Raw genomic sequence first — 56,211 nt, 5'->3', positions numbered from 1 at the left:
AGCCCATACGGTAAACAACGTTGTCTAAACGACCTTCAAGCAGCTGCAGCAAATTCTCACCGGTATTACCTTTTTGACGGGCAGCATCGCGGTAATAATTGCGGAACTGTTTTTCTAATACGCCGTAAATACGACGCACTTTCTGTTTCTCGCGTAGTTGAATACCATAATCTGACAGACGAGCCTTACGAGCACCGTGCTGACCAGGAACAGTATCAATCTTACACTTAGAATCAATCGCACGAACACCTGACTTCAGGAAGAGGTCGGTGCCTTCACGACGGCTAAGCTTAAGCTTAGGACCGATATATCTTGCCATCTTCTTTCTCCAACAATCCTAGACCAAGTAGCTACAGCGTTATACGCGACGCTTCTTGGGAGGACGACAACCGTTGTGCGGGATCGGAGTCACATCAGTAATGTTAGTGATGCGAAAGCCAGCCGCGTTCAGAGCGCGGATGGAGGACTCACGACCGGGACCCGGACCTTTTACCATGACTTCCAGGTTCTTAACGCCGTATTCTTTGGCGACTTCACCAGCACGCTCGGCAGCTACTTGCGCCGCAAAAGGCGTTGATTTACGAGAACCACGGAAACCTGAACCACCAGAGGTAGCCCACGACAGAGCATTGCCCTGACGGTCGGTAATAGTCACGATTGTATTGTTGAAAGATGCATGAACGTGTGCGATACCGTCGCTCACTTGCTTTTTAACGCGCTTGCGAGCACGAGTCGGAGTTTTAGCCATTTTCTACCTTCCCGTTACTTCTTGATGGCCTTGCGCGGACCCTTACGAGTACGAGCGTTGGTCTTGGTTCGTTGACCTCGAACAGGAAGGCTACGACGGTGGCGCAAACCACGATAGCAACCCAGATCCATCAATCGCTTGATGTTCATAGAGATCTGACGACGCAGGTCGCCCTCAACGGTGAACTTACCTACTTGTTCACGAAGACTCTCAATCTGAGACTCATCCAAATCTTTAATTTTCACATTCTCAGCGATACCGGCTGCAGCACAAATGGCTTTTGAGCGGGTACGGCCGACGCCATAAATAGCGGTCAAAGCGATGACAGCATGTTTATGGTCAGGAATGTTAATGCCTGCGATACGGGCCACTATTCACTCCTACATATAGTAGATTACGACCACCACAAAGCCCGTTAGCGGATACGTGGCGGTCAACCAATACACAACAAAAGTTGGCTGGCTATAATAGCCAGCACAACCATATGTTGCAAGTACTAACCGTAAAAAATTAGCCTTGGCGCTGTTTATGCTTAGGCTCACTGCAAATCACACGCACCACACCATGGCGCTTGATGATTTTGCAGTTACGGCAGATTGCCTTAACGGAAGCACGAACTTTCATTGCTTAAACTCCGTAACTACGCCGAACTAACGGCTATAGCCTTTCAAGTTGGCCTTCCTCAGGACATCACCATACTGATGAGACATCATATGGGTCTGAACCTGAGCCATAAAGTCCATAATGACTACAACAATAATCAGCAGCGAGGTGCCGCCGAAATAGAATTGTACATTCCAAGCAGTCATCAAGAACTGGGGTACCAGACAGATAAAGGTAATATAGAGCGCACCTGCCAATGTCAGGCGAGTCATGACTTTATCTATGTAACGTGCTGTCTGCTCACCTGGGCGAATCCCCGGAACAAAGGCTCCACTTTTCTTCAAGTTATCTGCCGTTTCGCGAGGATTAAAAACCAACGCGGTATAGAAGAAACAGAAGAAAATAATGGTTGCTGCATAAAGCATTTCATACAAGGGCTGACCTGGTTGCAGAACCATAGATATCTGCTGCAACACATCAGCTACCCTGCCTTCGCCTTGACCAAACCAAGAGGTGATTGTGCCAGGAAAGAGAATGATGCTTGATGCAAAAATCGCAGGAATTACACCAGCCATATTAACTTTCAATGGCAGGTGTGTGCTTTGCGCAGCAAACACTTGACGACCTTGTTGGCGCTTAGCATAGTTAACGACTATACGTCGTTGACCACGCTCAACAAACACAACAAAATACGTCACTGCGAAAACAATCAAACCCAGCAATAGCAACAACAGAATATGCAATTCCCCTTGACGTGCCTGCTCGGCCGTAGCACCAATGGCATGCGGCAAACCAGCAACGATACCTGTGAAAATAATCAGCGAGATACCATTACCAATTCCACGCTCGGTAATCTGCTCCCCCAACCACATCAAGAACATGGTACCAGTGACCAGACTCACAACAGCTGTGAAATAGAAGCCAAGACCCGGATTAGTGACGAGCCCCTGCATCATATTCGGCAGACCTGTTGCTATACCAATGGCTTGGAACGTTCCCAAAACCAACGTGCCCCAACGGGTATATTGGCTAATCTTGCGACGACCTGATTCACCCTCTTTCTTAAGTTCAGCCAAAACAGGATGAACAACAGTCAGCAGCTGAATGATGATCGATGCCGAAATATAAGGCATGATCCCAAGCGCAAGAATAGAAGCACGCGATAGTGCACCACCACTGAACATATTAAACATTTCAATGATGGTGCCCTTCTGTTGCTGGAACAACTCGGCCAGTACGGCGGCGTCAATACCAGGAATTGGCACATAAGAGCCTGCACGGAAAACGATAATCGCCCCGAGAACGAAGAGCAAACGACTCTTCAATTCACTCAGACCACCTTGCGCTTTAACATCCAATCCTGGTTTCTTAGCCATTGTACTGATTATTCCTCGATTTTACCGCCAGCAGCTTCGATAGCAGCACGCGCACCCTTGGTGACGGACAGCCCTCGAACGGTCACAGCTCGGTCAATGTTGCCAGATAGCACAACTTTGGCGAACACGATGTTTTTGGTAACAACACCGGCTTGCTTTAACGTGCTCAAGTCAACAACGTTACCTTCTACCAGTGCAAGTTCGTTCAAACGCACTTCAGCAGAAACTAAAGATTTGCGAGAGAAAAAACCGAACTTCGGCAGACGGATTTTCAAAGGCATTTGGCCGCCTTCGAAACCGTTGCGGACTTTGCCGCCACCGGAACGAGAGGTTTGACCTTTAACACCACGACCACCGGTCTTACCCAAACCAGAACCGATACCACGGCCCGGACGGTGCTTGACACGCTTAGAACCTGCGGCCGGAGACAGAGTATTCAGACGCATGCTTAGCCCTCCACCTTAACCATGTAATAAACTTGGTTGATCATACCGCGAACGCAGGGAGTATCTTCCAGCTCAACGGTATGACCAATGCGACGCAGACCCAGACCACGCAGAGTAGCCTTATGCTTAGGCAGACGGCCGATAGAGCTGCGTGTTTGAGTAACTTTTACAGTGTTAGCCATGTCGCATTACCCCAGAATTTCTTCAACGCGCAGACCACGCTTAGCAGCGATCTGTTCGGGTGATTGACCGTGAACCAGAGCGTCTACCGTTGCGCGAACAACGTTGATTGGGTTAGTGGAACCGTAGGTCTTAGCCAGCACGTTGTGGATACCGGCAACTTCCAGAACAGCGCGCATAGCGCCGCCTGCGATAATACCTGTACCTTGGGAAGCGGGCTTCATAAACACGGTAGAACCAGAGTGAACACCTTTCACCGGGTGGTGCAGAGTTCCATCATTCAGCTCAACCTTGTTCAGGTTACGCTTAGCCTGTTCCATTGCTTTTTGAATAGCAGCGGGAACTTCACGAGCTTTACCATAACCGTAACCTACACGGCCGTTACCATCACCCACCACAGTCAGCGCTGTGAAGGACATGATACGACCACCTTTAACAGTTTTCGAAACACGGTTTACTGCAATCAGCTTTTCTTGCAGTTCGCCGGCTTGAGATTCGACTTTAGCCATCTTCGACTCCTAGCTTAGAACTGAAGACCAGCGTCACGTGCAGCTGCTGCAAGAGCGGCTACGCGACCGTGATACTTGAAACCGGAACGATCGAAAGATACGTTCTGAACGCCTTTGGCAATAGCTCGCTCAGCGATTGCTTTCCCTACTGCGGTTGCTGCATCAGCATTACCGGAGTATTTGAGCCCTTCGCTGATAGCTTTCTCTACTGTGGAAGCAGAGGCCAGAACTTCGGAACCGTTGGCTGCAATAACCTGCGCATAGATATGACGCGGAGTACGGTGAACGACCAGACGGGTTGCTCCCAGTTCCTGCATCTTTTTCCGAGCACGAGTAGCACGACGGAGACGAGCTGCTTTCTTGTCCATAGTGTTACCTTACTTCTTCTTAGCTTCTTTAGTACGCACTTGCTCGTTGGCATAGCGTACACCCTTGCCCTTATAGGGCTCCGGAGCGCGGTAAGCACGGATATCGGCGGCGACTTGGCCAACCAGCTGCTTGTCGACGCCACGCAGAACGATTTCTGTAGCCGTCGGGCACTCAGCGGTCACACCAGCCGGCAGCGCATGCTCTACCGGGTGAGAGAAGCCCAGAGCCAGCGCAACAGCATTGCCCTTGATGGAGGCTTTATAACCTACACCAACCAGCTGCAGCTTGCGCTCGAAGCCTTGGGTAACACCGATTACCATGTTGTTGACCAATGCACGGGCGGTGCCTGCCTGAGCGTCAGCACCAGCGATGCTGCCACGCGGGGCAAACTTCAGTACATTGTCTTCTTTGGTCACTTCTACACCGGCGTGAATAGAACGAACCAATGAACCTTTACCACCTTTGATGGTTAGTTCTTGGCCATTCAGAGTCACCTCTACGCCAGCAGGAATAGTGACGGGTGCCTTAGCAACACGAGACATGTCCTACCTCCTATTAAGCGACGTAGCAGATGATCTCACCGCCCATGCTTGCTTTGCGAGCAGCACGGTCAGTCATCACACCTTTAGACGTGGACACGATAGCAACACCGAGACCGCCCATCACTTTCGGCAGATCAGTAGTGCGCTTATAAATACGCAGGCCTGGACGGCTTACGCGTTGGATCAGTTCTACAACTGGCTTGCCCTGGAAATATTTCAGTTCAATTTCCAGTTCCGGCTTCACGTCACCAGCTACGGAATAGCCAGCGATGTAACCCTCTTCCTTCAGCACTTTGGCAATAGCCACTTTCAGCTTGGAAGAAGGCATGGAAACCGCAACTTTGCTCGCCGCCTGACCGTTACGGATGCGGGTCAGCATGTCCGCGATCGGATCTTGCATGCTCATAAGTCTAACTCCCGAGATTCGTTACCAAGAAGCCTTCTTCAGGCCCGGAATTTCGCCCTTCATGGCATGCTCACGCACCTTGATGCGGGACAGGCCAAACTTGCGCAGGAAACCGTGCGGACGACCAGTAATATTGCAACGGTTACGCTGGCGGGACGGACTGGAATCACGGGGTAGCTGTTGCAGTTGCAGCACAGCGTCCCAACGCGCTTCTTCAGAAGCGTTCATATCAACGATGATAGCTTTCAGTTCAGCACGCTTGGTCGCGAACTTTACCACAAGCTTCGCACGCTTTGCTTCGCGCGCTTTCATGGATGTTTTAGCCATAACCCTAACCTTACTTGCGGAATGGGAAGTTAAAGGCAGCCAGCAGAGCACGGCCTTCTTCATCGGTATTCGCGGAAGTGGTAATGGTGATATCCAAACCACGGACGCGATCGACTTTGTCATAGTCGATTTCCGGGAAGATGATCTGCTCACGCACGCCCATGGAGTAGTTACCACGACCGTCGAACGCTTTAGCGTTCAGGCCACGGAAGTCACGGATACGCGGTACGGAGATACAGATCAGCCGTTCCAGGAACTCCCACATACGCTCGCCACGCAGGGTTACTTTACAACCTATCGGGTAGCCTTCACGAATCTTGAAGCCCGCAACAGATTTGCGAGCTTTGGTGATCAGCGGCTTCTGACCAGAAATAGCAGCCATATCAGCAGCTGCATTTTCCAATAGTTTTTTGTCAGAGATCGCTTCACCAACACCCATGTTCAGGGTGATTTTCTCGATCCGAGGGACTTGCATGATAGTCTTGTAACCGAACTGCTTAGACAGTTCATTTACTACATCGGATTTGTAGTAATCATGCAGTTTCGCCATCGTTAAACTCCAATTACTTCACAAGTTCGCCGGTGGATTTGAAGAAACGGACTTTCTTGCCATCTTCAATCCGGAAACCAACGCGATCAGCTTTGCCAGTGGCAGAGTTGAACAGCGCTACGTTTGATACATCGATGGGGGCTTCTTTAGTGACGATACCGCCAGCCTGACCCAGTGCGGGTACCGGCTTCTGGTGTTTCTTCACTTGGTTGATGCCTTCCACGATTACCTTACCTTTTGCAATCAGGACTTGAGTGACTTTGCCACGCTTGCCCTTGTCTTTGCCGGTAAGAACAATCACTTCGTCTTCGCGACGGATTTTAGCTGCCATCGTTCGACTCCTTACAGTACTTCGGGTGCCAGGGACACAATCTTCATGAACTTCTCATTACGCAGTTCACGGGTCACCGGGCCAAAAATACGAGTACCGATTGGCTGTTGGTTGTTGTTAAGCAACACAGCCGCATTGTTGTCGAAACGGATGACTGAGCCGTCCGGACGACGAACGCCTTTACGGGTGCGTACGACCACCGCGTTATACACATCACCTTTCTTCACTTTACCGCGAGGAATCGCTTCCTTGATGGAAACTTTAATGATGTCGCCGATGCCGGCGTAACGGCGGTGCGAACCACCCAGAACCTTAATACACATTACACTGCGAGCGCCGGAGTTGTCGGCAACACCCAGCATACTTTGCATCTGGATCATCTTAGTGCTCCGCTTTGTTTACTTCTTATCCCTAATGGGATCTGGCTGCCTTTAAAAGGCGCGAAACTATAACACAGGAGTTTTGGAAAAGGTAGCCTAAAAAACAAACGGCCCCGTGAAAGGGCCGCTTGTTTTGCTTAAAGTGCTAATTAGGCTTTTTCTAGAACACCAACCAAGGTCCAAGACTTAGTCTTAGACAATGGACGGCATTCACGGATCTCCACGAGATCACCCGCTTTACACTCATTGCTCTCATCATGTACGTGCAGCTTGGTAGTGCGCTTGATGATCTTACCGTAGATCGGGTGCTTTACCTTGCGCTCAATAGCAACAGTGATGGACTTATCCATCTTGTCGCTAATTACACGACCCTGCAGAGTACGGATTTTATCAGTCATTACGCACCTGCCTTCTCAGTCAGTACAGTCTTGATACGTGCGACATCACGACGCACTTGTTTCAGAGTGTGAGTCTGAGCCAACTGGCCGGTAGACGCTTGCATACGCATGTTGAATTGCTCACGCAGCAGGCCCAGCAGCTCTTGGTTCAGTTCTTCAACGCTCTTTTGACGCAGATCTTGGGCTTTCATCACATCACCGTCTTAATTACGAAAGTGGTCTGAACAGACAGCTTCGCTGCGGCCAAGGCGAACGCTTCACGCGCCAAGGACTCAGGTACACCGTCCATCTCGTACAGCACCTTGCCAGGCTGGATCGGGCAAACCCAGTATTCCACGTTACCCTTACCTTTACCCATACGAACTTCGAGGGGTTTTTCGGTAATCGGTTTGTCCGGGAACACACGGATCCAGATCTTACCCTGACGCTTAACGTGACGGGTCATGGCACGACGAGCCGCTTCAATTTGACGAGCAGTCAGTTGACCACGAGATGTCGCCTTCAGGCCAAAGGTACCGAAAGAAACTTCGTTACCAGCGTTGGCCAGACCGCGGTTACGACCCTTATGGGTCTTGCGGAATTTAGTACGCTTTGGTTGCAACATTTACCGAATCTCCTTACTTAGCAGCGCGGCGCTTGTTGTCACGCTTGGGCTTTGCAGGAGCTTGTTCTTGAGCCGCGGCAGCATTAACAGCAGCCAGACCGCCCAGAACTTCGCCCTTGAAGATCCAAACTTTAACGCCGATCACACCGTAAGTGGTGTGGGCTTCAGAAGTTGCGTAGTCGATGTCGGCACGCAGGGTGTGCAACGGCACACGACCTTCACGGTACCATTCGGTACGCGCGATTTCAGCACCGCCCAGACGACCGGAAACTTCCACTTTGATGCCCTTGGCACCCAAACGCATGGCGTTTTGTACCGCGCGCTTCATAGCACGACGGAACATAACACGGCGCTCAAGCTGGGAAGTGATGCTGTCGGCAACGAGTTTGCCATCCAGCTCCGGCTTGCGGACTTCGGAAATGTTGATCTGAGCAGGCACGCCAGCAATTGTGGCGACAACTTTGCGCAGCTTCTCAACGTCTTCGCCTTTCTTACCAATCACAACACCCGGACGAGCAGTGTGAATAGTCACACGGATACTCTTAGCCGGACGCTCGATGGTGATCTTGGACAAGGACGCATTTTTCAGTTCCTTGGTCAGGAACTGGCGTACTTGAAAATCGCTGTACAGGTTGTCAGCGAAGTCTTTGGTATTCGCATACCAGGTAGAATTCCAAGGCTTGGTAATACCCAGGCGAATGCCATTAGGATGTACTTTCTGACCCATTGCTTATCTCCCAGCCTTAGCGTCGGATACCACTACAGTGATGTGAGCGGTACGCTTGAGGATACGGTCCGCGCGACCTTTGGCACGCGGGCGGATGCGCTTCATGGAGGGACCTTCGTCGACCATGATAGTAGCAACACGCAGCGCGTCGATATCGGCGCCTTCGTTGTGCTCAGCGTTGGCAATGGCAGATTCCAGCACTTTCTTAACCAGCACAGCAGCCTTTTTCGGGCTGAAGGTCAGGATGTTCAGAGCCTTGTCTACGGACAGACCACGTACTTGATCGGCTACCAGACGAGCTTTCTGGGCAGAAGTACGGGCATAACGGTGTTTAGCGATAGCTTCCATCATTTATCCCTTAGCGCTTCTTAGCCTTCTTATCAGCAGCATGGCCGCGATAAGTACGAGTCGGTGCGAATTCACCCAGTTTGTGACCGATCATTTCTTCGGTAACGAAAACCGGAACGTGCTGACGACCATTATGGACAGCGATGGTCAAACCGATCATGTTCGGGATGATCATTGAACGACGGGACCAGGTCTTAACCGGTTTTTTATCCCCGCTTTCCACCGCTTTCTCTACCTTCTTCAGCAAGTGCAGGTCAATAAATGGACCCTTCTTGAGAGAACGTGGCATGGTGATTCCTCTATGTTAACAATTACTTGTTACGACGACGTACGATGTACTTGTCGGTACGCTTGTTCTTACGGGTCTTGAAGCCTTTAGCCTTCTGGCCCCATGGGGACACAGGCTGCATGCCCTTGTTACGACCCTCACCACCACCGTGCGGGTGGTCGACTGGGTTCATCGCCATACCGCGAACGGTCGGACGAATACCACGCCAGCGGTTTGCACCGGCTTTACCCAGTTGACGCAACATGTGCTCGGAGTTACCGACTTCGCCGATGGTAGCGCGGCATTCGGCCAGAACTTTACGCACTTCGCCGGAACGCAGACGCAGAGTTACATAGTTACCTTCACGAGCCAGAATCTGGATGAAAGTACCAGCGGAACGAGCCAGCTGAGCACCTTTACCAGGCTTCATCTCAACCGCGTGAACGGTAGAACCGACCGGGATATTGCGCATTGGCAGGGTGTTACCTACCTTAATCGCAGCATCAGCGCCAGAAGCGATTGCGTCACCTGCTTTCAGGCCTTTCGGAGCCAGGATATAACGACGCTCACCGTCTGCGTACAACACCAGGGCGATGTTCGCGGTACGGTTTGGATCGTATTCCAAACGCTCAACTTTAGCCGGGATACCGTCTTTGTCGCGCTTGAAGTCGACCAGACGATAGTGCTGCTTGTGACCACCACCAATGTGACGAGTAGTGATACGGCCGTTGTTATTACGACCACCGGACTTGCTCTTGCTGTCCAGCAGAGCAGCAAAAGGCTTACCCTTGTACAGCTCTTGATTGACGATCTTGACGACGTGACGGCGGCCCGGAGAAGTAGGCTTGCACTTAACGATTGCCATTTTTGAGAACTCCTCTTACTCGGCTGCGCCCATGAAGTCGATGTCCTGACCTGCTTTCAGAGTCACATAAGCCTTTTTCCAATCGGAACGACGGCCTACACGTGCACCTGAGCGCTTGGTTTTACCCTTCATGTTCAGGGTACGGACGGTCTCAACTTCGACCTCGAACAGTTTCGCAACTGCAGCTTTGACTTCCGCCTTGGTAGCGTCAACAGCAACTTTGAACACGATTGTGTTCTGCTTTTCTGCAACCATGGTGCTCTTTTCAGAGATGTGCGGAGCCTTCAGAACTTTCAACAAACGTTCTTCGCGGATCATGCCAGCATCTCCTCGATTTGCTTAACTGCCTCAGCAGTCATCAGAATCTTGTCGAAAGCGATCAGGCTGACCGGGTCGATACCGGCAACGTCACGCACGTCGACTTTGTACAAGTTGCGAGCAGCCAGGAACAGGTTCTCATCGACCTCAGCGGTCACGATCAGAACGTCTGTTAGTTCCATCTCTTTCAGCTTGGCGATCAGTTCTTTAGTTTTCGGCGCTTCAATGCCGAACTTTTCAACAACGATCAGGCGCTCTTGACGTACCAGCTCGGACAGAATGCTACGGATAGCGCCGCGGTACATCTTCTTGTTTACTTTCTGGCTGTGATCTTGCGGCTTAGCAGCAAAAGTCACACCACCGGAACGCCAAATGGGCGAACGGATGGAGCCAGCACGGGCACGACCAGTACCCTTCTGACGCCACGGCTTTTTACCGCCACCAGACACTTCAGAGCGAGTCAGCTGCGCACGAGTACCCTGACGGGCACCAGCGGCATACGCAACGACGACCTGGTGAACCAGAGCTTCGTTGAATTCGCGCCCGAAGGTAGTCTCGGAAACTTCAAGAGCGCTCTTGGCGTCTTTCATTACCAATTCCATTACTATCTCCTCAGACGTTACGCTTTGACGGCAGGTTTGACGATCACGTTGCCGTTGGTTGCACCCGGTACTGCACCTTTGATGAGCAGCAGGTTGCGTTCAGCGTCAACACGAACCAGTTCCAGGTTCTGAGTCGTTACACGCTCAGCACCCATGTGACCAGCCATCTTTTTGCCTTTGAATACACGGCCCGGGGTCTGGTTTTGACCAATAGAGCCAGGTACACGGTGGGACAGAGAGTTACCGTGAGTCATATCTTGGGTGCGGAAGTTCCAGCGCTTAACAGTACCGGCAAAACCTTTACCCTTAGATGTGCCAGTAACGTCTACCAGCTTAACGTCAGCGAGAAGATCTACTTTCAGCTCGCTACCAACAGTGAAGGTTTCACCGTTGTTCAGGCGGAATTCCCACAGACCGCGACCGGCTTCTACACCAGCTTTGGCGAAGTGGCCAGCTTCCGGCTTAGTTACACGGCTAGCTTTTTTGGCGCCAGTGGTAACCTGAATAGCGTTGTAGCCGTCGGTTTCTACAGATTTGACCTGAGTTACACGGTTAGCTTCAACTTCGATAACAGTCACCGGGATAGAAACGCCATCTTCAGTGAAGATGCGAGTCATACCCACTTTGCGACCTACAAGACCGATTGTCATTGTTATCAACCTCTTTCCGTAATTAACCCAGGCTGATCTGGACGTCTACACCCGCTGCCAGATCCAGACGCATCAGGGCATCTACGGTCTTGTCAGTTGGCTCAACGATGTCTACCAGACGCTTATGAGTGCGGATCTCGTACTGATCACGCGCATCTTTGTTGACGTGCGGGGAGATCAGAACGGTAAAACGCTCTTTGCGAGTCGGCAGCGGAATAGGACCGCGAACCTGCGCGCCAGTGCGCTTTGCAGTTTCAACGATTTCCGCAGTGGATTGATCAATCAGGCGATGATCAAAAGCCTTCAGGCGGATACGGATTCTTTGGTTCTGCATTGACAGAGCTCCAATAGATAAAAGAACATAAACCAACACCGCCCGACCGAGATTGTTCCCGCCAGAGGTGTGATTTTTCACGTTTCTCCCCATATCGGGGAGACTGTATGGCTGGTTCCCACTCAGGGGATGCGCAGCAAGCAGACATATCGTCTGGCGAGCCTCATGGGCAAGCGGACGGGATTATACCGATTTTTCTAATTTGCGCAAGCAGCAGCGGACAGTTTGTGCGCAATGCCATGCGTTGCAACGCCCTTTATCGTGACTGGTTTACGCTTACTCGCCCACTCTTTGGCACCGTCTATTTGCCAATGCGACAAGCCGACCCTCCGGCTGATAGACTGAGCACCGCCTTCGTTAATAGAACGACTCGCCATGCTCAAAGATCAAAAGAAAGCCTATCAATATGGACTTTGCGCCGTCGCACTCTGGTCAACGGTCGCCAGCGCCTTCAAAATTTCGCTCAGCTATTTTGAACCCTTGCAATTACTGTTGGTTGCAGCATTAACCTCCACCTTAACGCTGGCTATTATCGTGGCCAAACAGGGTAAACTGGCAGTGCTGGGTACTTACCTGAAGGCACGTCCGCGCTACTATCTCGCGCTTGGAATACTCAATCCCTTCCTCTATTACCTGCTGCTATTCAAAGCCTATGACCTGCTGCCAGCCCAACAGGCACAGACCCTTAACTACACCTGGGCCATCACTCTCAGCCTGCTGGCCGTTCCTTTCCTCGGCCAAAAACTGCGCCGCCGTGATGGTGTCGCTATTCTTCTCGGCTACTTTGGCGCGCTGGTGATCGCCACCAAAGGGAATGTGTTCGGCCTGCAATTTGACAGTCCACTCGGCGTGACACTGGCGCTGGTATCGACGCTCATCTGGGCCAGCTACTGGATCCTCAATGCCCGCCATCAAGGAGACCCCATCGTTAGCCTGTTGCTTGGCTTTATGATCAGCCTGCCGTTTATTGCTGGGGCGACCTGGTTACTCTCTGACTTTGCCATGACTGCCTGGCAGGGGTGGCTTGGTGCCATCTATGTTGGACTGTTCGAGATGGGTTTTGGCTTCGTGCTCTGGCTGATGGCACTGCGCTATGCCACCAATACCGCCCCCATCAGCAACCTCATATTTATCTCGCCGTTTGCCTCGTTAGTACTGCTCAACCTGTTGATCGGTGAAACCATTCACCCCGCCACGCCGATCGGGTTGGCACTGATCGTCGCCGCGTTGCTCATTCAACAAGTACCGTATGGCAAGCGTAAGCGCCTTGATCCACAAACCTAAAAATGCAGAAAGGCGCATCACGTGATACGCCCTTGTGCTAATCCTGCCACACCAAGGGTTGGTGTTTAGGTAGCCGGATTTCAACCAGCAAGCCCCCCAACTCGGCATGGCCTAATTTAATCGTGCCATGATGTTGAGCGACTATTTTAGCGACAATCGCCAGTCCCAAACCACTACCACCATTAGTCCGCGCCAGATTACCTTGGGTGAAGGGTTTGAGCACTCGATCATAATCTTGTTCAGCAATCCCGGGGCCATCATCACTTAATCTCAGACGCACCCAGTGACTATCTTCTTGCAATTCGGCATGTAATCGACTGGCACCGTAGCGCAGTGAATTGCCAGCAAGGTTGCTCAGCACCCGCCTTACACTCACTGGGTTACATGCCACCCATACCGCCTCTGTTGGCAATGCTAACTCCACCTCTGCACCCTGCTCGGTGTACATCAGTAAAACATCATGGATCAGTTGAGTCAGATCGATGGGATGAGTATCTAATCCCTCATCCGGTCTGATGTAATCGATAAACTGGTCGATGATAGCATTGGACTCATCGATATCAGCATTGATGCACCCCCTGAGATACTCGTCACCCGAGGACATCATCTCGGTGGCCAGCCGGATGCGAGTCAGCGGGGTACGTAGATCATGAGACACGCCGGCCATCATCAGATTGCGCTCTGCGATCAGCTCTTGGATGGAATAGGACATATGGTTGAACGTGCGGGTCAGTCGTCGCACCTCGCGAGAACCCTGCTCCCCTAACGCATCGGGAAAATGGCCTTTAGCCACCGCCACGGCGCCCGCTTCGAGCTCTTCAAGAGGCCGCACCAACTGGCGAGCAAAGCGCCAGGCCGCAAACAAAGTAATGGCGAGCAGTACAGTCAGATAGATAATCAGTGGTTCAATGTCGTCATCCTCAATCTCAGTAAGCGGGATCCGAACCCAGAGTTGATTAGCCTGGGGAGGTTGAATCCAAATGATGTAGTGATTTTGGATCTCGACCCGTACCTTCGTCGGACCACCCAGCTCACGGCTGAGGTTCTCTTCTAAATAGGCGTAAGGCTTGGCGGCGGCTAAACCATGTTTTTTGGCTTCCAGCTGGGTATAGATGTCGCTGCCGGTCGCTACATAGATCAGCGCCTCACCATCATCGTCTAATGCCAGCTGACCACTTCCGACCGGAAAAATGAGTTTGACCTGATTGGCCAGTAAATGGCTGATCTGCTTAACCGTGGGGGCGAGTAGGTAGTTATAGAAAGTCACGTAAGAGACGGCCTGATAAACCACTAACACCGCCGCCAAAAACCAGAGGATGCGGGAAAACATCCCCGCAACCTTGCTCATACCCCCTCACCATCTGGCACAAACACATAACCGAGCCCCCACACCGTCTGCAGATAGCGGGGTTGAGCCGGGTCCTGCTCCAGCAGGCGTCGCAGACGAGAAACCTGCACATCAATGCTACGTTCGGTGGCGGTATACTCCCGCCCCCGCGCCAGATTCATTAGTTTGTCCCGCGACAGTGGCTCACGGGGATAACTAACCAGCACCTTGAGCACCGCAAACTCGCCGCTGGTCAAGGCAACGGGCTCCCCATCACGATGCAATTCACGGGTGGCGAGATTGAGCTGGTAAGCACCGAAACAGACCATCTTCTCTGCTGTGGCAGGGGCACCGGGCAGCTCGACCGTGTGGCGACGCAACACCGCCCGAATCCGCGCCAGCAACTCCCGTGGATTAAATGGCTTGGGCAGATAATCATCGGCGCCCATCTCCAACCCTACGATCCTGTCGACCTCATCGCCCTTGGCCGTCAGCATCAGTACTGGGATTTGATTACTGGCTGCCCGCAAGCGCCGACAAATAGAGAGGCCATCTTCACCCGGCAGCATCAGGTCGAGCACCATCAAGCTGAAGTTCTCACGGGCGAGCAAGCGATCTGCCTGCTCGCCGTTCGCCACCCCCCTTACCACGAATCCCTGCTCGGTGAGGTAACGCTCCAGTAATGAGCGTAATTTGAGGTCGTCATCCACCACCAGAATCTTGTATTGCTGCTGGCTCATCTGCCTGATTCTCCTTGTTAATGCCGGCTCAATAGTAGAGGGCCAACGGATATCGGCAAAGCATAAATATGTTACCGGTTATGACGTAGCCCCCGCGCTAGAAAGGCCCGCTAATGAGGGGGTACCTGATGGCCCTCACCGCTTTTTTCACTCGACAGCGAGCCATCAGCCGCTAATATCCCCAGTCAGTTGTTACTCCCCCCAGAACGCGACGCAATCAGACTGTATGAAAACCAAACTGATCACCCGTGAAGGCTATAACAAGCTCAAACAAGAGCTCGATCTCCTCTGGCGTGAAGAGCGCCCTGATGTCACCAAAAAGGTCGCTTGGGCGGCCAGCTTGGGGGATCGCAGCGAAAACGCCGACTACCAATACAACAAAAAACGGTTGCGCGAGATCGACCGACGAGTCCGCTACTTACGCAAGTGTCTCGAAGAGCTGGGCATCGTCGACTACGCCCCCGCCCAAGAGGGCAAAGTGTTCTTCGGCGCGTGGGTCGAGGTGGAGAACGACGAGGGCGAAACCAAGCGCTTTCGCATCGTCGGCTATGACGAGATTTTTGGCCGCAAAGATTACATCTCCATTGATGCCCCCATGGCCCGCGCTTTGCTGAAAAAAGAGGTCGGTGATGAGGCCATCGTGCAGACCCCCTTGGGTGAAGTCTGTTGGTATATCAACCACATCAGCTACACCGCCTAACAAACTTCAATCCTCGCTGGCGGCCCCATCCCTTTGGCGCCGACCATCGACCATACGGGTCTGGCTCACCACATCGCCAGACCCGATGACAAAGGTGCTAACCCAACATCATGATACCGACCATTGAACACCAGATTGCCGCCGAGCTAGGTGCCCGCCCGCAACAAGTCGACGCCGCCATCCGCCTGCTGGACGAAGGCGCTACCGTGCCTTTTATCGCCCGTTATCGTAAAGAGGTCACTGGCGGTCTGGACGACAGCCAGCTGCGTACCCTAGAGAGCCGCCTCGGCTACTTACGTGAACTAGCAGATCGCCGTCAGGTGATCCTGCGCTCCATCGAGGAGCAGGGTAAACTCACCCCAGAATTGACCCGTGAACTGAACGAGGCCGACAGCAAAACTCGGCTGGAAGATCTCTACCTCCCCTACAAACCCAAACGCCGCACCAAGGGGCAAATGGCCATTGAGGCCGGGCTGGAGCCGCTGGCCAACCTGCTGTTCACCGACCCGATGCAGGATCCCGAGCAAGCGGCTGCCGCCTTCCTCAATGCCGAACAGGGCATTGCCGACAGCAAGGCCGCCCTCGATGGCGCCCGCTACATCCTGATGGAGCGCTTCGCCGAGCAGGCTGATCTGCTGGAAAAGCTGCGCGACTACCTGTGGCAATACGCCACCCTGCGGGCCCGTGTGGTGACCGGCAAGGAGCAGGAAGGGGCCAAATTCAAAGACTACTTCGAACATGACGAACCGCTGCACAAGGCCCCCTCCCACCGAGTGCTGGCCATGCTGCGCGGACGTAACGAGGGGATCCTCAATCTGGCGCTGGTGACGGGCGAGGAGACAAGCGCCAGCCCCTGCGAAGGGATCATCGCCCACCACCTCAAGCTCAATCTACAAAACCGCCCGGCCGACAAGTGGCTGCAAGGGGTGGTTAGCTGGACATGGAAGATCAAGCTCTCCTTGCAGATGGAGACCGAACTGGTCGGCCGCATCCGCGAATCGGCAGAGGACGAGGCAATCAAGGTGTTTGCCATGAACCTCAAGGATCTGCTGATGGCGGCCCCGGCCGGTATGCGCTGTACCATGGGGCTGGATCCGGGCATCCGCACCGGGGTCAAGGTTGCCGTGGTAGATGCCACCGGCAAACTGGTCGATCACGCCACCATCTATCCGTTCGAACCAAAACGCCAGCTTGATCAGAGCCTCAAGACCCTAAGCGAGTTGTGCCAGAAGCACAAGGTCGAGCTCATCAGCATTGGCAACGGCACTGCCTCGCGGGAGACCGACCGACTGGTGAGCGATCTGTTCGAACGCTACCCCGCCGCCAAAGCGCAGAAAATCGTGGTAAGCGAAGCGGGAGCTTCGGTCTACTCCGCCTCTGAGCTCGCCTCTCAGGAGTTCCCAGATCTCGACGTCTCGATCCGTGGTGCCGTCTCCATCGCCCGCCGCCTGCAAGACCCGCTGGCCGAGCTGGTCAAGATCGACCCCAAGAGTATCGGGGTGGGCCAGTATCAACACGACGTCGGCCAGAGCCAGCTAGCCCGCCGACTGGATGCGGTGGTAGAGGATTGCGTGAACGCGGTTGGGGTCGATGTCAATACCGCCTCGGTCGCCCTGCTCAACCGAGTATCCGGCCTCTCCCAGACCATGGCCCAAAACATCGTCGCCTACCGGGATGAAAACGGCGCGTTCAACAGCCGCCAGCAACTGCTGAAAGTGAGTCGACTCGGCCCTAAAGCGTTTGAGCAGTGCGCTGGCTTTTTGCGGATTCGCGGTGGCAGCAACCCACTCGATGGTTCAGCGGTACACCCTGAATCTTACCCCGTGGTAGAGCGGATCCTCGCCAAACTGGAGCAGACCGTCGACAGTCTGCTTGGCAACAGTCACCAGCTGCGCAGCCTGAAACCGGCCGACTACACCGATGCGCAGTTCGGCCTGCCCACCGTCACAGACATCATCAAAGAGCTGGACAAGCCGGGCCGTGACCCACGCCCCGAGTTCAAAACCGCGACCTTCAAGGAAGGGGTGGAGAAGTTAAGCGACCTGGTGCCCGAGATGGTACTGGAAGGGGTGGTCACCAACGTCACCAATTTCGGCGCCTTCGTCGACATTGGCGTCCATCAAGATGGACTGGTGCATATCTCGTCCCTGACCGATCGTTTCGTGAAAGACCCTCGTGAAGTGGTCAAAGCGGGCGATATAGTGCGAGTGAAGGTGCTGGAAGTCGATGTGCCACGCAAGCGGATCAGCCTGACCATGCGCCTTGATGAGCAAGCTGGGCAACCGGCCCGCAAGCCGGCTGAAGCGCGCAACAGCAGTGCCGGCAACGCCAAGCCAAGAAATGAGCCACGCCAAAGCGCCTCTCTGGGCGGCGCCATGGGCAATGCGTTCGCGGCGGCGTTGGCGAAAAATAAGAAACCGGGTCAGTCCTAGCAAGCACAGCAAGGCTAGCGTCGTCGGTAGACCGCTCTCCTACACCAAGCCCAGATCAGACCCGCCACTGGTAACGTGACCTCGTGGCGGGTCTCATGAATATACTTAAACCTAGCGATCACCTCCTCGGGTCTGACCGCCCCCTGTTGACGGCGGATAGCAAGCTCCTTGCCTGATCACGAACACGAGAATTGAACATGAACACACAATGGACCGATTTTATTACCCTCCTCAAGCGCGAGGTCGTCCCCGCCCTTGGCTGTACCGAACCTATGTCGGTTGCACTGGCCGCAGCCAACTGCCGCCAATTGCTGGGAGAGACCCCCACTCGGGTCAGGGTGTGGGTCAGCGGCAATTTGTTCAAAAATGGGATGGGGGTCGGGGTACCCGGCACCGGCATGATCGGGTTACCCGTGGCGGCTGCGGTCGGCATTACTGGGGGTAATCCTGATGCGGGGCTGCAAGTGCTAAGCGCTCTCACGCCTGCCCACGTTGAGGCCGCCAAAGCGTTGCTGCCTGTCATCAGAGTGGATGTCAAAGATGTGCCTGATGTGCTGTACGCCGAAGTACTAGCCGAAGCGGCAGGCCACAGTGCCCGAGTGGTGATTTGTACCGATCATACCCGGATCATCCTGATGGAGAAGGATGGTGAAGTGCTCATGAGCCAAGACAGCGCTCCTAGCGTTCACATTCAGCCCGCTCAAGCCAGTAAACCCACCATGAACCTGCGCCACATCGTGGAGTTTGCGTTGCATGTGCCACTGCCAGAGATCGATTTTATCCGTGCGGCCGCCACCATGAATCAAGCACTAGCAGATGAGGGATTGCAGGGCTATGGCTTACGGATCGGCCAGATCCTGACCCAACAAGTGGAACGTAAGCTGTTGTCTGATGACTTGATGACGCTGGCCATGCGGCTCTCTTCTGCCGCATCGGACGCTCGGATGGATGGCGCCATGTTGCCCGCCATGTCCAATTCCGGCTCAGGTAATCAAGGCATTGCGGCAACCATGCCAGTGGTGGCTGCCGCCCGCTTTCTCAAGACCAGCGATGAGCAACTGACCCGTGCGCTGGTGATGAGTCATCTGGTCGCTATCTATATCAAAACCTACCAGCACAAGCTCTCAGCCCTGTGTGCGGCCAGCACCGCCGCGATGGGCTCTGGCGCCGCCATCACTTGGTTACTCGGTGGTCAATTTGAACAAATCAGCCACTGTATCAACAACATGATTGGTGACGTGTCAGGCATCATTTGTGATGGTGCTGGCAGTGCCTGTTCGATGAAGGTGTCGACCTCCACCTCGGCGGCGGTGAAGTCATCGCTGCTGGCGATCAATAACCTCCGGGTTCCCCAGAGCGAAGGCATAGTGTCAGACGACGTGGATCAAACTATCGCCAATTTGGGCCGGCTGGCAAAAGAGGGGATGCTCGATACCGACCTTGAAATCATCAATATCATGCGCGCCAAACAAGGCGGTAACAGCGAGTAAAATCGAGCTGTCACGGTGGCAGATCGACCCCGCCAGCGCCATCAAGCATGACTGCCGCAATCCGTTGCGGCTCATCCTGTCACGGCTGACGAACCAAGCCAGCCTCTTGCAAATAGGCTTCCACCTGCTGTTGGTAATCGGCTTGAAAGGAAAACTTGGTGCTGTCGGTCGCCGCAATCACATTAACCAGTAAGCAAAACAGTGATGCGCCCACCAATCCTCTTCCCCACCACTGGGGATAACGCTTACTCCAACCCACAAGTAGTAACAAGGGGGGAAACAGGGCGTAGGGGAAGACCAGCATCAGATGCCAGTAGTTGAAAATGATGGGAGAAAGCGCGGCGCTGGTTAGTACCGCGAGCACCGCCGCCACCGCATAAAGGCCCAGCCACGTCTCTCCGTTGATCGGCCCGCAATCACTGCGCAAAAGACGGGGGCGGATGGTCTGCCAGAGCTGCCAATTGGCCTTCGCAGCCAGCAGCACCGTGGCTGCGCCAACGCCATAGACCACCATGCGCCACAACCAAACCGCTGCCAACTGCCAATACTCATGACCCGCCAGCCAAATAAACTGAGTGTCGTTGACCAGCTTGCTGGCAAATAGCCAAGAGCCGTACCTTAACCAGTACAGCACCGACTTGAAGACGGGGTAGACGTGGACCAGCCCCCAGCCGATATAGCGCTGACGCGCCTCGGGATCGACATTCTGCACAATCGTGGTGTTATTCATCACCTCGAGTGCATAAGGGATCAGTGACGCCCCAATCAGCAATACCGCCACCACCACTCCCAGCCAACTGACGTGGAGCACTCGGCGCCAAAACAGATAAGCCGAGATCACCGCCAACAACGGCCAAGAGTAGTGCAACTGCATGGCCATCCCGATAGCCAGCAGGTGGACAATCATGTGCCAGAACGAGGCTCGCTCGCGCATATGCCACGCAGACCAGCAGTGCATAGCGGAAAAGAGGAACAGATAAGAGGGGTTGTAGAGCAGGCTCTCGTACTGAAACCAAGGGTTGAACCAGCACAGCAGCAAAAATAGCAACCGCACTCTATCCCCAAATATCTGCCGGATCACCGCATCAAACAGCAAAAAGCCCACCAGTCGCATCGCTAGCAGCAGGATCATCGGGGTATAAGGTGAATCCCACAGCAGTAGCGGCCCACCGATCAGCCAAGCCGATAGACTCCCCGGCACATTACCTACTGCACTAGCCGCATTGCCATAGCTGAGCCAGACCCCCTGGTAAGCACCCAGATACCCCTTGTAGAGCATCTGAGTCTGGTCACCGGTGAGGAGCTGAAACTGAAAAAACATCAGGAACATCAGCACACCACTGATGATGCCTAGATAAAACAGCCTATCTGCTCCAACCTTCTCATTCATATCCTGCAATCCCTGTATCTCGATTGATTAACGCTGTGGCTGAATAACCAGCCACATTAGTGGGGGGGATTCACGCTCGATGCGACCCATGTTGTGAAGGAATGTTCGAACGCTTGCATATCTAAGCTGTTGATATCCTGCATCTCTGACGCGGTTGAAAACAACACCGTTGCATCCGGCTGATTAGGATGCCACTCATCGAAATTCTCACTCCCGCCGCCGAGGTCTGGGTTGTAAAGCCCCAGCACTGGCACGCTAAGTCCCGCAGCAATATGCACGGTTGCCGTGTCAACCGACACCAAGCCAACACTGTGACGGATTTGCGTAAAAAGACCGCCAAGTGATGGTGACTCGGGTGACAGCAGGAGCCGAGATGGATCAGTGACACTGGCCTTACAGGCCATTGCTTCCTGCGCTAAACCGGGCGGAAACAGCAGGCAAATACTCTGCGCCCCTCTAGCCAACATGATATTCAGCATGGCAATAATGCTGGCAGGCCGGAGCCGACGAGCACGACCATTACCATATGGATTAAACGCAATCACCGCCTGATCTGCTGGCCACCACTGCGCTAATGCCACATCCCACTCAGGGCGAGCTGGGATGATGTAACGGGTGTCGGGCGAGGTAATCCCCATTGCCAGCAAGAGCTCAGCAAATTTATCGGCAAAATGGCGCCCTGCGGTGCGAGCCCCTAGCTTGATATCAATGCAGGTGAGCGCATCATCAATGCCCGCAACATGGCAAGCATCGACCTGATTCAAAAAGTAAATATCTTTCATTTTCAATAATTTACTTAGGTGAACCAAGTAGCTAACGCGGCCCAGACGGTGAGCAAGCTGCTTGAGCTCACCATAGCTAGGGCGTTTGGCAATCTCGATCACCCGATCAACACCGAAATAATCGCGAAACAACGGTGCCATGCCTGACGTCGTCACCACCCATACTTCTCGCTCAGGTTGCGCCTTATGGATCTCACGGGCTACCCAGGAGGATACAATGGAATCCCCTAGCTTGGCGTCCCAGCGGAGCAGTACGACCTTGCTTTTATCCTCATCTGCAGGGCGTTCACGAGTACGGTCAAATAGCCAGCGACCTAATTGGCGACGAACTACATCACGAGCTCGTTGCAGCTTGTTAATCAACGCCATAGGTTCCTCTAACGCGGCAAAAAAATTCAGGAGACCAGCATGCGACACAGTGCAGCCGTCACATCATCTGGTTTGAGAGCATCAAGACTGTCGCCCGCCACCTTGAGCACATGGTGGGGGCCGTGCAGGGGAATAAATGCCTCACGCCAAGGTTCGCTGTTCATCAAAATGAGCGTGGGTACAGCATAAGAGGCCGCAATATGGACGATCGCGGTATCGGTAGAACATACTCCTACCGCATCACGCACAAGCGTCGCTGCATCAAGAATGGAATCGGGATAGCAACAGCGTAAATCGGGGCGTTCGATCGCCACTGGCGTATGGCTAAAACAGAGGTAGCTAAGCCCAGTGATGGTGGGTAATGCTGCTAAAATATCCTGCTGCAACCGTGCTGTAACAGAATTACCTTGCTGACTACCTGCCAAGTTAACAACGACATAACGACCAAAGCGAGAGGTATCAAACGCCATGTTGCACGGTGCAGGGACTGAGTAAGGCCCTGATACCGCTCCTTCCACGATGGCAAACATACGGTAAACAAAATGTGGATTTACAGCGGCCGCCACTTCACGGGCTTTTGCCCGAAATAGCGGTTGTAACTTTTGTTGCGCCTCATTTTTATAACGCAAGGGCAGCGATAACAATTTACCGTGGGCGATATAAAGCATCTTGGCCATGGCCACCGCATCAGGTTCATCAAATAGATTGATAACCAGATCAAAGTGCCGAGATCTCAGCCCACGTAATAAAGCCCAGCTTGGTTTATCAAACAGTTCGCGATTTAATACAACGGCATGACAAGCAGCAATCCCGGCTACTTGCTGCGCTAACACGACATTTCGCGGACTGCAAAGTAACTCGATCGACGCATCAGGATAACGCAGCTGTAAAGCGCCCAGAGCTGGCAATGAGAGAATAAAATCCCCGATCGCATCAAAACAAATCACCAATAAGGTTTGAATTGGCTCAGTTCGCGCCACAATAGCGGGTTGTTTCTTCATCACCGCTTTAGCTAACCACGCCTTCATCATCTTGTTCATATTCATGCTAGTGTGATACTGATATTAGCTTGAGGTGTTAACAGGATTAACTATGTGCTGGCCATAGTCTCTATCATCTATGGTTGTAGAAAATATGTTTACATCCACACAACATGGCTCTACGCCGACTGCTGTTAATTTATTCAGCTGTAGACGCCCAGTTAAATAATCCGCCGGCATGCGAACTGGATAAGCATGCTTCAATATTTTTTGGGCACCCTGAAGGGTCAAAATATAACCCGCTGTTGACATAATACCGCGCTGTGAGGCTTTACTTGGGGATACATAAGAGGCTAGCCGATACCCCTCTGGTAGCGTTTTTTTCCATGGCCAACTTTTGGCTTTACCATGGATCAGAAAAATGATGTCTGCATCCGATTTATGGCAGGCAGAGTTCACAATCTCTTTGAAATGCATATGTAGGTAAACATCATCTTCTAAAATAATGGCGCGCGGTATCTGCTTAGCAACCAACATCTCACAGAGTCGGATATGACTGAGCGCACACCCCACCTCCCCCAAACTCAGCTTATGACCACAAAAACGCTGCGCCTCTGCAAAATCCACTTGCGCAATCGTCTCTGGGTCCAACTTTTTACCATCTACCGCATCCCAAAACTCAAATGGCAAACCCAAATTGGCCATTTGTGCCGTAACTGAAGCTCGGCGATCTGCACTACGAATTAAGCTGATAACGAATATAGGAATCATTGCATGTGGTCCAATTGGTCTTGTGCCGTCCTGTCCAGCCATAAAAACAGCAGTCCTAGTGTGTAGAGGTAAACAATGGCTTGATGTTCAAATGGGACATCACTAAGCCCGTATACTGCAAATATGATGGGATACATGGCCAATACGGATGATATGCCACCAATACGCCCCCCCCACCAAGATGGCAAGCCCATCAATAACAGCAACGCAATGAAGCCGAATGCTCCACGAATCATTAGGTTCTGCATATATTGATTATGTGAATGAGCTAATGCGGGATGTAATAACAGCGGGGAGCTTTTACCCTCTTCGACTAATTGTTTCTTGATGGCATCAAAACCTTCTGTGCCAACACCAATAACAGGGGACGATAGAAATCCTTGCCACGCCCCTTGCCAAGCAACGAGACGCAGCCCCCATGATGTCTGATAAGTACCCACCTCAGCTTTTTGTATATCGTGGAGGCTAGCGTTAATTCGGCCTTGTAATATCGAGCTTTGTTGATAAAAAAATATGAGCCCTAAAAATAGCCCAGAAATGATAAAAGCATATTTCAAAGGTCTTTTTTTAGTCCTAATAAATAGCATAATGGGCAATATTAAAATAAGCGCCAACCAGACGCCTCTACTTTGTGAGGCATACAGTGCATATAACGACATAATAATGGCAATAAGTGAGACCAACTTATCCCATCTCATATTGGCTCGCTCGTAACCAATAAACCAGTTGAGGAGTGCCAGCGCTAACGCAGCTTGCGAGAATAAAATCGCATTAGTAAACCCCTCCACTCGAGTAATACCGTGATAAACCTGCCACATACTCAGTAGGCCAAGACTTATTCCTCCTATTTGGATAGCATGGCGAGTAACGGTCAGAATTATTTTTTCCCTTGGCATGAAGAACCCAAAAAGAACAACGTAGACGAGGCTGCGCATCACTCCATATTGATCGCCATGAATAAATCGATTGACCAAAATAAACAGACCATACCCTAAAAAAACCCAGAGTAAATGATGAACAGGCAACCTCAAGACCGATCGCTTACCCACCAAAAAATTAATTAATCCTAGTACAATTGAAATAACCAATAAATTAGAGAGTAGCGCTTTTCCCTCTGGCACCAGAAATAACCCACAGAAAACAAATCCTAATGAAATAGAATATGTGGCAACCGTTACCCTATTAAGCCAAACACTGGGCGTACAACGCATTAATTACTTCCTAAACACATAATTGCCACGAATTTTTCGCCACAATCCAAACGCATCGGTACGAGGGAAGATGGCAATTCGACGGATCTGATAAGGGTCTTGATGTATCGCTTTCGGCCCACTGTTGGTGGCCACCGCAAAACGATATCCGGCCTGGATAGCTTGCTCTCTAGCACTGTCGTTCATGTCGCCGTAGGGGTAAGCAAATGAGAGCAGCGGATAACCCACCAACGCTTCTAATTGACGTTTATTCTCTCGAATTTCATAGGCTTGTTGTTCAGGTGACAGCTTACTCAGACGGGAATGAGTCAGCGTGTGTCCCCCGATCTCCACATGACCAGTAGCGGCTAGCGCCTTAATCTGAGCCCCATTCATCAATGCAACGGGGGCATCTGGGTTACTAGGATGCTCTACATCCCAGCGGTTATACTGCTCGCCAGTGACCACGTAGACCACGGCTTTATAACCATATTTTTCCAGCAGTGGCAGCATACGAGTCAGGTTGTCTTGATAACCATCATCGGCAGTGATCATCAGGTACTTCTTGCCGTATTGCAGGCGATGGATAAAGCCCTTGTCCGCTAGATCGCCAAACGTCAGGGTTTCGTAACCGAGCCACTTCATCAGGCGCAGATGCCACTCGAACATTTTGATCGGTAGCCAAGTACCATGTACTCCCTTCTCGTTATCCTGCTCGATAAAGCGGTGATACATGATAATGGGCATTTCTCGGCGCAATGTCTCAACCACGGCATCCTGATAGATGGACTCTAGCCCCGATATTATCCTCGGCAAGCCATACTCATCCTGAATACGTTGCCGAATAGTCTCCGGCACCCTCTTACTGGCCAAGGCAGAGACCAGCTGTCCCTGCAGCGCCGCAAAATCAATGACCAGGTCGCTAGGGCCAATATCACCGAAGTTACTTGCCAGCGCCTCTGCCAGATTCTGTTCTGTCACCAACCCAATGGCCTTCGCCTCACCAACGGCAAAGACTGGACGACCGCACAATAAGGACTCTACAGCAACCCTGCCGGCACCAATCACTAGATCGCATTGCGACATCAAGGCGGGGATATCATCCACATACCCAACAAACTCAACCTGATCCTGAAAACGTAAAAAGCGCGCCAGTAACGGGCTACCACTGACCACCTTCACCTGATAGGTATCAAGATCAAGCACTTCGTCAAGCAAGCGGTAACAAAGTTCACCTTTGGGACCGCTTAGGCGGCCGATAATGGCAATAACAGGCTTGGGGTTTGCCGGAGCCGGCATCGGCTGGAACTTGTCGGTTTCGACACCATTACGCAGCACCTGCACGATGCTGGGCGCGACCCCGAGGTTGTCGACAATCTGCTTGGCAATATCCTCACAGACAGCCACGGCCCTAGCACCGAGGGCATGGAACGCCTTGCGCGACGCATGCACCGGTTGGCGGCCATGCACCGTGGTGATCATTGGGGTACCAGTCAGCTTGCAGGCAATATAACTACTCCAGCCAGATGCGCGGGAGTGAGCATGTACCAACTGGATATGGTGCCTCTTGATGAGATAGATGAGGTAGAAGACGTGCCAGAAGCGACGCAGCAGGCTGCGCTTGTTAAATTTCAGGGTGAAAACGGGCCCAAGGGTTGGCTTGGTCAGGGTATCTGACACATAAAAAATCTGGTGTCCACGTTCGGTCAACGCATTGCCAACCGTGGTGGCATAGACTTCAGCTCCCGTCACTTCGAGCTGGGAGAGTGCCATCAATATATTCATGGTGCAGTTACCCGATCCAACAAAAGAGCGCGCAGTGTGTCATACATAATCACGCCGGAGGCAGGATCAGCCGGCACCCGGCGTCGTTATCTCAGCGCGATGCGCGTTATACGTTAGCGATTGAGCCAAGCCATGTAATCGGCCACCCCTTCGGCCACGGTTTTGAACTCGGCATCATAACCGGCACTACGCAGCTTAGTCATGTCAGCTTGGGTAAAGCTCTGGTAGCGACCCTTAAGGTGATCAGGGAAAGGGATGTACTCGATGGCCCCTTGCTGATGGTGTTTGATCACCGCCTCCGCCACGTTCTGGAATGGCTCGGCCCGACCAGTACCGCAGTTGAAAATGCCGGAGTGCTGCGGATTTTGCCAGAACCAGAGGTTTACTTTGCAGACATCGTCGATATAGATGAAGTCACGCATCTGGCCGCCATTGGGGAAACCGTCACACCCTTCGAACAGCTTGGGGTTCTCACCCTTCTTCACCTGGGTGTTGAGGTGGAAGGCAACGGAAGCCATAGAGCCTTTGTGCTGCTCACGCGGACCGTAGACGTTGAAGTACTTGAGGCCCACCACCTGGGAGTTGATCTCAGGGATCCAGCGACGCACGTACTGGTCAAACAGCTGCTTGGAGTAGCCATAGACGTTGAGCGGCTGTTCGAACTGGGGATCTTCGATGAAGTTGTCGTTGCGGCCACCGTAGGTCGCAGCAGAGGAGGCGTAAATAAACGGGATTTCACGCTCGATGCAGTAGTGGAACAGATCCTTGGAGTACTCGTAGTTGACCTCCATGATGAACTTGCCGTTCCACTCGGTGGTCGCTGAGCAGGCACCTTCGTGGAAGATCACCTCAATGCCGTTGTCCCACTCTTCAAACTCGTCACCAGAAACAACGCGCGCCTGGAACTCATCTTTATCCATGTAATCAGCAATGGTCAGATCGACCAAATTGACGAACTTGGTGCCGTCGGTCAGGTCATCAATGACCACGATATCGGTCCGTCCTTGAGCGTTCAGCTGTTTAACCAGATTGCTGCCGATAAAGCCAGCACCGCCAGTGACTACGATCATGGAGTTTGCCTCTCGTTGTTGATGGCTACATGTGACTGCTTATTAAAGCTATGTAATAGTTAGCCAATTTAAAATTGGCGAAAAGTCTATCACGAGCCGCAAGGGGATTCGACCTTGATGATCCCCTCAGTAATCTCCTATCCGTCATCAGGAAACCGTCCATGAAAACCAGAGACAGGATCATTCACAGCGCGACCGAGCTGTTCAACGATCAGGGTGAACCCAACATCACCACCAACCATATCGCCGCCCACTTAGGCATCAGCCCGGGAAACCTCTATTACCATTTCCGTAATAAAGAAGACATCATCCATAGCATCTTCGAGCAGTACGCCAACCACCTCACCGCCAGTTTTACCCCATGGCGCAATGGTGAGAACAACTTACAAGATTTGATGGGCTATCTGGATGCCATCTTCTATCTGATGTGGCAGTTCCGCTTCTTCTACGCCAACCTGCCAGACATCTTGAGTCGTGATGAGCTATTGCAGCAAAAATACCTTAAGACGCAGGAACAGATGCGCACGACCGTGTTTACCCTGCTCAACAGCCTGCGGGAAGGGGCATTTCTCACTGCCAACCAAGATGACCTGCCAGACCTTGGTCACGCCATCAAGATGGTAGTGACCTGCTGGATTCCCTTTCAAACCGCACAAGCCGCTAACGCTCGCATCACCAAAGCGCTGCTCTACCAAGGGGTATTACGGGTGCTGTTCTTGCTCAAACCTTATATCCACCCTCAAGCGACCGAGCAGTACCAGCAACTCACCCAGCACTATCGCCAGCTCACCCAATCGGTTGAGTGAGGGAAATATCATATTTGTCATATCGCAGCATAATCATTTGTATTTGAGGCAAACTATTGCCGTAAAATACTAACTAACGTTGAGAGGGCATTGAAATAACCAATAAGGAGCGAGGATGTCTAACGGATTCTATCGTCACCTGAGCGAGCAACTGGATCAGGTACAGGCCGAAGGGCTGTATAAGCAGGAGCGCATCATCACCTCCGCCCAGCAAGCCAACATCGCGGTGGGCGGTGAGCAGGTACTGAACTTCTGCGCCAACAACTATCTGGGGCTGGCCAACCACCCCGATCTGGTTGCCGCCGCCCATCAGGGGCTGGATAGCCACGGCTTTGGCATGGCTTCAGTGCGCTTTATCTGCGGCACCCAGGACCAGCACAAAGCGCTGGAGCAGAAGCTATCCGCCTTCCTCGGCACCGAGGACACCATCCTCTACTCCTCCTGCTTCGATGCCAACGGCGGCCTGTTCGAGACCCTGCTCGGCGCCGAAGATGCCATCATCTCTGATGCCTTCAACCACGCCTCCATCATCGACGGGGTGCGGCTGTGCAAGGCCAAGCGCTATCGCTACGCCAACAACGACATGGCCGAACTGGAAGCCCAGCTCAAACAGGCGGATGCCGATGGCGCCCGCTTCAAGCTGATCGCCACCGACGGTGTCTTCTCCATGGATGGCGTCATCGCCGACCTCAAATCTATCTGCGATCTGGCGGACCAATACGATGCGCTGGTGATGGTGGATGACTCCCACGCGGTCGGCTTTATCGGCGAAAATGGCCGTGGCACCCACGAATATTGCGGGGTGATGGATCGGGTAGACATCATTACCGGCACCTTAGGCAAGGCGCTCGGCGGTGCCTCCGGCGGCTATACCTCCGGCAAGAAAGAGGTAATCGATTGGCTGCGGCAGCGCTCCCGCCCCTACCTATTCTCCAACTCGCTGGCCCCTGCCATTGTCGCCGCCACCCTCAAGGTGATCGACATGCTGGCCGACGGTCACGAGCTGCGTGCCCGCCTGAAAGAGAACAGCCGTTACTTTCGCGAGCGGATGAGCGCCGCTGGCTTCACCCTAGCGGGTGCCGACCACGCCATCATTCCGGTGATGCTGGGGGATGCCAAACTGGCTGCCGAAATGGCGAGCCGGATGTTGGCGGCGGGCATCTATGTGGTGGGCTTCTCCTTCCCAGTAGTACCGAAGGGACAAGCGCGGATTCGCACCCAGATGTCGGCCGCCCATACCCGTGCGCAACTGGATAAAGCGATCGATGCCTTTATCGGCATCGGCCGTGAACTCGGCGTTATCTGATGTGAAGCAAGGGGCTACAGCCCCTTTTTTCTGCTTTTCTGTATTCATCGTGAAGGAGCAGCCATGAAAGCACTCGCCAAACTGCACAAGAAGGTCGGCATCTGGATGACGGATGTGCCTGCCCCCGAGCTCGGCCACAACGATCTGCTGATCAAGATCCGCAAAACCGCCATCTGTGGCACCGATATCCATATCTACAACTGGGACGAGTGGTCACAAAAGACCATTCCGGTGCCCATGGTGGTCGGTCATGAGTATGTCGGCGAAGTGGTTGCCATCGGTCAGGAAGTGCGCGGCTTCGCCATCGGTGATCGGGTCTCCGGCGAAGGCCACATCACCTGCGGCCACTGTCGCAACTGCCGCGCGGGGCGCACTCACCTGTGCCGCAACACGGTTGGGGTGGGCGTCAATCGGCCAGGCGCCTTTGCCGAGTATCTGGTGATCCCTGCCTTTAACGCCTTCAAACTGCCAGACAACATTCCAGACGAACTGGCCGCCATCTTCGATCCGTTCGGCAATGCGGTGCACACCGCTCTCTCCTTCGATTTGGTGGGGGAAGATGTGCTGATCACCGGTGCAGGGCCTATCGGCATCATGGCGGCGGCGGTCTGCCGCCATGTCGGGGCCCGCCACGTCGTGATCACCGACGTCAACGAATACCGACTGGCACTGGCCCGCAAGATGGGGGTAACCCGCGCCGTCAACGTAGCCAAGCAACCACTATCCGAGGTCATAGCAGAGCTGGGCATGACCGAGGGCTTCGATGTCGGGCTAGAGATGTCAGGAGTGCCAAGCGCCTTTCAAGAGATGCTCGACAAAATGAACCACGGCGGCAAAATCGCCATGCTCGGCATTCCTCCTGCCACTATGGCTATCGATTGGAACAAAGTGATCTTCAAGGGGCTATTTATCAAAGGGATTTACGGCCGTGAGATGTTCGAGACCTGGTACAAGATGGCCAGTCTGATCCAGTCAGGGCTGGATCTTAGTCCCATCATCACTCATCACTTTCATGTTGATGACTTCCAGCAAGGTTTTGACATCATGCGCTCCGGCCACTCCGGCAAAGTGATCCTAAGTTGGGACAAATAACCCATTTCATCCTTTAGTTACCCGAAACCCGGCGAAGGCTGGGTTTCTTTTTATCTCCACCACCCTAATTGGCGTGATATCGCGCAAAACTTTGCATCTTTGAGCGGTAACACTTCACACACAAGCGTTTAAATAGCTGTAACTATTCGGTTATAATCCAGTCGTTTTCTGGGGATAATAAAAGAGTCTGGGAGTATATGAGCGTGTTGAAAAAACTGAGCTATTTGCTGACTATCGGAATCACCGCCGTGAGCCTGTCTGGGGCCGTGTTCGCGGCTGACGAGTTATCACCGGAAGCGATTGCCGAGCGGATTAAACCTGTTGGCCAAGTTTATACCGCCAAAGATCTGGAAGGGGTCGTTGGCGCCAGTGCAGCCCCTGCTGCCGCCTCCTCCGGCCCACGGGACGGAGAAGCCGTTTACAAAGGTGCGTGCTTCGCTTGCCACGATACCGGCGCGGCGGGCGCCCCCAAACGGGGTGACAAGGCGGCTTGGGAGCCCAGAATCGCACAAGGGATTGATACTCTTAAAAAACATGCCATCGAGGGCTTTACTGGTAAAGCCGGCATGATGCCCCCACGGGGAACCTGCGCCAGCTGTAGCGATGAAGAGATTGAAAATGCCATCCACTATATGACTGACAATCTCTAATATTTTTAAAAGGGCTGCAAATGCAGCCCTTTTTCTCTGCGACCTTCCGCTTATTCTCACCACCCAACGCTCTCAGGAACCGCTCATGTCATCCGTGTCCACAGCAGCTCATTACTCAACCCCGCTCTTGGCGCTTATCTCAACCATCATGGATTTCCCATCCCCTAGCGCAGCTGCATGTCAGGATTACGACGCCCTCGTAGAGCAGATAAACCCGCTGTGCCCATTACACCAGTTTGGCATTGTAGGATGCTCGGAACATGGCCTTCAGTGGATTTATAACTACCAGATCAGCGACAGCTTCAAGCAACAGCTTGGCCATGAGCCCTCTAGGATCACCGAACAACTCACCCAGCTAGATGAAACAAATGGCTGGTGTGTCTTACCCATTGAACATCGGCAAATGCAGTGGCTACTGGCGCGTTGCCAACCGACAGAACTCCCTACCCTGCGCTTGCTACTTGAATGTTTAGCCAAACGGCTAGCCGAAACCCAAGCAAACTGCGAACTTAATGAACCCGCCTCGCCCTTGATCCGCACCCATCCCGATTGGCAAAAGAAAATTGAGAGCATCACACGCATTATTCGATTGGCAAATGTGCTGCCAAGCCAGGCGCTATTTTCTCAGCTAGAAGCGGTGCTACGCCAAATTTTGGCCATTCATGACATGCTGCTCGTCCACGCGACCAATCTGAAAGTGGACGTTATTTATCCCGTCGAACCCCACCAAAGTGATGCCTTCATTAGCGAGCTATGCCACAGCACCAGTAACGTTGAAGCCCATAGAGAGTCTTTACACTGGCACAGCATGCCACTGCGGTTACAACAGCAATATTTTGCCCATTTTATCATCAGCACCCCCCAGCCACTGGAGGCTGACGATAAACTGTTTCTCGACTTTCTGCGTGGCCAGCTAACCCTGCTGTTAGAACTGCGGCGAATCCGCCAGCAACTCAATGAGATTAACTCTGAAGACTCGATCAATCAGAGGCTACAGCAGCTCAGACAGACCAATTTGAGATTGCAAAAGCAGCTCAGACAACACCAAGAACTCGAACGCAAGCTGCAGTTTGATGCGCTGCATGACCCCTTAACGCGGTTACCTAATCGCGCCCTGCTGATGAACCATCTGAACCATGCCATGACCCACTTTAGGCGCCATAAATCAGCGGGCTTCACGGTGATCTTTATCGATGTGGATCACTTCAGGCGGATAAACGAGAGTGCTGGCCATGGTGGCGGTGACCAACTACTGCGGGAAATAAGTCGCCGTCTGAAAACCTGCATCAGACAAAATGACATGGTGGCCCGCTTAGGAGGCGACGAGTTCGTCATCTATCTCGATAGCAGCCAGCACGAGCAGGATATCAGCCCTGTACTCAATCGTATCGTTCACCGCCTTGCCTATCCTTTTCGCATCAATGGTAATGAGCTGACCATCACCGTCAGCCAAGGGGTGGCCAGCGTTGGTGCACAAACCACCGACGTCAGTCAGCTGCTCCATCAAGCCGACCTAGCGATGTTCCAAGCTAAGCGTAATGGCCGCGGCCGGATTGTCAGCTATTCAGACGATTGCATTAGCCAACACTGGCACTCCCCTGAAGAGACGCTAGCCAGAGCGCTGCGGGAAGGGCGCATCGTGCCCTATTTTCAGCCAGTGATCCGGCTTGAGGATAGTCGTTTGGCAGGGCTTGAAGTGATGGCTCGTTGGATCACGGAGGAAGGGGCAATCAGAGAAGCGTTCGACTTCATTCCACTGGCAGAACAGTGCGATTTGATTCAGGAATTGGATCGCCAGATCCTGCGCCAAAGCTGCCAGCAGCTGAAAACCTGGCTCACCCACGAGGGGCAAAGCAAACTCAAGGTCGCCATTAACCTCTCTGGCAAACACCTGACCAGTCGGCAAGAGATCCTGCAACTGATGGCGATTATCGAAGCCGAAGGTATCGCTCCCAACTACCTCATCTTTGAGTTCAATGAACGGGAGCTGTCACGGCAGGATGCCGATGCACTGACCTCACTGCATGAGCTGCGCGCCAAGGGCATTCAGGTCAGTCTCGATGCGTTTGGCACCGGTTTTTCCTCCCTCAATGCCCTGTTCCACTTTCCGGTGGACTACATCAAGGTCGATGACAGCTTTACTCAGCGGATGCTGCAATCCCCCAAGGATTTGGCGCTGATCCGCGCAATGGGCGACATCTGCCGCGATCTGGGTTACACCTTGGTGGTGGAGGGGATCGAGAACCAGCAGCAGCTGCAAAAGCTGATCGATATCGGCTGCCAGCTCGGGCAAGGGCGCTACATCTCCCCGCCCATGCAGGGCACCGATATTGTGCCCCTCTTGGCTGCAGAGGCGGTGCCAAGCTAAGCCTTACTCCTTCTTGAACATGGCGCGCAGGTTGGCAACGCCAATCTGCCCCTTCTGCTGGCGCTCCTCGGCGGTCACCTTCTTCTGGTTTTCCCATTCAAGGTCATCCTGCGGCAGCTCCAGCAGGAAGCGGCTCGGCTCGGGCCGTATCGACTCGCCAAACTGGCGTCGCTCCTTGCAGAGGGTAAAGGTCAGTTCGGTCTGGGCCCGGGTGATGCCCACGTAGGCGAGACGCCGCTCCTCCTCCACGTTGTCCTCGTCGATGCTGGTCTGGTGGGGCAGCAAGCCCTCCTCCATCCCCACCATGTAGACATAGGGGAACTCCAGCCCCTTGGAGGCGTGCAGGGTCATCAACTGCACCTGATCAACATCGTCCTCTCCCTCGTTGCGCTCCATCATGTCGCGCAGGGTGAGCCGGGTAACCACCTGAGCCAAGGTCATCGACTCTTCCAGTTCATCCCCTTCCAGCATTTCGGTGATCCAGCGATAGAGGGTGGAGACGTTCTGCATCCGCATCTCGGCCGCTTTCGGGCTGGGCGAGGTCTCGTAGAGCCACTCTTCGTAGTGGATTTCCTTGATCATGTCCCGCACCGCCTCCACCGGATTGCCACGCAGCGCCTGATCGCCAAGGCGTACCAACCAGTTGGTAAAGGCCTGCAGAGCAACGAGGCCACGGCCGGAGAGGGATTGTTCGAGCCCCAGCTCGAAACTGGCGGCAAACAGACTCTTGCCGCGCTGGTTCGCATACTGGCCGAGCTTCTCAAGGGTGGTGGGGCCTATCTCCCGCCGTGGCAAGTTGACCACCCGCAGGAAGGCGGTGTCCTCGTCTGGGTTCACCAGCAGCTTGAGGTAGGCCATGATGTCCTTGATCTCGGTGCGGGAGAAAAACGAGGTACCGCCGGAAATGCGGTAAGGAATTCGGTTGGTCATCAGCGCCTTCTCGAAGATGCGCGACTGATGGTTGCCCCGATAGAGGATGGCGTAATCCTTGAACCGGGTGCGGTTCATAAACTTGTGGCCCATCAGCTCGGCGGCGATCCGCTCCGCTTCGTGCTCTTCGTTCTTGGCGAACAGCACCTTGAGCTTTAGCCCCTCATCCAGCTCGGAGAAGAGCGCCTTGTCATAGACGTGCGGGTTGTTGGCGATCAGGATGTTGGCGCATTTGAGGATACGCCGCTTGGAGCGGTAGTTCTGCTCCAGCTTGATCAGCTTGAGGCTGGGGAAATCTTCGCTCAGCAGCACCAAATTCTGCGGCTTGGCACCGCGCCAAGAGTAGATGGACTGGTCGTCGTCCCCCACCACGGTGAAGCGGGCCCGTTCACCGACGAGCTGCTTCACCAGCTCGTACTGGCTGGTGTTGGTGTCCTGATACTCATCCACCAGCAGGTAACGGATCTTATTCTGCCAGCGGGTGCGCACCTCTTCGTTACTCTTGAGCAGCAGGGTCGGCATCACGATAAGGTCATCAAAATCCAACGCGTTGTAGGCCACCATCTGGCGGTGATAGCGCTCGTAGAGCTGGGCCATCAATACCTCTTCCGGCCCGCGGGCGATACGCATAGCGCGGGCTGGCAGGATAAGGTCGTTCTTCCAGTTGGAGATCTGGGTAATGAGGGCCGAGAGCTTGTCCTTGTCGTTGTCGAGCTCGTCTTCAGTCAATTCTTTCAGCAGCGCCAGCTGATCGGTGTCGTCGAACAGGGAGAAGTTCGCCTTGAGATTCAGGCTCTTGTGCTCACGACGAATGATATCGAGGCCGAGAGTATGGAAGGTGGAGACCATCAGCCCCCGCGCCTCCTTGCGGCCCAGGGTCTGACCGACCCGCTCTTTCATCTCCCGCGCTGCCTTGTTGGTAAAGGTGACCGCAGCTATGTTGCGGGCATTGTAGCCGCACTGCTGCACCAGATAGGCAATCTTGTTGGTGATGACGCGAGTCTTACCCGATCCGGCACCCGCCAGCACTAGGCAAGGGCCACAGACAAACTTGACCGCTTCGTTCTGATTGGGGTTGAGCTTCATGGGCCGGATCTCTTGGCTTATGATGAGGGGCGGCATTGTAACAGAATTCACCCAGCCAGCCCCAGCAAGGGATCCCTTACCGGATGCCTTGTGTTTGGCCACCATTTTCAGGATCATGGCCGACTTTTCCAGCTAATGATCACTTAGCCAGACAGTGAGATGAGCATGAATCCGCAACAGCACGCCCAACTGCGCCACCAGTTTCCGGCCTTGGCGCAGCAGGTCAACGGCCACCCTCTGATCTATCTGGACAACGCCGCCACCACCCAGAAACCGCACGCGGTACTGGATGCCATCGCTCACTACTATCGGGCCGACAACGCCAACGTGCACCGTGCCGCCCACGCCCTGAGTGGCCGCGCCACCCGCGCCTTCGAGGCAGCCCGCGAAACGGTCGCCCGTTTTATCAATGCGCCGCGCAGCCACGAAGTTATCTGGACCCGCGGCACCACCGAGGCGATCAATCTGGTGGCCCAAAGCTGGGGGATGAGCGAGCTCAAGACAGGGGACGAAATTATCCTCAGTACGCTGGAGCACCACGCCAATATCGTCCCGTGGCAACTGGTCGCCCAGCGCACTGGCGCGCTGATCCGGGTTATCCCGCTCGATACGCGGGGCGATCTCGATCTGGCCGCCTATCACGCCATGCTGGGGCCACGCACCCGGCTGGTGAGCGTGGCCCACGTCTCCAATGCCCTCGGTACCGTCAATCCAGTCAAAGAGATAGTGGCTGCCGCCAAGGCGGTTGGCGCCGTGACGCTGATCGACGGTGCTCAGGCGGTGGCTCATCTCGAGGTGGATGTGCAAGCCATCGGTTGCGACTTCTACGCCTGCTCCGGCCACAAGCTCTATGGCCCGACCGGCATCGGTGTGTTGTGGGGCCGCAGCGAGCTATTGGAGCGGATGCCGCCCTGGCAAGCAGGTGGCGAGATGATCGATCGGGTCAGTTTCAGCGGCACCACCTTCAATACCCTGCCTTTCAAATTCGAGGCGGGCACCCCCCATATCGCTGGCGCTATCGGCCTCGCCGCTGCCATCGACTTTGTGATGGCGCAAGATAGGGAATGGCTCGCCCAACATGAGCAGGCACTGACCGACTATCTGGTAGCTGGCCTGCAACAGGTGCCGGGGTTGCGTCTGGTCGGCGAACCCGGCCAACGCGCCGGTGCTGTCTCTTTCTTGCTCGACGACATCCACCCGCAAGATGGCGCCACCCTGCTCGATATGCAGGGGATCGCCCTGCGGGTCGGCCATCACTGCGCCATGCCACTGATGGAATCGCTCGGGATCGGTGGCACCCTGCGCGCCTCGCTGGCCTGCTACAACAATCGGGATGATGTCGACGCCCTACTGGCCGCCCTGCACACACTCAGTGACTTCTTCTAAGGCAGACAACCGAATGAGTGACCTCGCACGCTATACCCAAATTGGCCTTGAGCCCAACGCCAACAGCATCCGCCAGCAGTTTGCCGCCGCAAATGGCTGGGAGAACCAGTACCGGCTGATCATCCAACTCGGCAAGCAGCTGCCGGCACTGCCCGGTGAATGGCAGCAGGAGGCGTTCCGCCTCAAGGGGTGCGAAAGCCAAGCTTGGCTGAAGGGAGAAAAGAGTGAGGATGGTTGCTGGCACTTTGCCTGTGATTCCGATGCCCGCATCGTGCGGGGCCTTATTGTCATCGTGCTGGCGGCGCTCAACCACCAATCCGCAACAGCGATTCAGGCTTTTGATATGGAAGGTTATTTCACCGAGTTAGGGCTGGAGAAACACTTGAGCCCGTCACGAGGTAACGGGCTCAGGGCGATCGTGCTGGCGATCCGCGAGCAGGCGGTCTAACCCGCCTGGTGCAGAGGGCGATTAGGCTTCGCTCATCGTCCCTGCGTCCTTATTGCCGGCCTCTTGCTCGGCGCGGGCACCCCGCTCGGCAATCTTCTTCAATACCCGCGACGCGGCAACCAGCCCAAAGGTTGCCGTCACCGGCGTCACCGCGCCAAAGCCGGAGGCGCAATCCATCTTCATGGTGCCATCGCTGGCCGCCTTGGCCTGACAGGTGCCACCATTGCCATCCGGATAGCTCAGCTGCTCGGTTGAGAAGACACACTCCACCCCGAACTTGCGCACCGGATTTTTGCTGAAGTTGTGCAATCGGCGCAGGTCGGAGCGCACCTTGGCCGCCAACGGGTCTTGAATAGTCTTGGCCAGATCGGCCACAGTGATCTGGGTCGGATCCATCTGCCCGCCAGCACCACCCGCCACAATCACCGGGATCTTGTTGCGCTTGCAGAAGGCAATCAGCGCCACCTTGGCCTTGACCGAATCGATGGCATCCACCACATAGTCAAACTCCCGCTTGATATGCTCGGCCAGATTGTCGGCGGTGACGAAATCGTCTACCTCGATCACTTCGCAATCCGGATTGATGGCGCGAATGCGCTCGGCCATCACCTCGGTCTTGAGGCGACCAACCGTCCCATTCATGGCATGGATCTGGCGATTGGTGTTGGTGATGCAGATATCGTCCATGTCGATCAAGGTGATCCGGTTGATCCCTGCCCGAGCCAGCGCCTCGGCCGTCCAAGAGCCCACACCGCCAATCCCCACCACGCACACGCTGGCTTGGCTGAACGAGCCGAGCGCCCGTTGCCCATACAGACGGGCAATGCCGCCGAATCGCTGTAGATATTCTGCTGTCATACCACCACCTTGCTTGAAGGCGGCCATTATAGCGGCAACAGGAAGCGGCAGCGATGGCACAACCAGCAAATCGACGAGAGGCAGTCGTACTGACCACTGGGCAGCGGTAATGGCTTTGCGCATAATGGCCGCCTCATATCCAAGGAGTCATGCCATGCAAAGCTGGCTATATGTCGCAGCAGGGGGAGCCATCGGCGCCTGTCTGCGGTTTGGGATCACCCAGTTGATGGTGCTGCTACTGGGCCGCCACTTTCCTTATGGCACCTTGGTCGTCAACGTCGTGGGTTCCTTCATCATCGGGGTAGCCTACGCCTTGATAAGCCACGGCCACGTGGCCGATCATCCGCTCAAACCCCTGCTCATGGTGGGCATCTTAGGGGCGCTGACCACCTTCTCCTCGTTTGCGCTCGATACCGTAGTGCTGGCTCAGCAAGGGGCTTATCTCAAGGCACTCCTCAATGTTGGCCTTAACCTGTTTCTCTGCTTGGCCATGGTGGTGTTGGGCATGCAGTTAGTGGCCAGCCGGGTTTAAGGTGTCCGCCTGTCTTTGGCTCTGGTAAACTGGCGGCCATTCTTTGTTCTATGGGTGTTTAAGGGATGTCTGAGCAGACAACGACAACGCATTTTGGCTTTAAAACCGTGGCCGCGACCGACAAGGAAACGCTGGTAGCGGGTGTCTTCCATTCGGTTGCCGCCAAGTATGATCTGATGAACGATCTGATGTCGTTTGGCATCCACCGCCTGTGGAAGCGCTTCACCATCGACTGCTCTGGGGTGCGCAAGGGCCAAAAAGTCCTGGATCTGGCCGGCGGCACCGGTGATCTCACCGCCAAGTTCTCCCGTATGGTCGGCGAAACTGGGCAGGTGGTGTTAGCCGATATTAACGACTCCATGCTGAAAGTGGGCCGCGACAAGCTGCGCAATTTAGGGGTCGCCAATAACGTCGCTTATGTCCAAGCCAACGCAGAAGCCTTGCCCTTCCCCGATAATCACTTCGACGTCATCACCATCGGTTTTGGCCTGCGCAACGTCACCGACAAAGACAAGGCGCTCGCTTCCATGTTCCGAGTATTAAAACCGGGTGGCCGTCTGCTGGTACTGGAATTTTCCAAACCGGTCAGCGAGGTAATCGCCAAGCTCTACGACCTCTACTCCTTCAAATTGCTGCCGAAAATGGGCGAAATAGTCGCCAACGACGGTGAAAGCTACAAATATCTGGCAGAGTCTATTCGGATGCACCCAGATCAGCAGACCCTGGCAGGCATGATGGAACAGGTCGGATTCGAGCAGGTTGAGTACTTCAACCTGACCCAGGGTGTGGTCGCCCTGCACCGTGGTTACAAGTTTTAAGGTTGCTTATGCCAATCCCGATGCCACTGGATGCCATGGTCACTGCGGTGATCGAAACCAGCCTCAATCAGTTGCTGGCACTGGACCAACAAAGCCCAGAGCGGCTGCGCAAACTGACAGGCAAGGTGCTCAAGCTGGAGCTGCGTGAACTCAAGCCGCTCTGGTTTGTCTTCTCGGATCGGCGGCTCGATGTGCTGGCTCAGCACGAAGGGCAAGCCGATGCGGTGCTCAGCCTCTCGCTCACCGCGCTCGGTCTGCTGAAAGACCCCTCGGCACTGACCCGCTATATCCGTGAAGAAAAACTCGATCTAAGCGGTGACCCACAGGTGGTGCAGGCATTTAGCAGCTTGCTGGGGGAGCTGGCCATCGATTGGGAAGAGCAGTTATCGCACTATACCGGTGATGTGGTGGCTCACTCGCTCTTTCGCGGCGCCCGCCAAGCCCGCCAGCTACTCGGCCGTGAACTGTGCCGCAGCCAGCGCCAACTGGCTGAATACCTGACTGAAGAGGCTCGCCTTGCGCCGGGCCCACTGGAAGTGGCCAGTTTTAATGACGATGTCGAGGCGTTGGCCCAACAGCTCAAAGCCGTTGAGCTGCGGTTAGCCCGCATCGAACAGCAGGTGACCTAATGACCCCAAGGGAGTTCAAGCGCCTCTACCGCATCACCGCCATCCTACTCGAGCAGGGCATTGATGAGCTGGCGCCTGCCCGCTATCAGTCATGGCCTGCTCGTCTGGCGCGACGCAGCCTGTTTTGGCTCAACAACCAAACACCTGAGCTCAAGCGTGGCACCCGCATTCGTCTCGCCTTCGAGGCCCTTGGCCCGATCTTTATCAAGTTCGGCCAGATGCTCTCTACCCGCCGCGATCTGCTGCCACCGGATATCGCCGAGGAGCTGGCGCTGCTGCAAGACCGAGTCCCCCCGTTTAGCGGCCAGATCGCCCGCCAACAAATTGAGGCCAGCCTAGGCTGCCCTATCGAAACCCTGTTCGATGAGTTCGACGAGACGCCACTGGCCTCGGCCTCCATCGCCCAAGTGCATACCGCTCGCTTGAAGGAGAGTGGCCGCGAGATCGTCATCAAGGTGATCCGCCCCGACATCGCACCGGTGATCGACGCAGACCTGCGCTTGATGCAAGCGCTGGCCCGACTGGTGGCCCGTTGGGTACCGCAAAGTGCTCGGCTGCGCCCCATCGAGGTAGTGGAGGAGTATCGTAGGACCATCGAAGGGGAGTTAAACCTGATGCGGGAGGCGGCCAACGCCATCCAGCTACGACGTAATTTCACTGGTTCAGAGGCACTCTATGTGCCGGAAATCATCACTGAACACTGCCGTGAGCAGGTACTGGTGATGGAGCGGATCTATGGCATCCCAGTCTCTGATATCGCGGCGCTGGAGGCTAACGGCACCAACATGAAGCTGTTGGCCGAGCGCGGGGTAGAGGTGTTCTTCACTCAGGTGTTCCGCGACAGCTTCTTTCACGCCGACATGCACCCCGGTAATATTTTCGTCTCCCACCAGCACCCTGAGAACCCGCTCTGGATCGGCATCGACTGTGGCATCGTCGGTACTCTCAACCGCGAAGATAAGCGCTATCTGGCGGAGAACTTCCTCGCCTTCTTCAACCGCGACTATCGCCGTGTAGCGGAGCTGCACGTGGAGTCAGGCTGGGTACCCGCAGATACCAAGGTGGACGAGTTTGAGTTTGCCATTCGCACCGTGCTAGAGCCCATCTTCGAGAAGCCGCTGTCGGAAATTTCGTTCGGTCACGTGCTGCTTAACCTGTTCAATACCGCCCGTCATTTCAACATGACGGTGCAGCCCCAGCTGGTGCTGCTGCAAAAAACCCTGCTCTATGTCGAAGGTTTAGGACGCCAACTCTACCCACAGCTCGATTTGTGGCAAACTGCCAAACCCTATCTGGAACATTGGATGCGCGAGCAGGTGGGGCCGAAAGCGGTATGGAATGCCATCAAAGAGAAGGCGCCATTCTGGGCAGAGAAGTTGCCTGAGCTGCCGGAGCTGGTCTACGAAACGCTACGGCAAACCCGCCACCAGCAGCGCCATTTCGACCAGATGTTTGCCGATTTTCGCCGCCACAGTCGCCGTCAGGGGCAAGCTCGCTACCTCTTAGGAGTAGGCGCCAGCCTGCTGTTAGCTGGTGTATTTTTGCTGACCCAGCACCAATATGTTGCGTGGGGACAATTTTGCCTCGCCAGTACAGGGGTATGCTGGTTGGTAGGCTGGCTGCAAACTCGCAATAACTAATCAACAACCAGACAAAATTAAACAAAAACAGGCGCATTAGGCGCCAAAAATGGAGATAAAAATATGGGTGGTATCAGTATTTGGCAATTGTTGATCATCGCAGTCATCGTAGTATTGCTGTTTGGCACCAAGAAATTGCGTGGTATCGGTGGTGACCTTGGCGCAGCCGTAAAAGGGTTTAAGAAGGCCCTCTCCGATGAGCCAGAGGCCGTCAAAGCTGAGCAAAAAGACGCCGATTTTCCGCCCAAGCAGCTCAATGAAGCGGCTAATCAGGAAAACGACCTCACTAAACAGAAAGACAAAGATCAGGCCTAAGCCATGTTCGATATCGGTTTTTGGGAGCTGGTCGTCATCGGCGTAGTCGCGCTGGTGGTGCTGGGGCCCGAGCGGCTACCGGTGGCAATCCGCACCGCCAGCCATTGGATCAGGTTGATCCGCAGCACAGCTAATTCGGTCAAGACCGAGTTGGAGCAGGAGCTCAAGTTGCAAGAGCTGCACAATGACCTGAAAAAGGCAGAGCAGCTGCAAATGAGCAACTTAAGCCCTGAGCTGCAAGAGTCTATCGAGCAGCTCAAGGCTGCGGCCCAGTCGGTCAACCGCCCTTATCAGGTGGAGAACGAGATCAGGCCGCCTCAAGGGCATCCCTCCGCAGCCGCTAACCCGGTCGCTCAGGCAACTCCGATACCCGCAGTGGTCAGCCAGCCGCCTATCAATGACAACACGGCGACCCAAGGCCCAGATCGCCAAGAGAAGGGGGAGCTGAAACCATGAGTCAGACCGAACAGCCTCTGATCAGCCATCTAATGGAGCTACGCACCCGTTTGCTACGCGCAGTTGCCGCGATCTTGCTGGTGTTCGTTGCCCTGATCTATTTCTCCAACAACATCTACGACTTTATCGCTCAGCCGCTACTCAGCCAGTTGCCGGAAGGCACCAGCATGATCGCGACCGACGTGGCAACCCCCTTCATTACCCCGATCAAGCTGACCTTGGTGGTCTCCTTCTTCGCGGCGATCCCCTATCTGCTCTATCAGGCCTGGGCCTTTATCGCCCCCGGTCTATACCAGCATGAACGGCGCCTGATCATGCCGCTGGTCGCCTCCAGTGCGGTGCTGTTCTATGCGGGGATGGCGTTTGCCTACTACGTGGTGTTCCCGCTGGTGTTCGGTTTCTTCACCAGTACCGCTCCCGCCGGGGTGACGGTAGCCACCGACATCGCCAGCTATCTGGACTTCGTACTGACCCTGTTCTTCGCGTTCGGGGTGGCGTTCGAAATTCCAGTGGCTACCATCCTGCTGTGCTGGACTGGGGTGACTAACCCACAAAGCTTGCGAGAGAAGCGCCCCTACGTGATCGTCGGGGTGTTTGTGGTTGGTATGTTACTGACACCGCCTGATGTTTTTTCGCAAACTCTGCTCGCCATCCCGATGTGGGCACTGTGGGAGCTAGGCCTGTTCTTCGCCCGCTTCTACGAGCGTAAAGAGGATAGCGAGGATGCACCGCCACAAGACCAGACCGAACAAGGGAGCTGAGGCTCCCCTACTGTTCTCCGAGCCCCCATTTAGTCGGCTAATCAGCCATATCTTCCCTGAGAGTCCGCACCATGATCGACATTGGCGTCAACCTAACCAGCAGCCAGTTCGCCGGTGAGGAAGCTGAATTGGTAGCCCGCGCCCGCGCCGCCGGAGTGGAAGCACTGATCCTGACCGGTACCGATCTGGCTGGCAGCCGCGAGAGCGCCGGGTTGGCCGCCCGTTGGCCGGGTTACTGCTTCTCCACCGCTGGGGTACACCCGCACGACGCATCGAGCGTCGATGAGACCACCCTGCCCGCCTTGCGTGAGCTGGCAGCCCTGCCACAGGTGGTGGCCATTGGCGAGTGCGGTCTCGACTATAATCGCGATTTCTCACCCCGTCCGGTGCAAGATGCCGTATTCGACGCCCAGCTGGCGCTGGCCGCCGAGCTCAAGATGCCGGTGTTCCTCCATTGCCGCGATGCCCACGCCCGTTTTATCGAGATCCTCCGTCCCTGGCTGCCCAAACTAGCGGGAGCCGTGCTGCACTGCTTCACCGGCTCCGACGAGGAGCTGGACGAATGCCTAGCGTCGGGGCTGCATATCGGGGTGACCGGCTGGCTGTGCGACGAGCGCCGTGGTCAGCTGCTGCGCGAGCAAGTGGCGCGCATTCCGGCCGGTCGGCTGATGATCGAGACCGATGCCCCCTATCTGGTGCCGCGGGATCTGAAACCGCGCCCGAAACGCAACGAACCCGCTTTTTTGCCGCACATCGCCCAGGTGGTGGCGGCTTGCCGTGGTGAAGCGCCCGAGGCCTTGCTGGCCCACACCCGGGCCACCTCCGCCGCGTTTTTCCAACTTCCTTTGCTGGAGTGATTCATGGCTACAACCCTTCCGGGCGCCTTTCCAGGCCGCCGCCTGCGCCGTCTGCGCAAACATGATTTCAGTCGCCGCTTGGTGCGCGAGAACGTCCTGACCGTCAACGATCTCATCTATCCGGTGTTTGTGCTGGAAGGGGAGCAGCGCCGAGAAGCGGTTCCCTCCATGCCGGGGGTGGAGCGTCTCTCCATCGATCTGTTGCTGATCGAGGCTGCCGAACTGGTAGCGCTCGGCGTGCCCGCCATCGCCCTGTTCCCAGTGACGCCGCTTCAGAGCAAGAGCCTGCTGGCGGAAGAGGCCTATAACCCAGACGGGCTGGCCCAGCGCACCGTGCGCGCCCTCAAAGCCCGCTTCCCGGAGCTCGGGGTCATCACCGACGTGGCGCTCGATCCGTTTACCACCCACGGGCAGGACGGCATCATCGATGACGAAGGCTATGTGCTGAACGACATCACCACCGAAATTCTGATCAAGCAGGCGCTCTCTCATGCCGAGGCAGGGGCCGATGTGGTGGCGCCTTCTGACATGATGGATGGCCGCATTGGCGCCATTCGCGCGGCGCTGGAGGAAAACGGCTTCATCAACACCCAGATCATGGCCTACTCCGCCAAGTACGCCTCTCACTATTACGGACCATTTCGCGATGCGGTGGGCTCTGCTGGCAACCTCGGCAAGAGCAACAAAGCCACCTATCAGATGGACCCCGCCAATGGCAACGAGGCGTTGCACGAGGTAGCACTCGACATTCAGGAAGGGGCCGACATGGTGATGGTCAAACCGGGGATGCCCTATCTGGACGTGGTGCGACAGGTCAAAGATCAATTTGGGGTGCCGACCTTTGCCTATCAGGTGAGCGGCGAGTACGCCATGCACATGGCGGCGATCCAGAATGGCTGGCTCAAAGAGCAGGAGACCATCATGGAGTCCCTGCTCTGCTTCAAGCGGGCTGGGGCCGACGGCATCCTCACTTACTTCGCCAAGCGGGTCGCCCAGTGGCTGCAGCAAGACGCTGAGCGCTGATGCCACCTCAGGCAGCCTAGCTGCGATAGTCTGGTTAAAAAAGGGAGCAATATGCTCCCTTTTCCCATAATGACCACCTGACAGTGATGACTAACGCGGGGCCAAGGTTTCGCTATGAATGACGCTATTGATCCCATCAGACAAGCTGAAATGCAGGGTACCGCCATTGAGTTTGCTCTGATCAATATCGAGTTCGCCACCGGTCGCGTTCAACGCTAGCGTTAGGCGAGAACCATCTAACTGGGTGTAAACCAATGTCAGCCAAGGATATTTGCTGTTATCCCAACTGACATAATCACCCTGATAGCTGATAACAGGTCCGTTATCGCTCACCCGGCTGAAGGTTTTTGGCTGTTCGTTGGCACCGCGGATCTCCAATGCGAGCTCCTGCTCCCCAGCAAAGAACTTGAGGGCATTAATGTGCGCAGAGGCGGGCAGTTCGATACTAAAGCGCTTGGCATCTTGATGATCAAGCTGCAACAGCGGCAGCGCATGCATCACCACCCCGTCACTGGCATTGACCAACAGGGTATACGGGCTCGGCTCACCACTCTCCTCCTGCACACCGATGGGATTATTAGAGGCAATCACGGGTTCAAGCACCACTTTGTCAGCTAAAATCTCGCCGGAAATCAATAACACCGGCTCGCCAGTCAATACTGCGCGACTGCGCAGAGGCTGGTCAGCAAACCAGGATTTGCTGTTTACGTAGTTAGCAACCCGCTGGTAGTTGTACTGGGTGAAACGATAGCCAAAGCAATAGTTCATCAGATCCGAGTCGGCCCGGATACGCTTATCTTTGGGCGAGATCACCATGCGATCAACCTGCTCAAACAACGGGGCTGGGCTCAGCGCCGCTCTGGCAACACCATCCCACGCAGCTGAGATCCAAAATGGTTCACTGGAGGTGGGGCCGCAGCCAGGGGCGTGACCTAGGCCAAAGTTGTGACCCAGCTCATGTACAAAAATCGAGTTCAGATACAATGAGCAACCCCCATCACGGCCAACCGCACTGTTACCCGGTACATAGCCAAGTCCAACCGTGCCATAACAAGTGCCCGGTACTAAGCCGTAAAAATAGGTCTTACCATCGGTTTCCAATTTGCGTAACTGGTCGACCCGACCTAGGGCGGGACTGATATCCACGGTGAGATCGGTCGGTTCCCGCACCGAGATATTGGTTTTGCTGAGGGGATAAACTTGGCGGAGGGTCCGATCAAAGGCAGCAATATCAGGCACTTTAGCCACACCACTGGCATTGAGGCCGGGCACCAGCTTCAGATTGATGGTGCCATTGCCATTCACTTTCGGCTGAGCCGTCAGACTCATGCCATTGCCATCACTCACCGTCAGCACCATCCCTTTAGTGATGAAGTTTGCGGCTTCTTCACTTTCGATGATGCTATAGCAAACCTCGGCCAGCTGATAACTGGGGGTGCTGAAGCTACCCACCTTAGCAGTACTCGGGCAGATCATCCGCTTGCTCAGTTGTTGACCGTTAGCATCAATGGTCAGGGTGAAAGCTGGCATGGCGGTATTGCTCGCATCGCGCGCATACGCGTAAGCGCGCACCATGGTCTGCCCTCTGGGGGCAAGAATTTGATGGGGAGCGCCAGGGGGAAGCAAGGTGGCTTGACCGATCTCCAGCTTCTGCAGTAGCACTGGCTTAGTAGCTGGATTGACCTTGACCTTCAACTGCAGTGGTTGATCCACACGGTAGTAATCTGGGTTCGCCTGTACCATCAGGGTGGTTTCGCCCTCGCCAACCAAGGTCAACTTGCCGCTGTCATCCACTTTGATCACCTTGTCGTTTAACGAGGTAAAGGTGAATGAGGAGGTGACAACTTCCTGATTATCCGCGCTGCGGTACATTTTCGGAGCGGGCACATAATATTCAACGTTATCTGCCAGCGTAAACTCCAAGCTACCACTCACTCCCGACACCATGCTGACACTGGTCAAACAGTCGATCAGTGCTTCCGCATTCTTGCCACCAGTGCGCTTGTAATTAGGGGTGTCTGAGGTGCATAGCTGACCATTAACTGGCTGAGCATTAACCCTTACCCAATATTGGCCACCACTTAACGAACTAGAAAAGATGCCTTGGTTATAGCGATAGACCTTATCTGCCGCGTAAGAAACATTGGCACTGAACACACTGGTTGCCGAATTTTGAGTCCGCACATTGAGACTGACGGCAGGGGTCTGTGGATCTTTGTGCTGCACTCGGATATCGAGCATATCCAGCATTGCTGTGGTGATGGTGGCCAAGGCACTTGGCGCCGAACACCCCGCCTCATTACAGGCAATAAGGGCATATTGGTATTGGGTATTGCTCTCTAACTGAGCGTCGGTATAGCTCAGCGCCGTCAGATTCGCGGCCAATGTCACCCCGTTACGGACCAGCTGGTAATAGGTCGCGCCAGCCACTGGGTTCCAGTTAATTACATTGGTGCGAGAGCCCGCGTTGATCACCACCGGCATATCAGCTGTTACTGGGGGCAAAGCGGGGATGTCGGCGGTCGCCACACTCAACTCGGCGCTCCGTTCGCTGGTGCAACCGTGCTGATTACAGGCTTCGACCTGATAGTGATAGCGAGTTGCAGGGGTTAAGCCTTGCTCGGTGAAGCTAAGAGCTTTAATGGCAGCCCCGTTGGCGACGGCAAGTCCGTCCCGATAAACGCGGTAGAAATCGGCGCCATCGGTACGTCCCCAGCTCAAGGTGACTTGGCTGTCACTGGCGGCCACTAATGCCAGCGCCTGCGGGGGAGCTTGGGGTGGGCTGATCCAGTTACAGCTCGCGACCTCCATCGCCACCCGCGAATTAGCCTCAAGGGATGCCTGGGCAGGCTGGTACTCCAGCAGACAACCTTGGCCATATTCATAATTACCAAACAGCTTATTGACGATAACCACACCGCCGTCATACCAAGTCAGCTCCCAATCATCACTAAAGAAATCAAACACATTGCGCAGCGTTGTCTCATCGAGAAAGGTCGGTTTCGGCATATCAAACACAACGTAGTTATCGCTATTGAGCCGATAACGGGTGCCATTGACCATTAGATAACGCTTGCCATCTTGCACGACCAGCCCCTCACCCCGCGCCGCTTGAGCGCGCAGCGCCTGTAGCCGGGCACTCATCTGTTGCTGATGGCTCTGATAAATCGCAGTGAAGTCATCGCTGACACTGTCATTCGCCAAAACGGGGTATGCCAATATTCCCCCTATCATGGCGGCAAGCATGGTGACTCTCATCATGAAACACTCCCTTGGTTGTGATGGCTATGCGCAACCTACGTCAACGACGTAGGCACCATAGTGGGTGTAAAACGGCAGGTGCGGCAGCGATGAGCGGCTTCATGATGAACAACTCGTCAGTCGATAACCCTTGCATAAATACGCATTCTTGCGACTGGCAAACCATGATGAAACTGAGTGCCGCAGCACCAGCATTCACTTAATTGGCTGAGATCCTAAGCAAGGGGCAATACAAGAGCGCCCCTGCGTGCGAGGAATGTGGCAACAAACATAAAACGGCAGCGCCTACGCTAGCGGCGCGTGAGCAGAAACGGCACCAGCAGTGGTGTGGCAGCAACCCCGTGGTAACAAGGCGGTGCCATCGCCGGATAAGATGAAGAAGCCCATGATGACTCCATACTTTGTTGACGAGATACGAGCGAGATTGCGGGGCTGCCCCACTGTCATAGATAACGCCTGAGACCAGTCTCATTGCGTTGTGGTCTTGCTTACCTATTCCCCCCGGAGGGAAGACTCATGCGATGACACTCAATAGACAATTCAGGATAGGTCACAAAAAACAAAAACATCAACAAGCTTTATTTGATTCTAAGTTAATGATAAAAAACGATAATTAATACCAGCACTCTGTCGGTGACAGGCGAAATAAGCAGCCTAAATGCAGGGATATTGCGCTATTCAACTGCCAACCCAAGCTCAAGCAGCCGTCACGTTGCGAGAAAAGATCCACCTCACGTTGATCAAAATGACCGATATCGCCGTCACAGGACCCTAACCAGCAAGATAATGGGCCGAAATTGGGTAAACCTGCTGATTCCTGCTTGATAATTCCAGCGCTTGACCACATGTTAGAGACCCACAAAGCGCTGCTAAAGCGGTCGACTCAAGACCAGACAAGAGGTAACCGGGATATGACCAATCCTTTGCTAACCATGGACTCGCTACCCCCGTTCAGCCAGATCCATCCCGATCAGGTGCAGCCAGCAGTGACCCAGGCAATCGCCGACTGCAAACAGAAAATCAATGAGGTACTCGCTCAGCAAGACCCGCACACATGGGATAGCCTGATTGCGCCGTTAGAGGAAGTTAATGATCGGCTCGCGCGGATCTGGTCTCCTGTCAGCCACCTCAATGCCGTCCTCAATAGTGATGCGCTGCGCGCTGCGCACGATGCGTGCCTGCCACAGCTGTCGGAATTTCAAACCTATGTTGGTCAACACGAAGGGCTCTATCAGGCCTATCAGGACCTATCAGAGAGTGATGACTTCCCACTCCTGAGCGGCGCCCAGCGTAAAGAGATCCAAAATACCCTGCGTGATTTCCGCCTCTCCGGCATTGGTCTCCCAGCCGAGGCGCAGCAGCGTTATGGCGAAATTCAAGCTCGCCTGTCCGAACTGGCCTCTCGCTTTAGCAACAACGTGCTAGATGCGACCCAAGGCTGGCACAAGCTGGTCAGCGACGAAACTGCATTAGTCGGATTACCACAAAGTGCTCTGGCAGCCGCCCGCCAGATGGCTGAGTTCAAGGGCAAGCAGGGCTGGCTGTTCACCTTAGATATTCCCTCCTACTTGCCAGTGATGATGTACGCCGATAACCGCGAACTGCGGGCCGAGATGTACCAGGCCTTTACTACCCGCGCCTCCGATCAGGGACCCAACGCCGGTAAGTGGGATAACAGCGCCATCATGACTGAGTTGCTCACCCTGCGCCGCGAGCTGGCCCAGTTGCTGGGTTTTGCTAACTATGCGGAGCTATCGCTGGCCACCAAGATGGCGGAAAAAACCGACCAGGTGGTGAACTTCCTCACCGATTTAGCGCGTCGCTCCCTGCCACAGGGTAAAACCGAGTTGGAAGAGATCCGCAGCTTTGCCGCTGAGCACCATAGCCAAGATCAATTGGCTGCTTGGGATGTTCCCTATTACGCCGAAAAGCTCAAGCAGCACAAGTTCTCGATCTCTGACGAACAACTGCGCCCTTACTTCCCTGCGAACAAGGTGGTAAAGGGGCTGTTTGAGGTGGTGAAACGGGTATTTGGTATGAAGGTGCGCGAACGCCTCGGCATCGATACCTGGCACCCCGATGTGCGTTTCTACGATATTTTCGACGCCGATGACGCACTACGCGGCAGTTTCTACCTTGACCTCTATGCTCGCGAGCATAAACGGGGCGGTGCATGGATGGATGTCTGCCTTGGCCGCCGTTACCGCCAAGATGGTTCCCTCCAAAAACCGGTAGCCTACCTCACCTGCAACTTTAATGGCCCTGTTGATGGCAAACCGGCGCTATTCACCCATAACGAGGTGGTCACCCTGTTCCACGAGTTTGGTCACGGTATTCACCATATGCTGACTCGGATCGACGTAGCGGGTGTCGCCGGTATCAATGGTGTAGCGTGGGATGCCGTGGAGCTGCCGAGCCAATTCCTCGAAAACTGGTGTTGGGAGTCTGAAGCATTGGCGTTTATCTCCGGCCACTATGAGACCGGTGAGCCGCTGCCTGCCGATCTGCTGGAGAAGATGCTAACCGCCCGTAACTTCCAAGCAGCGATGCAGATGCTGCGCCAGCTGGAGTTCGCCCTGTTCGACTTCCGCCTGCACCAAGAGTTTGATCCGGCGAACGCAGGCCAGCTCCCCGCCTTACTCGACGAAGTGCGTCGCGAAGTAGCCGTGATGACGCCACCTACGTTCAACCGCTTCCAGCACAGCTTCTCCCATATCTTTGCGGGGGGCTATGCGGCAGGCTACTACAGCTACAAGTGGGCAGAGGTACTGTCCGCTGACGCGTTCTCCCGTTTCGAGGAAGAAGGGATCTTCAACCCAATAACAGGCCAATCTTTCCTGAAAAATATTCTCGAGAAAGGCGGGTCGAAAGAACCGATGGAGCTATTCCGAGCCTTCCGTGGCAGAGAGCCCCAAGTGGATGCACTTTTACGCCATAGCGGAATTGCCGCGTAATCGGTATTATCTGCTGCAAAAGGGGACCCTAGTGTCTAATGCAAGTCAGTTAAGAGAATTTGAGTCCCAACCCGCGGGGTATAAGGGCTAACGAGTGAGGGAGGCATGATGCCTCCCTCTTTTTATTGCATGCCAGTCAGGGCAAGGGTTGGAGCCAAATTGACTCTTTAATCATGGAGCTACTTTTGATATTCAATATCTCGAATATTTAGTCATAAAAGTGCTTAACTGACTGGCATTAGACCCTAGTGTCCCTTTTCTTTTGACTATTTAAGGACTTCCATATTACCTATGTGCACTGTCTGTACCTCTTCAGTACAGTCGAGTCCAGACCGATAGAGGGAGAAATACTCTTGCCATGAGGCGGGCATTCGATTCGATACTCCAAATTGTTTCTCATATGGCTCATACCAGTGGCCAGGGGTATCTCAATGCATTTGTAAGTGAAATCGCCACCGCAGTGGGAGCAGATTACGTCCTCATTTCTATCACTAGAGGACAGACAGATCTTCAAGTGCAAGCAATGCACCCCTCGTCCCTCGATATCCAAGATATTTCTCTACCCTTGAATACCACCCCCGATGCCATTGCCTGGCAAGAGGGTGAAATGTGGTTCAGTGACCGTTTATCCCAGTTGTTTCCTGATAGCTACGGAGCCCAAATCTGGCAGGCGAATGCTTATGCCGGTATCGCCCTTAAGTGTGCGGAGGGTCATACCGTAGGGATTTGCAGCTTGTTTTATCGCCAGCCACAAAGTGACATGGGTTCAACCATGGCACTATTACGGCTGCTGGGCCCATTAGCAGGCCGTGAACTCGCGCTAACGCTGCAACAAACAGAAGATTCGCGTCATTCCGAGCCCCCTTCTGTTCTGAAAAACATGCTGACTCACGCCTCAGTCGGGATTGGTAAACTCAGTCTTGATGGCAAAATTCTCTGGGCCAATCCAGCCATTGAACAGATGCTCGGGTATCAACCACATGAGTTAGTTACCCGTTCAGTGGCCGAGCTAAACCACCCTGAAGATTGGGCGCACAGTGCACCTCGCTATCAAGAGCTAAGGGCAGGTAAACGAGCAACCTTCACCCAAGAGAAACGTTATCTGCACAAAGAAGGTAGAACGCTATGGGGCCGCGCTACCGTGACATTAATGAGGAATAAACAGCAGCAACCGGACTATCTGATGGTACTGCTGGAAAACATCGAACCACTGAAATACCACGCTGAGCAACTCAAACTTTCTCACCAAGTTTATGAAAACCTGTCGGAAGCCATTTTGGTCTGCGACGCCAATAGCAGGATCATCTCAGTTAACCCCGCCTTCGAGCAGATTACTGGGTACAGCAGTGAAGAAGCCCGAGGTCAGCGACCCAACCTACTCAAATCAGGACTGCATGACCAACGTTTCTATGCGGACATGTATCATGCCTTAGCACGTGTCGGGGTGTGGCGTGGGGAAGTATGGAACAAACGCAAAAGTGGCAAGCTCTACCCACAGCAAGTTGTCATAAGAGCACTGTGGGAAGAGGGAAAGATCCAGAAATATATCGCTATTTTTAGTGATATATCCCAAACCAAAATAGCAGAGCAGAAGATCGCAAACCAAAGCAACTATGACAATCTAACTGGCCTCCCAAACCGCTGGATGTTTAGCCGCTGCCTCAATAGGTTCTGTGCGCAAGGTGAATCTTTCACGTTAATGGTGCTTGACCTTAATAACTTTAAAGCCGTGAACAATAGTATGAATCACCACGCTGGTGACGCCTTGCTCCGAGAGGTCGCGGATCGATTGGTGAGCCGGATACGCAGTGAAGATTTAGTCGCGCGGATCGGCGGTGATGAGTTTGCTTTTTTGATTCCAGGTATCGTTACCCATCGCCAAGCGGAAATATATGCCAAGCGAGTGATGGGTAGTTTTTCCCGCCCATTTACCCTTGCTAGTCAGCATATTTATGTTACTTCGACCATCGGCATCACACTCTGCCCAAGTGATGGATGCGAAAGCGACGAGTTACTACGTAATGCCGAGCAGGCGCTTTTTGTCGCTAAACGCCAAGGACGAGCCCTCGATACCTACTGCCTCTCAATGCGGGAAGAGGTTCGTCAACGCCACAAAATGCAGCAAGACTTGGCTGAAGCGATCAAGCAAGAACAGATCACCATGGCGTATCAGCCCATTTGGGATAACCACAGTGGCCAAATAGCCAAACTAGAAGCCTTGGTGCGCTGGCATCATCCACATTGGGGACAAGTCTCACCAGCAGAGTTCATTCCTCTCGCCGAGGAGACAGGGCTTATTCAGCGACTCGGCGCCTTGGTACTATGGCAATCATGTCGAGACTTATCTCGGTTGCAGAAGTCTGGCTTCCCACACATACAAATGTCGATAAACCGCTCAACGATGGAATTTCAGACCATTGACACCAGCGCTAGCGAGTGGCTCCAAGTCATCCATCACTTCGATCTTAATCCTGCAGACATTGTCATCGAAATTACCGAATCACTCTTGATGGAGAGCAATGCTCAGCACAAGAGCCGCATTGAAGCACTCCGTGATGCAGGGTGCAAAATAGCGATTGACGATTTTGGCACAGGCTATTCTGCACTCAATTATTTACGGAACTTCCCCGTAGATCTCGTCAAAATAGACCGCTCCTTTGTACGCCACATACCTTTCAATGAGCAGGATAGATTGCTGCTAGATGGCATCATCAACATTGTTCACAACCTGGGTATGCAAGTGGTGATTGAAGGAGTAGAAAACCACGAGCAACTCGATTTCCTTTGTCAAAAAGGGTGTGCCTTCACTCAAGGGTACCTTCTTAGCCGCCCGCTAGCATATGATGATCTCATCGATTATCTGGCACTCAATCAACAGGGAGCCGACCTCTCTATCGTGAGCTGAGAATCCTTCTGTTATCATGGCGACCTTTGTCTGTGACGTAGGTCCTAGGTTATGTTCCCCCTCCAAGTTTTTAGTGAAACAGCCACTCATGATAGTAAGCTCGAACCCCTGCGCCAATCTCTTATGGATACCCAACTTCCAGCCCCTTTCGCGTTAGTCTTAACTGAAAACAGATTGGAGCTACGCAAGTTAGATGAACCAAAATTAGGGGCTATCTACGTCGATTTTGTAGCTGGGGCGGTCGCGCATAGACGTAAATTTGGCGGTGGCAAAGGCCAATCGATTGCCAAAGCAGTAGGTTTAAAATCTGGTGCCATTCCGAGCGTTATCGATGCAACAGCCGGTCTTGGACGCGATGCCTTCGTACTTGCATCCCTTGGTTGTGATGTAACCATGATCGAACGCAATCCGATTGTCGCAGCATTATTAGAAGACGGCTTGCTACGGGCACAGCAAGATCAGGAAATAGGTCTGTGGGTTAAAGCCAGAATGCGCTTATTAAAAGGACCCGCTGTAGATAATTTGTTAATGCTGCGTGATCGACCAGAAGTTATCTACCTAGATCCGATGTTCCCTCACAAGCAAAAATCTGCGCTCGTGAAAAAAGAGATGCGGGTCTTTCAGTCACTGGTTGGCTCAGATCAAGATGCCGATGCACTATTGCCAGCAGCCCGTAAAATGGCAACAAAACGCGTGGTGGTAAAGCGACCGGCTTATGCTGATTGGTTAAATTTCCAGCAACCAACCATGGCAATCGAGACAAAAAGTAACCGCTTTGATGTCTACGTCATGACAGCGATACCTGCCGCAACAACCTAATAACTGGCCCAGCTGCATGTATCACTCACCCTGAGATGAGACTAATGCTTAAAATAGAGATAACAAAAAAGCCCACTCTGTTGAGTGGGCTTTTAAGTCTAAATTAGGTGCCTGGCAGTG

The 56,211-nt window shown here is 54.1% G+C and carries 61 protein-coding genes (1 of these 61 only partly in view); 23 read left to right on the top strand and 38 right to left on the bottom strand.

The window, feature by feature from the left end; genetic code table 11:
- The 26 genes from rpsD to rpsJ all read right to left on the bottom strand — a co-directional run.
- Nucleotides 1-319 carry the 5' portion of a 30S ribosomal protein S4 gene (rpsD, locus tag CUC53_RS02755; protein WP_100292740.1) on the bottom strand. It extends 302 nt beyond the left edge of the window, so the window shows 319 of its 621 coding nt (coding positions 1-319); its start codon is at nt 317-319; the stop codon falls past the left edge of the window.
- 39 nt (nt 320-358) lie between these two features.
- Nucleotides 359-748 carry a 30S ribosomal protein S11 gene (gene rpsK / locus CUC53_RS02750; protein ID WP_064335176.1) on the bottom strand — a complete coding sequence of 130 codons (390 nt, stop codon included), beginning with the start codon at nt 746-748 and terminating at the stop codon, nt 359-361.
- A 14-nt stretch (nt 749-762) separates the two neighbouring features.
- Nucleotides 763-1,119 (bottom strand): 30S ribosomal protein S13, encoded by a 357-nt coding sequence (gene rpsM / locus CUC53_RS02745; protein WP_100292739.1) that lies wholly within the window; start codon nt 1,117-1,119, stop codon nt 763-765.
- A gap of 139 nt (nt 1,120-1,258) precedes the next feature.
- Nucleotides 1,259-1,372 carry a 50S ribosomal protein L36 gene (gene rpmJ, locus CUC53_RS02740; RefSeq protein WP_005319705.1) on the bottom strand — a complete coding sequence of 38 codons (114 nt, stop codon included), beginning with the start codon at nt 1,370-1,372 and terminating at the stop codon, nt 1,259-1,261.
- A 26-nt stretch (nt 1,373-1,398) separates the two neighbouring features.
- On the bottom strand, nt 1,399-2,727 hold the full coding sequence (gene secY / locus CUC53_RS02735; protein ID WP_100292738.1) for a preprotein translocase subunit SecY: 1,329 nt from the start codon (nt 2,725-2,727) through the stop codon (nt 1,399-1,401).
- 8 nt (nt 2,728-2,735) lie between these two features.
- On the bottom strand, nt 2,736-3,173 hold the full coding sequence (gene rplO, locus CUC53_RS02730; RefSeq protein ID WP_100292737.1) for a 50S ribosomal protein L15: 438 nt from the start codon (nt 3,171-3,173) through the stop codon (nt 2,736-2,738).
- Between the two features lie 2 nt (nt 3,174-3,175).
- Nucleotides 3,176-3,355, bottom strand: a complete 180-nt coding sequence (gene rpmD, locus CUC53_RS02725) for a 50S ribosomal protein L30 (protein ID WP_005307985.1) — start codon at nt 3,353-3,355, stop codon at nt 3,176-3,178.
- A gap of 6 nt (nt 3,356-3,361) precedes the next feature.
- Entirely contained in the window at nt 3,362-3,862 is a 501-nt protein-coding gene (gene rpsE / locus CUC53_RS02720; RefSeq protein ID WP_100292736.1) for a 30S ribosomal protein S5, read from the bottom strand.
- 14 nt (nt 3,863-3,876) lie between these two features.
- Nucleotides 3,877-4,230 (bottom strand): 50S ribosomal protein L18, encoded by a 354-nt coding sequence (rplR, locus tag CUC53_RS02715; protein ID WP_100292735.1) that lies wholly within the window; start codon nt 4,228-4,230, stop codon nt 3,877-3,879.
- Between the two features lie 9 nt (nt 4,231-4,239).
- Nucleotides 4,240-4,773: a 50S ribosomal protein L6 gene (rplF, locus tag CUC53_RS02710; RefSeq protein ID WP_005340607.1), complete on the bottom strand. Its 534-nt coding sequence runs from the start codon at nt 4,771-4,773 to the stop codon at nt 4,240-4,242.
- A 13-nt stretch (nt 4,774-4,786) separates the two neighbouring features.
- Complete coding sequence (rpsH, locus tag CUC53_RS02705) at nt 4,787-5,179, bottom strand: 30S ribosomal protein S8 (RefSeq protein WP_005307980.1); 393 nt, start codon at nt 5,177-5,179, stop codon at nt 4,787-4,789.
- 21 nt (nt 5,180-5,200) lie between these two features.
- A complete protein-coding gene (rpsN, locus tag CUC53_RS02700; protein WP_100292734.1) occupies nt 5,201-5,506 on the bottom strand; it encodes a 30S ribosomal protein S14 in 306 nt (101 codons plus the stop codon).
- A gap of 10 nt (nt 5,507-5,516) precedes the next feature.
- The gene (gene rplE, locus CUC53_RS02695; protein WP_005331162.1) at nt 5,517-6,056 is read right to left on the bottom strand and encodes a 50S ribosomal protein L5; all 540 of its coding nucleotides are present in this window, start codon (nt 6,054-6,056) and stop codon (nt 5,517-5,519) included.
- 13 nt (nt 6,057-6,069) lie between these two features.
- A complete protein-coding gene (rplX, locus tag CUC53_RS02690) occupies nt 6,070-6,387 on the bottom strand; it encodes a 50S ribosomal protein L24 (RefSeq protein ID WP_005307977.1) in 318 nt (105 codons plus the stop codon).
- An 11-nt stretch (nt 6,388-6,398) separates the two neighbouring features.
- Entirely contained in the window at nt 6,399-6,767 is a 369-nt protein-coding gene (rplN, locus tag CUC53_RS02685) for a 50S ribosomal protein L14 (protein ID WP_005307975.1), read from the bottom strand.
- Nucleotides 6,768-6,916: 149 nt separating this feature from the next.
- Nucleotides 6,917-7,165: a 30S ribosomal protein S17 gene (gene rpsQ, locus CUC53_RS02680; RefSeq protein ID WP_100292733.1), complete on the bottom strand. Its 249-nt coding sequence runs from the start codon at nt 7,163-7,165 to the stop codon at nt 6,917-6,919.
- A complete protein-coding gene (rpmC, locus tag CUC53_RS02675; protein ID WP_005307965.1) occupies nt 7,165-7,356 on the bottom strand; it encodes a 50S ribosomal protein L29 in 192 nt (63 codons plus the stop codon). The genes rpsQ and rpmC overlap by 1 nt, the downstream gene beginning before the upstream one ends.
- Entirely contained in the window at nt 7,356-7,769 is a 414-nt protein-coding gene (rplP, locus tag CUC53_RS02670; RefSeq protein ID WP_100292732.1) for a 50S ribosomal protein L16, read from the bottom strand. The genes rpmC and rplP overlap by 1 nt, the downstream gene beginning before the upstream one ends.
- Before the next feature lie 13 nt (nt 7,770-7,782).
- A complete protein-coding gene (rpsC, locus tag CUC53_RS02665) occupies nt 7,783-8,496 on the bottom strand; it encodes a 30S ribosomal protein S3 (RefSeq protein ID WP_100292731.1) in 714 nt (237 codons plus the stop codon).
- A gap of 3 nt (nt 8,497-8,499) precedes the next feature.
- Nucleotides 8,500-8,844 carry a 50S ribosomal protein L22 gene (gene rplV, locus CUC53_RS02660; RefSeq protein WP_005319741.1) on the bottom strand — a complete coding sequence of 115 codons (345 nt, stop codon included), beginning with the start codon at nt 8,842-8,844 and terminating at the stop codon, nt 8,500-8,502.
- A gap of 10 nt (nt 8,845-8,854) precedes the next feature.
- Nucleotides 8,855-9,133: a 30S ribosomal protein S19 gene (rpsS, locus tag CUC53_RS02655; RefSeq protein WP_005307960.1), complete on the bottom strand. Its 279-nt coding sequence runs from the start codon at nt 9,131-9,133 to the stop codon at nt 8,855-8,857.
- Nucleotides 9,134-9,155: 22 nt separating this feature from the next.
- On the bottom strand, nt 9,156-9,977 hold the full coding sequence (rplB, locus tag CUC53_RS02650) for a 50S ribosomal protein L2 (protein ID WP_100292730.1): 822 nt from the start codon (nt 9,975-9,977) through the stop codon (nt 9,156-9,158).
- A gap of 15 nt (nt 9,978-9,992) precedes the next feature.
- On the bottom strand, nt 9,993-10,295 hold the full coding sequence (rplW, locus tag CUC53_RS02645; protein WP_005331199.1) for a 50S ribosomal protein L23: 303 nt from the start codon (nt 10,293-10,295) through the stop codon (nt 9,993-9,995).
- The gene (rplD, locus tag CUC53_RS02640; RefSeq protein ID WP_100292729.1) at nt 10,292-10,897 is read right to left on the bottom strand and encodes a 50S ribosomal protein L4; all 606 of its coding nucleotides are present in this window, start codon (nt 10,895-10,897) and stop codon (nt 10,292-10,294) included. Before rplD ends, rplW begins: the two co-directional genes overlap by 4 nt.
- Nucleotides 10,898-10,914: 17 nt before the next feature.
- Nucleotides 10,915-11,547 (bottom strand): 50S ribosomal protein L3, encoded by a 633-nt coding sequence (gene rplC, locus CUC53_RS02635; RefSeq protein WP_010672559.1) that lies wholly within the window; start codon nt 11,545-11,547, stop codon nt 10,915-10,917.
- A gap of 22 nt (nt 11,548-11,569) precedes the next feature.
- On the bottom strand, nt 11,570-11,881 hold the full coding sequence (rpsJ, locus tag CUC53_RS02630; RefSeq protein ID WP_005307944.1) for a 30S ribosomal protein S10: 312 nt from the start codon (nt 11,879-11,881) through the stop codon (nt 11,570-11,572).
- Between the two features lie 375 nt (nt 11,882-12,256).
- Here rpsJ and CUC53_RS02625 point away from each other — a divergent pair, with 375 nt between their 5' ends.
- A complete protein-coding gene (locus CUC53_RS02625; RefSeq protein WP_100292728.1) occupies nt 12,257-13,165 on the top strand; it encodes a DMT family transporter in 909 nt (302 codons plus the stop codon).
- A gap of 37 nt (nt 13,166-13,202) precedes the next feature.
- Here the strand turns inward: CUC53_RS02625 and envZ are convergent, their stop codons facing one another.
- Together envZ and ompR are read right to left on the bottom strand one after the other, a co-directional pair.
- Nucleotides 13,203-14,513: a two-component system sensor histidine kinase EnvZ gene (envZ, locus tag CUC53_RS02620; RefSeq protein ID WP_100292727.1), complete on the bottom strand. Its 1,311-nt coding sequence runs from the start codon at nt 14,511-14,513 to the stop codon at nt 13,203-13,205.
- Entirely contained in the window at nt 14,510-15,232 is a 723-nt protein-coding gene (ompR, locus tag CUC53_RS02615; RefSeq protein WP_100292726.1) for an osmolarity response regulator transcription factor OmpR, read from the bottom strand. Before ompR ends, envZ begins: the two co-directional genes overlap by 4 nt.
- Nucleotides 15,233-15,458: 226 nt before the next feature.
- On the opposite strand from ompR, the gene greB reads away from it, so the two are divergent.
- From greB to CUC53_RS02600, 3 genes are all read left to right on the top strand, one after another.
- Nucleotides 15,459-15,932, top strand: coding sequence for a transcription elongation factor GreB (greB, locus tag CUC53_RS02610; RefSeq protein WP_100292725.1), 474 nt, complete (start codon nt 15,459-15,461; stop codon nt 15,930-15,932).
- Between the two features lie 110 nt (nt 15,933-16,042).
- On the top strand, nt 16,043-18,364 hold the full coding sequence (locus CUC53_RS02605; RefSeq protein ID WP_100292724.1) for a Tex family protein: 2,322 nt from the start codon (nt 16,043-16,045) through the stop codon (nt 18,362-18,364).
- Between the two features lie 197 nt (nt 18,365-18,561).
- Nucleotides 18,562-19,854, top strand: a complete 1,293-nt coding sequence (locus CUC53_RS02600; RefSeq protein ID WP_100292723.1) for an L-cysteine desulfidase family protein — start codon at nt 18,562-18,564, stop codon at nt 19,852-19,854.
- Nucleotides 19,855-19,933: 79 nt separating this feature from the next.
- On the opposite strand, the gene CUC53_RS02595 is transcribed toward CUC53_RS02600, so the two are convergent.
- The 7 genes from CUC53_RS02595 to rfaD form a co-directional block, all read right to left on the bottom strand.
- Entirely contained in the window at nt 19,934-21,244 is a 1,311-nt protein-coding gene (locus tag CUC53_RS02595) for a 3-deoxy-D-manno-octulosonic acid transferase (RefSeq protein ID WP_236757850.1), read from the bottom strand.
- A gap of 56 nt (nt 21,245-21,300) precedes the next feature.
- Entirely contained in the window at nt 21,301-22,395 is a 1,095-nt protein-coding gene (locus tag CUC53_RS02590) for a glycosyltransferase family 9 protein (RefSeq protein ID WP_100292722.1), read from the bottom strand.
- Between the two features lie 26 nt (nt 22,396-22,421).
- Entirely contained in the window at nt 22,422-23,441 is a 1,020-nt protein-coding gene (locus CUC53_RS02585) for a glycosyltransferase family 9 protein (RefSeq protein WP_167386666.1), read from the bottom strand.
- Nucleotides 23,442-23,459: 18 nt separating this feature from the next.
- Nucleotides 23,460-24,146: a glycosyltransferase family 25 protein gene (locus tag CUC53_RS02580; RefSeq protein ID WP_100292721.1), complete on the bottom strand. Its 687-nt coding sequence runs from the start codon at nt 24,144-24,146 to the stop codon at nt 23,460-23,462.
- Complete coding sequence (locus tag CUC53_RS02575; RefSeq protein ID WP_100292720.1) at nt 24,143-25,357, bottom strand: O-antigen ligase family protein; 1,215 nt, start codon at nt 25,355-25,357, stop codon at nt 24,143-24,145. Before CUC53_RS02575 ends, CUC53_RS02580 begins: the two co-directional genes overlap by 4 nt.
- 3 nt (nt 25,358-25,360) lie before the next feature.
- Entirely contained in the window at nt 25,361-27,121 is a 1,761-nt protein-coding gene (locus CUC53_RS02570) for a bifunctional glycosyltransferase family 4 protein/polysaccharide deacetylase (RefSeq protein WP_100292719.1), read from the bottom strand.
- Between the two features lie 113 nt (nt 27,122-27,234).
- Complete coding sequence (rfaD, locus tag CUC53_RS02565) at nt 27,235-28,191, bottom strand: ADP-glyceromanno-heptose 6-epimerase (protein ID WP_100292718.1); 957 nt, start codon at nt 28,189-28,191, stop codon at nt 27,235-27,237.
- A 161-nt stretch (nt 28,192-28,352) separates the two neighbouring features.
- Between rfaD and CUC53_RS02560 the strand changes: the two genes are divergently transcribed.
- From CUC53_RS02560 to CUC53_RS02540, 5 genes are all read left to right on the top strand, one after another.
- On the top strand, nt 28,353-28,997 hold the full coding sequence (locus tag CUC53_RS02560) for a TetR/AcrR family transcriptional regulator (RefSeq protein WP_100292717.1): 645 nt from the start codon (nt 28,353-28,355) through the stop codon (nt 28,995-28,997).
- 115 nt (nt 28,998-29,112) lie between these two features.
- Entirely contained in the window at nt 29,113-30,303 is a 1,191-nt protein-coding gene (locus tag CUC53_RS02555) for a glycine C-acetyltransferase (protein WP_100292716.1), read from the top strand.
- A 63-nt stretch (nt 30,304-30,366) separates the two neighbouring features.
- On the top strand, nt 30,367-31,395 hold the full coding sequence (gene tdh, locus CUC53_RS02550) for an L-threonine 3-dehydrogenase (RefSeq protein WP_100292715.1): 1,029 nt from the start codon (nt 30,367-30,369) through the stop codon (nt 31,393-31,395).
- A 197-nt stretch (nt 31,396-31,592) separates the two neighbouring features.
- Entirely contained in the window at nt 31,593-32,045 is a 453-nt protein-coding gene (locus CUC53_RS02545; RefSeq protein ID WP_167386665.1) for a c-type cytochrome, read from the top strand.
- 85 nt (nt 32,046-32,130) lie between these two features.
- A complete protein-coding gene (locus CUC53_RS02540) occupies nt 32,131-34,413 on the top strand; it encodes a putative bifunctional diguanylate cyclase/phosphodiesterase (protein WP_100292714.1) in 2,283 nt (760 codons plus the stop codon).
- A 3-nt stretch (nt 34,414-34,416) separates the two neighbouring features.
- Here the strand turns inward: CUC53_RS02540 and rep are convergent, their stop codons facing one another.
- A complete protein-coding gene (gene rep, locus CUC53_RS02535) occupies nt 34,417-36,429 on the bottom strand; it encodes a DNA helicase Rep (protein ID WP_100292746.1) in 2,013 nt (670 codons plus the stop codon).
- 165 nt (nt 36,430-36,594) lie between these two features.
- On the opposite strand from rep, the gene CUC53_RS02530 reads away from it, so the two are divergent.
- Both CUC53_RS02530 and CUC53_RS02525 read left to right on the top strand, forming a co-directional pair.
- The gene (locus tag CUC53_RS02530; RefSeq protein ID WP_100292713.1) at nt 36,595-37,815 is read left to right on the top strand and encodes an aminotransferase class V-fold PLP-dependent enzyme; all 1,221 of its coding nucleotides are present in this window, start codon (nt 36,595-36,597) and stop codon (nt 37,813-37,815) included.
- Between the two features lie 13 nt (nt 37,816-37,828).
- Nucleotides 37,829-38,263 (top strand): SufE family protein, encoded by a 435-nt coding sequence (locus CUC53_RS02525; protein WP_167386664.1) that lies wholly within the window; start codon nt 37,829-37,831, stop codon nt 38,261-38,263.
- A gap of 21 nt (nt 38,264-38,284) precedes the next feature.
- On the opposite strand, the gene tcdA is transcribed toward CUC53_RS02525, so the two are convergent.
- Nucleotides 38,285-39,121 (bottom strand): tRNA cyclic N6-threonylcarbamoyladenosine(37) synthase TcdA, encoded by an 837-nt coding sequence (gene tcdA, locus CUC53_RS02520; protein WP_100292745.1) that lies wholly within the window; start codon nt 39,119-39,121, stop codon nt 38,285-38,287.
- A gap of 154 nt (nt 39,122-39,275) precedes the next feature.
- Here tcdA and crcB point away from each other — a divergent pair, with 154 nt between their 5' ends.
- The 9 genes from crcB (at nt 39,276) to hemB (ending at nt 46,152) form a co-directional block, all read left to right on the top strand.
- Nucleotides 39,276-39,653 carry a fluoride efflux transporter CrcB gene (gene crcB / locus CUC53_RS02515; RefSeq protein WP_100292711.1) on the top strand — a complete coding sequence of 126 codons (378 nt, stop codon included), beginning with the start codon at nt 39,276-39,278 and terminating at the stop codon, nt 39,651-39,653.
- A gap of 65 nt (nt 39,654-39,718) precedes the next feature.
- Nucleotides 39,719-40,471, top strand: coding sequence for a bifunctional demethylmenaquinone methyltransferase/2-methoxy-6-polyprenyl-1,4-benzoquinol methylase UbiE (gene ubiE / locus CUC53_RS02510; RefSeq protein ID WP_100292710.1), 753 nt, complete (start codon nt 39,719-39,721; stop codon nt 40,469-40,471).
- Between the two features lie 20 nt (nt 40,472-40,491).
- Nucleotides 40,492-41,100, top strand: a complete 609-nt coding sequence (locus CUC53_RS02505) for a ubiquinone biosynthesis accessory factor UbiJ (RefSeq protein WP_100292744.1) — start codon at nt 40,492-40,494, stop codon at nt 41,098-41,100.
- A complete protein-coding gene (gene ubiB / locus CUC53_RS02500; protein ID WP_100292709.1) occupies nt 41,100-42,740 on the top strand; it encodes a ubiquinone biosynthesis regulatory protein kinase UbiB in 1,641 nt (546 codons plus the stop codon). Before CUC53_RS02505 ends, ubiB begins: the two co-directional genes overlap by 1 nt.
- 63 nt (nt 42,741-42,803) lie before the next feature.
- Entirely contained in the window at nt 42,804-43,055 is a 252-nt protein-coding gene (gene tatA, locus CUC53_RS02495; protein WP_100292708.1) for a Sec-independent protein translocase subunit TatA, read from the top strand.
- Nucleotides 43,056-43,058: 3 nt separating this feature from the next.
- Nucleotides 43,059-43,511 (top strand): Sec-independent protein translocase protein TatB, encoded by a 453-nt coding sequence (gene tatB / locus CUC53_RS02490; RefSeq protein WP_236757849.1) that lies wholly within the window; start codon nt 43,059-43,061, stop codon nt 43,509-43,511.
- Nucleotides 43,508-44,272 (top strand): twin-arginine translocase subunit TatC, encoded by a 765-nt coding sequence (gene tatC / locus CUC53_RS02485; RefSeq protein WP_100292707.1) that lies wholly within the window; start codon nt 43,508-43,510, stop codon nt 44,270-44,272. Before tatB ends, tatC begins: the two co-directional genes overlap by 4 nt.
- Before the next feature lie 71 nt (nt 44,273-44,343).
- Nucleotides 44,344-45,129, top strand: a complete 786-nt coding sequence (locus CUC53_RS02480) for a TatD family hydrolase (RefSeq protein ID WP_100292706.1) — start codon at nt 44,344-44,346, stop codon at nt 45,127-45,129.
- 3 nt (nt 45,130-45,132) lie between these two features.
- Nucleotides 45,133-46,152, top strand: coding sequence for a porphobilinogen synthase (gene hemB / locus CUC53_RS02475; protein WP_100292705.1), 1,020 nt, complete (start codon nt 45,133-45,135; stop codon nt 46,150-46,152).
- A 90-nt stretch (nt 46,153-46,242) separates the two neighbouring features.
- Here hemB and CUC53_RS02470 read toward each other — a convergent pair whose 3' ends face one another.
- Complete coding sequence (locus CUC53_RS02470) at nt 46,243-49,413, bottom strand: chitinase N-terminal domain-containing protein (RefSeq protein ID WP_100292704.1); 3,171 nt, start codon at nt 49,411-49,413, stop codon at nt 46,243-46,245.
- A 911-nt stretch (nt 49,414-50,324) separates the two neighbouring features.
- Between CUC53_RS02470 and prlC the strand changes: the two genes are divergently transcribed.
- The 3 genes from prlC (at nt 50,325) to CUC53_RS02455 (ending at nt 56,091) form a co-directional block, all read left to right on the top strand.
- On the top strand, nt 50,325-52,367 hold the full coding sequence (gene prlC / locus CUC53_RS02465; RefSeq protein ID WP_100292703.1) for an oligopeptidase A: 2,043 nt from the start codon (nt 50,325-50,327) through the stop codon (nt 52,365-52,367).
- A 358-nt stretch (nt 52,368-52,725) separates the two neighbouring features.
- Nucleotides 52,726-55,272, top strand: coding sequence for a putative bifunctional diguanylate cyclase/phosphodiesterase (locus CUC53_RS02460; RefSeq protein ID WP_100292702.1), 2,547 nt, complete (start codon nt 52,726-52,728; stop codon nt 55,270-55,272).
- Nucleotides 55,273-55,395: 123 nt separating this feature from the next.
- Nucleotides 55,396-56,091: a class I SAM-dependent methyltransferase gene (locus CUC53_RS02455; RefSeq protein WP_236757851.1), complete on the top strand. Its 696-nt coding sequence runs from the start codon at nt 55,396-55,398 to the stop codon at nt 56,089-56,091.
- Nucleotides 56,092-56,211: the final 120 nt, after the last annotated feature.

This window comes from Aeromonas cavernicola, from assembly GCF_002795305.1.
Taxonomy (GTDB): Bacteria; Pseudomonadota; Gammaproteobacteria; order Enterobacterales; family Aeromonadaceae; genus Aeromonas; species Aeromonas cavernicola.
Note: the sequence above shows the minus strand (reverse complement) of the source record. Positions and strands in the feature narration are given on the sequence as shown.

Excerpts from the sequence above, each read along its gene's own strand:
- rpsK (WP_064335176.1), bottom strand. The coding sequence starts at position 748 with ATGGCTAAAACTCCGACTCGTGCTCGCAAGCGCGTTAAAAAGCAAGTG.
- rpmJ (WP_005319705.1), bottom strand. The coding sequence starts at position 1,372 with ATGAAAGTTCGTGCTTCCGTTAAGGCAATCTGCCGTAACTGCAAAATC.
- secY (WP_100292738.1), bottom strand. The coding sequence starts at position 2,727 with ATGGCTAAGAAACCAGGATTGGATGTTAAAGCGCAAGGTGGTCTGAGT.
- rplO (WP_100292737.1), bottom strand. The coding sequence starts at position 3,173 with ATGCGTCTGAATACTCTGTCTCCGGCCGCAGGTTCTAAGCGTGTCAAG.
- rpmD (WP_005307985.1), bottom strand. The coding sequence starts at position 3,355 with ATGGCTAACACTGTAAAAGTTACTCAAACACGCAGCTCTATCGGCCGT.
- rpsE (WP_100292736.1), bottom strand. The coding sequence starts at position 3,862 with ATGGCTAAAGTCGAATCTCAAGCCGGCGAACTGCAAGAAAAGCTGATT.
- rplR (WP_100292735.1), bottom strand. The coding sequence starts at position 4,230 with ATGGACAAGAAAGCAGCTCGTCTCCGTCGTGCTACTCGTGCTCGGAAA.
- rplF (WP_005340607.1), bottom strand. The coding sequence starts at position 4,773 with ATGTCTCGTGTTGCTAAGGCACCCGTCACTATTCCTGCTGGCGTAGAG.
- rpsH (WP_005307980.1), bottom strand. The coding sequence starts at position 5,179 with ATGAGCATGCAAGATCCGATCGCGGACATGCTGACCCGCATCCGTAAC.
- rpsN (WP_100292734.1), bottom strand. The coding sequence starts at position 5,506 with ATGGCTAAAACATCCATGAAAGCGCGCGAAGCAAAGCGTGCGAAGCTT.
- rplE (WP_005331162.1), bottom strand. The coding sequence starts at position 6,056 with ATGGCGAAACTGCATGATTACTACAAATCCGATGTAGTAAATGAACTG.
- rplX (WP_005307977.1), bottom strand. The coding sequence starts at position 6,387 with ATGGCAGCTAAAATCCGTCGCGAAGACGAAGTGATTGTTCTTACCGGC.
- rplN (WP_005307975.1), bottom strand. The coding sequence starts at position 6,767 with ATGATCCAGATGCAAAGTATGCTGGGTGTTGCCGACAACTCCGGCGCT.
- rpsQ (WP_100292733.1), bottom strand. The coding sequence starts at position 7,165 with ATGACTGATAAAATCCGTACTCTGCAGGGTCGTGTAATTAGCGACAAG.
- rpmC (WP_005307965.1), bottom strand. The coding sequence starts at position 7,356 with ATGAAAGCCCAAGATCTGCGTCAAAAGAGCGTTGAAGAACTGAACCAA.
- rplP (WP_100292732.1), bottom strand. The coding sequence starts at position 7,769 with ATGTTGCAACCAAAGCGTACTAAATTCCGCAAGACCCATAAGGGTCGT.
- rpsC (WP_100292731.1), bottom strand. The coding sequence starts at position 8,496 with ATGGGTCAGAAAGTACATCCTAATGGCATTCGCCTGGGTATTACCAAG.
- rplV (WP_005319741.1), bottom strand. The coding sequence starts at position 8,844 with ATGGAAGCTATCGCTAAACACCGTTATGCCCGTACTTCTGCCCAGAAA.
- rpsS (WP_005307960.1), bottom strand. The coding sequence starts at position 9,133 with ATGCCACGTTCTCTCAAGAAGGGTCCATTTATTGACCTGCACTTGCTG.
- rplB (WP_100292730.1), bottom strand. The coding sequence starts at position 9,977 with ATGGCAATCGTTAAGTGCAAGCCTACTTCTCCGGGCCGCCGTCACGTC.
- rplW (WP_005331199.1), bottom strand. The coding sequence starts at position 10,295 with ATGATCCGCGAAGAACGTTTGTTGAAAGTTCTGAAGGCTCCGCACATC.
- rplD (WP_100292729.1), bottom strand. The coding sequence starts at position 10,897 with ATGGAATTGGTAATGAAAGACGCCAAGAGCGCTCTTGAAGTTTCCGAG.
- rplC (WP_010672559.1), bottom strand. The coding sequence starts at position 11,547 with ATGACAATCGGTCTTGTAGGTCGCAAAGTGGGTATGACTCGCATCTTC.
- rpsJ (WP_005307944.1), bottom strand. The coding sequence starts at position 11,881 with ATGCAGAACCAAAGAATCCGTATCCGCCTGAAGGCTTTTGATCATCGC.
- CUC53_RS02625 (WP_100292728.1), top strand. The coding sequence starts at position 12,257 with ATGCTCAAAGATCAAAAGAAAGCCTATCAATATGGACTTTGCGCCGTC.
- envZ (WP_100292727.1), bottom strand. The coding sequence starts at position 14,513 with ATGAGCAAGGTTGCGGGGATGTTTTCCCGCATCCTCTGGTTTTTGGCG.
- ompR (WP_100292726.1), bottom strand. The coding sequence starts at position 15,232 with ATGAGCCAGCAGCAATACAAGATTCTGGTGGTGGATGACGACCTCAAA.
- greB (WP_100292725.1), top strand. The coding sequence starts at position 15,459 with ATGAAAACCAAACTGATCACCCGTGAAGGCTATAACAAGCTCAAACAA.
- CUC53_RS02605 (WP_100292724.1), top strand. The coding sequence starts at position 16,043 with ATGATACCGACCATTGAACACCAGATTGCCGCCGAGCTAGGTGCCCGC.
- CUC53_RS02600 (WP_100292723.1), top strand. The coding sequence starts at position 18,562 with ATGAACACACAATGGACCGATTTTATTACCCTCCTCAAGCGCGAGGTC.
- CUC53_RS02595 (WP_236757850.1), bottom strand. The coding sequence starts at position 21,244 with ATGAATGAGAAGGTTGGAGCAGATAGGCTGTTTTATCTAGGCATCATC.
- CUC53_RS02590 (WP_100292722.1), bottom strand. The coding sequence starts at position 22,395 with ATGGCGTTGATTAACAAGCTGCAACGAGCTCGTGATGTAGTTCGTCGC.
- CUC53_RS02585 (WP_167386666.1), bottom strand. The coding sequence starts at position 23,441 with ATGAATATGAACAAGATGATGAAGGCGTGGTTAGCTAAAGCGGTGATG.
- CUC53_RS02580 (WP_100292721.1), bottom strand. The coding sequence starts at position 24,146 with ATGATTCCTATATTCGTTATCAGCTTAATTCGTAGTGCAGATCGCCGA.
- CUC53_RS02575 (WP_100292720.1), bottom strand. The coding sequence starts at position 25,357 with ATGCGTTGTACGCCCAGTGTTTGGCTTAATAGGGTAACGGTTGCCACA.
- CUC53_RS02570 (WP_100292719.1), bottom strand. The coding sequence starts at position 27,121 with ATGAATATATTGATGGCACTCTCCCAGCTCGAAGTGACGGGAGCTGAA.
- rfaD (WP_100292718.1), bottom strand. The coding sequence starts at position 28,191 with ATGATCGTAGTCACTGGCGGTGCTGGCTTTATCGGCAGCAATCTGGTT.
- CUC53_RS02560 (WP_100292717.1), top strand. The coding sequence starts at position 28,353 with ATGAAAACCAGAGACAGGATCATTCACAGCGCGACCGAGCTGTTCAAC.
- CUC53_RS02555 (WP_100292716.1), top strand. The coding sequence starts at position 29,113 with ATGTCTAACGGATTCTATCGTCACCTGAGCGAGCAACTGGATCAGGTA.
- tdh (WP_100292715.1), top strand. The coding sequence starts at position 30,367 with ATGAAAGCACTCGCCAAACTGCACAAGAAGGTCGGCATCTGGATGACG.
- CUC53_RS02545 (WP_167386665.1), top strand. The coding sequence starts at position 31,593 with ATGAGCGTGTTGAAAAAACTGAGCTATTTGCTGACTATCGGAATCACC.
- CUC53_RS02540 (WP_100292714.1), top strand. The coding sequence starts at position 32,131 with ATGTCATCCGTGTCCACAGCAGCTCATTACTCAACCCCGCTCTTGGCG.
- rep (WP_100292746.1), bottom strand. The coding sequence starts at position 36,429 with ATGAAGCTCAACCCCAATCAGAACGAAGCGGTCAAGTTTGTCTGTGGC.
- CUC53_RS02530 (WP_100292713.1), top strand. The coding sequence starts at position 36,595 with ATGAATCCGCAACAGCACGCCCAACTGCGCCACCAGTTTCCGGCCTTG.
- CUC53_RS02525 (WP_167386664.1), top strand. The coding sequence starts at position 37,829 with ATGAGTGACCTCGCACGCTATACCCAAATTGGCCTTGAGCCCAACGCC.
- tcdA (WP_100292745.1), bottom strand. The coding sequence starts at position 39,121 with ATGACAGCAGAATATCTACAGCGATTCGGCGGCATTGCCCGTCTGTAT.
- crcB (WP_100292711.1), top strand. The coding sequence starts at position 39,276 with ATGCAAAGCTGGCTATATGTCGCAGCAGGGGGAGCCATCGGCGCCTGT.
- ubiE (WP_100292710.1), top strand. The coding sequence starts at position 39,719 with ATGTCTGAGCAGACAACGACAACGCATTTTGGCTTTAAAACCGTGGCC.
- CUC53_RS02505 (WP_100292744.1), top strand. The coding sequence starts at position 40,492 with ATGCCACTGGATGCCATGGTCACTGCGGTGATCGAAACCAGCCTCAAT.
- ubiB (WP_100292709.1), top strand. The coding sequence starts at position 41,100 with ATGACCCCAAGGGAGTTCAAGCGCCTCTACCGCATCACCGCCATCCTA.
- tatA (WP_100292708.1), top strand. The coding sequence starts at position 42,804 with ATGGGTGGTATCAGTATTTGGCAATTGTTGATCATCGCAGTCATCGTA.
- tatB (WP_236757849.1), top strand. The coding sequence starts at position 43,059 with ATGTTCGATATCGGTTTTTGGGAGCTGGTCGTCATCGGCGTAGTCGCG.
- tatC (WP_100292707.1), top strand. The coding sequence starts at position 43,508 with ATGAGTCAGACCGAACAGCCTCTGATCAGCCATCTAATGGAGCTACGC.
- CUC53_RS02480 (WP_100292706.1), top strand. The coding sequence starts at position 44,344 with ATGATCGACATTGGCGTCAACCTAACCAGCAGCCAGTTCGCCGGTGAG.
- hemB (WP_100292705.1), top strand. The coding sequence starts at position 45,133 with ATGGCTACAACCCTTCCGGGCGCCTTTCCAGGCCGCCGCCTGCGCCGT.
- CUC53_RS02470 (WP_100292704.1), bottom strand. The coding sequence starts at position 49,413 with ATGATGAGAGTCACCATGCTTGCCGCCATGATAGGGGGAATATTGGCA.
- prlC (WP_100292703.1), top strand. The coding sequence starts at position 50,325 with ATGACCAATCCTTTGCTAACCATGGACTCGCTACCCCCGTTCAGCCAG.
- CUC53_RS02460 (WP_100292702.1), top strand. The coding sequence starts at position 52,726 with ATGAGGCGGGCATTCGATTCGATACTCCAAATTGTTTCTCATATGGCT.
- CUC53_RS02455 (WP_236757851.1), top strand. The coding sequence starts at position 55,396 with ATGGATACCCAACTTCCAGCCCCTTTCGCGTTAGTCTTAACTGAAAAC.